Raw genomic sequence first — 56047 nt, forward strand, 5'->3', positions numbered from 1 at the left:
GGGAAGTATGATCGAGGATGGTATGCGCGTGGCTCCGCGCAACTGAGCTTAATCGCTTGGGTATTCGATCTGGGGAGCCAAACGGTCGAGCACCTCGCGGGCATCGAAGCTGCGCAGATTGCCGTTTGGACGTTCACCTGTGCCCAAGAGGATGTCCGCGCTGGCCTCGAATCTTTCGATTGTGCGGACGTTGTACCGGGTCGCCCAGAACGGATCGCCGTAATAGGGATACCAATGATACCAACCGCGGCCCGTGCGATAATACCGCCAATAAGGACGCCAATGGGTGTGATACGGTGAATACCAAGGATCGTAGAGTGGGTCGGGCCGAACCTGTCGTTCAATCTGGTGCTCCACTTCGCGATCCTGTATTATGAAATAGCTATATCCCTTGAGCAGGGTCAGTTCCGCTGCTCGAAACAGCAAGTAGCTTTCCACCTTTTCTCGCGATGTCAGGCGGTTTCCGGCGAAACTCACGCGATAGTGCGTTTCGTCGATCCGAACATCAGCATAGCCGCCAGACACCCGGCTTCCCGCGCTGAGCGGCTGATAGGGCGTGCTGTTCATCGCACAACCCGTGGTCGCAAGAATAATCGCAGTCGTGGCCGCAAGTGCTATCCGGCGGGTAATCGAAGGCATATCTGCGACTCCTCATTCTTTGCAAAAGCAAGAATCAGAGTGCTGTGACTTGGGGATCGAGACTATAGGTAAACCTCCGAAGATGCGGAGGGGGATGCGTTCAAATCAGTCCGCGCGCATGCCAGTGATCCTCGCCCGCCGGATCGGCGTCTGTCCGCTGCATCAGGTGGGCGATGGCTTTGTCTTGAGACAGAAACACCTGACCGTGCAGCTCCTCGATGAGGCCGGCTTGCGCAAGCTTGTCCATCACTGGTCCTTTGACCTCGGACAGGTGCAGGCTGATCTTGGCATCGGCCAAACGATGATTGATTGCTTCAAGGCTTTCCAGGCCAGAGGCATCAACTGAATTGACCGCTGAGCAGAGCAAAACCACGTGCCGAAGCTCCGGTTTTTCAGCCATGCGCTCAAGCACATATTCTTCGAGCCAGCGCGCATTCAGAAAAGTGAGGCTCTCATCAATGCGGATGGACAAGATATGCGGGAAGGTGATGACTTCATGCCGCTCGACATTGCGGTAGTGCTCGGTTCCCGGAACGCGGCCCACCACCGCCGCGTGCGGGCGAGACGCTTTCCAGATATAAAGCATCAGACCGGTCGACACACCCGCGATAACACCGATCTCAACGCCGTACATCAAGGTTATGATGATAGTTGCGACATGGGCGGAAAAGTCGCTCTTTGAATAGCGCCACAACTGAAACGGCGTTTTGAAATCGATAAGGCTGAGCACTGCGACGATGATAGTCGCGGCCAGCGTCGCGACGGGAAGCGAGAAAAGCAGCGGGGTGAGAAACACCGAGGCAAGCGCGATCCCAACCGCAGTGTAGGCCCCGGCCGCAGGAGTGCGGGCGCCGGCATCGAAATTGACCACCGAACGCGCAAATCCACCTGTCACCGGGTAACCGCCAGATAAGGCCGCGGCGATATTGCTCGCCCCCAGACCAACCAGTTCCTGGTCCGGAGAGATGCGTTGGCGACGCTTTGCCGCGAGTGTCTGCGCAACCGAGACGCTCTCGACGAAGCCGATGATCGAAATCAGCAACGCGGGTAGCCACAGCTGGCTCCACAGGCCCAGATTGATTTGTGGGACGGCGAAGGGCGGAAGGCCGCTCGGGATTGCGCCCACAATTGCAACGCCGCGATCAGCCAGATTGCCAGCGACTACCGCCAATATGGCCACGGCCACCGCTAGGATTGGACCGGCTTTTGCGATGATTTCAGCGAGTCCAGATCGTAGTCCGAGGCGAATGAGCAACGGCCTTGCGCCCTTCCGCACCCAGAACAGGAAAGCGAGGCTCGCCAACCCGATACCGAAGGTCGGCAAATTGAACCCGTCGATATTGGCCACTAGCTTTTCGACAAGCTCGGGCATGGTGGCCCCACCCCCAGAACCGCCGAGAATATGCCGCAGCTGGCTGGTCGCGATCAGAATGCCACTCGCCGTGATAAACCCGGAAATCACCGGATGGGACAGTAGATTGGCGAGAAAACCCGCTCGCACGAACCCGAGGATGGCAAGCATGATGCCAGAGAGCATCGCGAGGGCGATAGCTGCTTCGAGATATTGGGGTGTTCCCGGAGCAGCGACGCTCCCCGCAGCCGATGCCGTCATCAGCGAAATAACAGCCACTGGGCCAACCGCGAGCGTGCGGCTCGTACCTAGCAAGGCATAGGCGACGAGCGGCACGATTGATGCATAGAGCCCCACAACCGGCGGCAATCCCGCCAGCATCGCGTATGCAAGACTCTGCGGGATGAGCATGATAGTGACAATTACCGCCGCCATCATGTCGCTGCCAAACGCGCCGCGATCGTATTCCCGGCCCCATTCAAGAACCGGCAGGTATCGGGCCAAATTCATTGAAGCTGGCATAGAAGACCGTCAGGCGATCGATTTCCGGGACGCCATAATGTCGTTCGAGATGCGGTGCAGCCACATGCCCGCTAGCATTGCGGCAATGAATACGATCGGCTGCCAGTCTCCAAACGCGACCCCAGCAATCGCCGGACCCGGGCAATAGCCGACCAGGCCCCACCCGGCACCGAAGATCGCTGCACCATAGATCAATTGCCGGTCGATAATGCGGTTTTCCGGGATAAAGAAGCGTCCATCAAGCAGCGGCTGGCGTAATTTGTTTGAAGCCAAATAGGCGATCGCCGAGGGGATAATTGCACCGCCCATGACAAACGCGAGCGCCGGGTCCCAATTGCCGAAGATATCGAGAAAAGCGAGCACGCGCGCGGGGTTGACCATGTCCGAAACGACCAGTCCAGCACCGAACAGGACGCCGGTGAGCAAAGCGATGAATGTCTGCCGCATGACCTTACCCTCCAACCACCATGTAGCGGGCGATGGCGACAACCAAGAAGCCCATCAACATGAAAGAGGCTGTCGCCGCCAATGACCGAGGCGAGAGCCGGGAAACCCCGCAAACACCATGACCGCTGGTGCAGCCATTTCCCATTCGCGTGCCATAACCGACCAGCAAGCCAGCCGCGATTAGCAGCGGCACTGAGGGCGTCACGACAATGTCCGGCGAGCGGACCCACAAGCCCACGATCAGGCCACCCAACGGCAATCCTAGAACAAACGCGAGAGCCTGTTTGCGAGGGATACCGGTATCAGCAATACCGGTTGCTCTGGCGACCATGCCACTGATCCCGGCAATGCGGTACGGAAAAAAGCAGTAGCAGCGCGGCAGCAAGACCAATCAATAAGCCGCCGGCCAATGCGACGAGCGGATCAAGCGGTTCGGGAGCTGTCATGATCTCGGCCTCCATTAAAATGCGTTGATGGGAAGTTTCAGATAACGCCTGCCGTTATCTTCCGGCTCAGGCATATGCCCGGCTCGCATGTTGATCTGGATCGACGGCAGGATAAGCTTGGGCATCCCCAGTTTCTTGTCGCGCGCGCTCCGCATCGCAACAAACTGATCTTCCTCGATCCCGTCATGGGCGTGCACGTTGTATGCACGCTGAGCACCAATTGTTGTCTCCCAAACGAACTCATCGCGGCCCGGCGCTTTATAATCGTGACACAGAAAGACGCGGGTCTTTTCTGGCAAGGCCATCAGGCGTCAGAATCGATTGGAACAACGCGCGCGCGTCACCGCCCGGGAAGTCCGCCCGGGCCGTGCCGTAATCCGGCATGAACATCGTATCACCAACAAAGACTGCATCGCCGATGACATAGGCCAGGTCCGCAGGTGTGTGGCCCGGAACGTGCAGCGCCATGATCTCAAGACCACCGAGTTGCAGCACCTCGCCATCCTCAACCAAATGATCGAATTGCGAGCCGTCGCGTGCAAACTCCGTGCCCTCATTGAAGACCTTCCCGAAAACTTGCTGCACTGTCACTATCTGGCGTCCGATCACGATTTTGCCGCCAAGCTTGTCCTGCAAATATGGCGCGGCTGAAAGGTGATCGGCATGGGCATGAGTTTCGAGGATGAAATCGACCTCGAGCCCTTTCTGCTGCACATACCCAATTACCTGATCAGCATGGCCTGTCGACGTCATTCCCGACGCCTGATCGAAATCCAGGACGGAATCGATGATCGCCGCCCGCTTGGTCGCTGGATCGTGGACTACGTAAGATGCTGTGAAAGTGGGCTCGTGAAAGAAACCCTCAACAATGGGAGCGGAACCGTCGCCGGCGAGGGTCTTTTCGACCAGCGCGATTGCCTGTTGGATGTTTGTATCAGTGTTCATAATCGTCAACGTCACAGATTGTCTCAGGGTGTTTCGCCTCTTGTCGAGGCTCGGCGCGATACGGATTAATCCTTAGGCGATTGCCTCACGGCTCCGAAGCGCAGAAGATCTCATGGAGGGTTTCGAGGATCCGTTCTGCCCGCTTGTCATCTATGCGATAGAACAGCGTTTGTGCCTCACGGCGATAAGAGACCATTCCCTGATCGCGCAGCTTGGCAAGATGTTGCGAGAGCGCAGATTGGCCGAGCCCGACGCGATCGACCAAATCGCGCACGGGCAGCTCCCCCGCCTCCACTAGGTGGCAGAGTATCAGCAGCCGCGGCCTGTTGGATAACGCGCGAAGGAAATCCGCAGCCGCGCCCGCATTCTCGCGCATTTCATTGAGGTCGGCGGACATCGTGATCATCACACAAGTATATTAGCATTTGCTAAATTAGCAAGTTCTAATTTTAGCGTGCTAGCCTTTTGCTACCCGATGTCTTTACTAGTAAGCGCCGGTCCCGCGCCGAAAACCTCCGACGCGGGATAATCGATAGAATGGAGTAAGCTCCGAATTTACCGCACCAATTCAGGTCTTGGAAGAAATCTCGATCTTGCGCGCGCCGTGCGCCACACCTTCACTGCGAGGGATGACGATTTGGATCACACCATTGTCCGAGTTCGCTTGAATCTGATCAACGACGCTGTCCTTCGGGAGCGACACTCGGCGCTCGAATGAGCCGTAGCTGCGCTCCGAAATTGTGTAATCGCGCTCTTGTTCTTCGCGCTCCGCTTTCTTCTCGCCTTTCAAGATGAGCATATCGCCTTCGACCGAAATTTCGACATCTTCCTGTGCAACACCGGGAAGCTCGACTGAAAGGTGGTATTCCTTGTCGGTTTCCTTCATTTCCAGCGCGGGCATTGGCAGCGATGCGAGATATCGAACGCCAAGATTGCTTGCCGGGAAACGCGGGGGAATTCATCGAACATCCGGTCAACTTCGCCGCGCAAACGGTTGAACGGTTCACGTAGGTAGTCCGATAGCCCGGTGTGTTCACCGGACTCTTTTGCTATCAGCGTGTCTTCTGCCATGTCTTGTCTCCGTGGATCTGAATGAGGACGCAATGTTACGGGGTTGATGAGTGCGCACCGATACGGAAACTTCCGTATGATCTCGATCCTCTCGCGAGCCAGAACTTGGCTGCCTCCGTCGCCAAGAGCACGACAAGAGCGCATGCAGCACAAACCAGGAGGAATTCAGCCTTAACCGGACCGGTGTCTAGAAACCTTTGAAGCACAGGCAATGTTAGCGCACCGATCTGCAAGGCAATTGCGACTGCCATCCCGACAAACATCCATCCGTTTTCAGGGGAGTGCCAGCGCCAGAAAGGAACGGTCAGGTTCCTGATGCTCAGCAGAAAGGCGATCTGGAACGTAACGACCATCAGCAGCACGTGATTTCGCGCATCTTCCACCGACATGCCCAGCGCCAGCCGGTCTTGCAGCACCCAAACAGCGATCACAGTCATTAAGACAGCGCCTGGAAGCATGAGGATAAAGGCATCGCGGTTGATCAGTGAGGCCAGCTTTCGCTGCGGTGCATGCTCCAATTCATCGCCATCCCCGCGCCCAAAGCCAAGCGTCACATCAAGCACGCCGTTGGTCACAAGATTGAGCCAAAGCAGTTGGACTGGCGTCAGGGGCATCGGCAGGCCGAGCGATATTGCCAGCAGGAACATGAGGATTTCCGCCGCCCCAGTCGCGAGCATGAACAGCACGATCTTGCGGATATTTGCGAAGGTCACGCGCCCTTCTTCAATCCCGGCGACAATCGTCGCGAAATTGTCATCGGCTAGCACGAGGTCGGAAGCCCCGCGCGCTACGTCGGTGCCGCCGCGCCCCATGGCGATGCCAATATCGGCCATGCGCAGCGCCGGCCCATCATTCACACCGTCTCCGGTGACCGCCACTGTGTGTCCCGCCTCTTCCAGTGCCTTGACAATAGCCAGTTTTTGCGCCGGCTCAGTGCGCGCAAAAACCTGACTGGAATTCACGCGCCGGGCAAACGCCTCGTGATCATCAGCTACGCTTTGCAGTTGCGCACCAGTGACCATGTCGGCTTCATCAACATCCATCCCGAGCTTGCGCGCAATCGCCAGTGCCGTGGCAGGATGGTCTCCGGTAATCATCGCGACGGCAACACCAGCTTCGCGGCATTTCGCCACTGCTTCCGTCACTCCATGACGAAGCGGGTCAGTAAGGCCAAGAAAGCCGAGAAGCTCAAGGTCGTGCAGATGGTCACGGATATGACCGCCGTCATGATGGCTGCGCCCTTCAGCAAGAGCCAGGACACGATACCCTTCCGCCGCAAGCTGCTCGGCCAGATCGAGTGCGTCAGCGAACTCACCTCGGCACATGGGAAGCACAGTCTCTGGCGCGCCTTTGACGACCGTGCGCATCTTCGATCCTAAATGGGCTTCGACTGCTGCGAAGCGAAGGGCCGGTTCATACGGCACGATCGAAAGTCGGTGCGCGCTGACCAGCGCTTCAACATTCCCGCCATTCTCGCGCGCAAAGTCGAGCAACGCGACATCCACTGAGTCCCCAACCGGGCTTCCGTGTACACCGAGCTGCGCCTCGTTGCACAAGCCCGCAGCCTCGGAAAGTTTTGCGAGCAGATGATCCGCTTCCCCTTGCTGCCACTCGGTACGATCAACACTCTCTCCGTTTGGAAGCGCCACTTTCTCAACCGTCAAGCGATTGACAGTCAGCGTCCCGGTCTTGTCGCTGGCGATCAGCGTGCAAGCGCCCAGCCCTTCAACGGCAGGGAGAGCGCGGACAATGACATTGCGCCGTGCCATGCGCCGGGCGGCGGTCGACAGGGCCACCGTCACCGCGATTGGCAACCCTTCCGGAATTGCTGCGACGGCCAGCGCAATTGCGAGCAAGATGATGTCGCGCAGCGACTGCCCCTCCAGCGCAAGCAAGACCCCAAGAACAAGGATCAACCCCACCGCAATCAAGGCGATCTGACGGGCAAGCACTGCCATCCGGCGCACCAAGGGAATAGCACTGGCGCTACTGGCTGCCTGAGCCAAGGTTCGATCGATATGGCCAAGCTGAGAGGCAGCACCTGTCTGTGTCACCACTGCAACGGCCCGACCTTCGACCACTGAAGTTCCGGCGTGAAGCATATTGGTACGGTCAGCGACAACGGTTTGTTCGGGCATGGGCTGGTCGGCGCGCTTTTTTACGGCCATCGATTCACCCGTGAAGGTCGACTCGTCCACCTCCAGCCCGTTAGCTTCGATCAGTCGCATATCGGCGATGATAGAGACGCCGCTTTCCAGCTCCACTACATCGCCCGGCACGATCTCCTCGGACCCCACATCTCTGGTTACACCGCTCCGCCTCACCCGGGCGGTATGCGGGACCAAAGATCGCAGCGCGCGAGCGCTCGCATCTGCTTTCAGTTCCTGAAATGCGCCGATCAGTGCATTAAGAAGCAGAACTCCGAAGATGAATGTCGCATCCCAGCGATCACCAAGAACCAGCGATAGAACGCCAGCGAACACCAAAAGATAAATCAGTGGGCTGCGAAACTGGCGCAGGAGCACCTGAAGTGGGCCCAACATCCGCGCCTCTGGCAACCGGTTGGGGCCGTATCGCAGCAGACGAGCGTCAGCTTCGGCTTCGGATAATCCTGCGGTCGTTGAGTTCAGATGGCGAAGCGTCTGCTCAGCGCTCAGTGCGTGCCAGACGCTTCCCGTGCCGGTCATCGGCAAAGGCGCCGGTCAAAACGTCTTTTCGGCGATGATCAAATCAGGCTCATCGGGGCACGGACGGATCATAAAGCCCATTTCGCGCTCTAGGTCCAAACCGTCCCTCTGCTGTGCGCTTTCCATCGACGTGATCTTCTTCACACCCATGGACTCAGCATAGCGGACGGCGTGGTCCAACAGAGCCCAGCTGATCCCGCGCTGCTTCATGTCCGCGCGGGTACAAACAGCAAATTCAGCGCTTTCGAAGGCCTCATCCGCACCAAGCATCGCACTTGCAAGAACCTCGCCGGTCTTGGGATCGAAAGCTAGGAAATCAATGGTATGATCGTTGGTGTCGTCCACCATCTGCGCGAGGCGTTCTTCATCAACTCTGCGAATGCCTGAAAGAAACCGGAAGAAGAGATCGCGCCGGTTCACGCCTTCGAAAAAGCGTGCGAGCGCCTTCTTGTCTGACGGGCGTGCGGGGGAGATGAAGATTTTCTCTCCAGCCCTCGTGGTCACTATGCCGCTCCAGCCTTTCTCGGCTTCGCGGTTGGAAAACCGCGTGACTTGCTGATCGGGTGATGACGGGTAATTCAGCTCAGACATGCTTGGCCTCCTTCGGTGAGACCAGAATTGGAAGAAATGCTGGTAAACGGCGATCCGTAAATGCCCGTAGGGTTCATGTCGAGCGCCGTCGGACCTGAACTCGGATCGCGACCATAGACGTCTTCCCAGAAACGAATCCCACCAGATAGCGAGGGTTCTGCAGTGAAATACGTCACATAAAGAGGGATGGGCTCGGACATGCGAACGGTCTGCGTTTCGTTCGTCGCAACTTCGGCTTCAACGCGCGATCGGTCCCAACCATCCTTCGCCAGCAAGGTGCCGACAAAAGACAGCGCCCGATCAACGCGGATACATCCGTGGCTGAAAAAGCGCCGATCCTTTGCAAACAATTCGCGGTTGGATGTATCGTGAAGAAAGACGCTGTAGGGATTGGGCATCACCAATTTCATCCGCCCCAACGCGTTGTTATCGCCTGGCATCTGACGGTATCGGCCACTTTGGTAGATGTATCCGCGCGCCCGCGCTGCTCGTGGATTTCGGCGGACGAAACTTGCTATGCCTTCGGCAGCAATGCTCGATGGGATCTCCCACCACGGATTGAGCACCACGCCGCTCACTAGGGTAGTGAATACAGGCGTGCGCGTGATTGGCTTGCCAACGATCACCCGCCAGCGTCCTTTCACCACGCCGCCATCCCATAAGGTCAATTTCTGAGCGGGAATGTTGACCAGCAGGTAACGGTTCCCCATTTGTGATGGGAGCCAGCGCCAGCGCGCAAGATTGGTTTTGAGGATTGCCCGGCGAGTTAGATCTGTCTCATCGGCCAAAGCATCGATCAATTGCGTATAATAGCGATGCGAGGGACGAATTGATCGCAAGTAGAGATCAAGACGATCGGCGTTCAGCGCCTGCACAAGACCTTCCAGCAATTCCTGATCACTCATGCGCCCATCGATATGCCACCAGGACGGTACGGGCCGTATTGCAGCACCGCCCGCGCCATGCCCGCATCAAAGTCAGCGCGGTGCGATCCGCGACTGAATTGAGTTGATCGGAGGCGCCCACGTCAATCGCAGTGCGAAGCCGCGTCTTGGAGTCCTCTGGCAATGCAAGGCCCTCGCCCGGCGCCTGTTCGACCCAATGCAGCAAATTCTCAGCCTGTGCGGTCGACCATTTGTTCTGGGCTTGTGCCGGAACGACTATGATCAGCGCCCCCAGCACAATACCAAAGAGCGCCCGCATCATGGGATAAGCACCGCAGCGCCGATAATCGTTCCCTCGCGCAGCCGGTCAAGCGCCAGGTTTGCGTCCTTAAGCGGGAAAGTCTCGATCTGGGTTTGCACAGGTATTGCTCCAATCGCAGTGAAGAAACTTTCGCCATCGGCGCGGGTCAGATTAGCCACTGAACGCAATTCTCGCTCCCCCCAGAGCAGATCGTAAGGGAAAGAAGGAATATCGCTCATGTGAATGCCTGCGCAGACGACTTTACCCCCTTGCGAACCGCCGCCAAAGCCTGCGGCACAAGTTCACCCGCCGGCGCAAAGATGATGGCGGCATCCAGCTCAAAAGGGGGCAGCATGTCTGTTCCGCCCGCCCACACACAGCCCATCTTGCGCGCGAATGATTGCCCCGCACTATCGCCGGGTTTGGTGAATGCGGCGATCTTGCAACCGAGACCTGCTGCAATCTGAGCCAATATATGCGCCGAGGCTCCAAAGCCGTAGAAGCCAATGCGCTGGGCATCCCCGCACATGGCGAAAGCACGGTATCCGATCAGACCAGCGCACAGCAGCGGGGCAGCGTGCGCATCATCAACCGTCGCCGGAATGGCAAAACAGAAATCAGCATCGGCAATGGCATGCGAGGCATATCCGCCGTCGATGGTGAAACCCGTAAACAGTGGAGCGTCGCACAGGTTCTCGCGCCGGTGCCGGCAGTAATGACAGCGCCCACAAGTTGACCCAAGCCAGGGAACTCCAACACGGTCGCCGATCTCAAAACGGTCCGCGCCTGCCCCCTTTGCCATGACCTTTCCGACGATTTCATGGCCCGGAACGATGGGCAGTAGACCTTCGATGTCGCCATCTATGATGTGCAGGTCGGTGCGGCAAATCCCGCATGCCAAAACCTCGATCAGTATTTGGCCTGCTGCCGGTTCGGGCACAGGCAGCTCGACCAAGTCCAGCGGCTTGCCTTTACCTGCGAATTGCATGGCCTGCATGGTGCGCGCTTCGATCTTGGATTTCAGCATGTTCACCGCGCGAACCGCCCGAGACTTTCGACGCGTTTCAGCCATTTCTTCCGGTATCCCGGCCAGCTGTCCACTCGGCCAATGATAGTCGTGCGCACGGGCTTGATACCGACAAAATGCAGAATATTGCGCTTCAGGCTCTTCACGCTGTGAGAGCGGAAGAACAGGCGATAGATCGGCGCCGGCATTCCCATCGTAACGATGATCCGCGCCGACTTGCCGGTAAGTAGCGGACGCCACTTCGCATCGGCCTTTATCTCGTTCGCGAACCCCGTACCGCATGACCTGCTCAAGAAATGCTTTCAAAAGCGCCGGTATATCGCCCATCCAAAGCGGATAGATGAAGACCAGATGATCCGCCCATTCGATCGCTTTTTGCGCTTCGATGATGTCTTCTTCAGGCTCTTGCTCGTTCCACACGCGCGGTTCGCGAACTAACGCAAAGTCGAGATCGGCGATATTGATCCGCTTGACTTCGTGCAGCTCCTCCGCGCCTTTTTCGTAGGCGCTCGCCAGAGCGTGAACATAGTGGTCTTTATCGCCACTGGGGTGACCATCGATAATTGTGATGCGTGCCATAAGGGCCTAATGCCCCAAGTAATGACTCGCCAAATATGCGTAAATACCCTAGGTTTTAGGGATTGAGCGGACGTTCTTTCGCCCTTTTGGCGGAGAATATGATGGCCGGAAACTCGATCGAGACGATGAAGTTCAGAGATTTCATTATGCAGCGCAGCGATCTTGAGCTGCATGCGCTTATCGACACGGTTCCGGATGCGATGGTGATTTCAGATGGGTCTGGCAAGATCGTCTGCTTCAGCAGCGGTGCTGAGTCCATGTTCGGATACGCTGAAGCAGATGTTCTCGGCGAAAACGTCAGCCTTTTGATGCCGACACCCGATCGCGAGGCGCACGATCATTACATGGATCATTACAAAGATACGGGCGAAGCCAAGATCATAGGCATCGGGCGAGTAACAACAGCGCGCCACCGCGACGGCAGCACATTCCCGATTAAACTGGCGATCGGCGACCTCAACTTTAGCGACCACAGCGGGTTTGTGGCCTACATGCGCGACCTCACCGAAAACCATGAAACCGAGCGCGAATTGCACACACTGCAAAGCGAACTCGCGCATGTCTCGCGTATTTCTGCAATGGGTTCGCTTGCCACTTCGCTGGCGCATGAGCTCAATCAGCCGCTGACAGCGGTCACCAATTATGCGCATTCGGCTCGCGACCTGATTAGCGATCCAAGTGCGGAAAACCTCTCCGTGATCCGCGAGGCGCTGGATGAATGCGCATCCGAAGCATTGCGGGCGGGCCAGATCGTTCACCGACTGCGCGACTTCATCAAAAGCGGTGAAACCGAACGGCAGATGTCCAGCCTCCGGCGGATTATTCAGGAGGCCTCGGCGCTCGCGCTGATCAATGGTGATGGTAAAGGCGTCGATTTTGAGACAGGACTCGATCCGGCTGCAGACGAGGTAATTGTTGACCCGGTTCAATTGCAGCAGGTTATGCTCAATCTGATCCGCAATGCGCTTGAAGCCATGGTCGAATCTACAGACAAGCGACTGCGAGTGCGCACACGGAGGACAAAAGACGGCTACGCGCTCGTGTCGATCATCGACAGCGGACCGGGGCTTGACCAGAAAATTGCCGAGAAGCTGTTCCATCCCTTTAACAGCACCAAGCAAGATGGCATGGGACTTGGCCTGTCGATTTGCCATTCTATTGTGCAATCGCACGACGGGAAAATCTGGGCCGAACCATCGGCGCTGGGGGGCACCGCCTTCCACTTCACCGTTCCACTCGCGGAGACCGAAAATGACGACCAGTGAGTACCCGATATATCTGGTAGATGACGACGAATCGGTGCGTCGTTCGATCGGCTTCATGCTCAAGACATCTGGACACAAAGTCGAAAGCTATGTCAGCGGTGTCGAGTTTCTCAAGGAAGTGCGCTCGCTTGAGCCGGGTTGCGTGCTGCTCGACATCCAAATGCCGGAAATGGATGGGCTGGAGGTCCAGGCGGAATTGCGAGAACGCGGCGTCCCTTCACCGGTCGTCGTGATGACAGGACATGGCGATGTTGATGTTGCTGTGCGCTCGATGAAAGCCGGTGCGGTGGACTTCATCGAAAAGCCATTTGCAAAGGAAACCATGCTCGAAGCCATTGGTGAGGCTTTCGACCGGCTAGATCGTTCGGGCGAGAAAAGCAAAAGGCGTGAAGAAGCGGAACTGCTGGTCAATGGACTGACCCCGCGCGAGCATGAGGTTTTGATCGGATTGACCAAAGGCCATCCAAACAAGACAATTGGATATGACCTTGATATCAGCCCGCGCACGGTCGAAATTCACCGTGCCAACCTGATGAAGAAGCTCGGCGTGTTCAATCTCTCAGACCTCCTCCGCATCGCGTTTTCAGCCGGTGTGGGTGACGAAGCGCGGCTAGAAGCTCCCCACCAACTGTCGACGACACGCCGACAGCCTGAACTAAGGGCATTTCCGGATCAAATCTGGTTTTGACAACAGCGATACATCCGATGTCTTGAGTCACAGAGGATGCAATCATGGCCAACGTAGACAACACAAAGTCCACCGCATTTTGGATCATTGTGCTCATGCTACTGCTGATTGTGGGGTCATTGGTCGTGTTTCGCGACGTCCTGATCGGCAGAGACACAGCGACGCAAGAACCTCAGCCGCCATCGCCTGAATGGACCACTGCGCCTGAAGGCGGGGTCGAAGTCAACTTGCCTGAAACACCGATGCGCGTGGTCGAACCCGAAGATGACACGACAGCCGAAGAAGCGTCGAGCGAAACCGAATAGATCGGATCGGATTGGGCGGTAGATTAGAGAGCCCGCTCTGTCGACAACATCCCTTTTTGCAAGCAATACCGGCCAACTCTCTTCCATTGCGGCCAGGCTCCGCGCTCGCCTCGGCCAGATCGCTATTCTCCTTCTGCAATCAGATCGAGCCAACGCGCATCACTGATCTGCAAACGGCCCCGGCAAGGCATTTCGATGAGGCCCTCATCGCGGAACCGGCGCAAAGCGCGACAGACAGTCTCCGGCGAAGTCGCCAGATAAGATGCGATATCGCCTTGGGGAATGGCGAAATCCAGCATGCCATCCACCGTTGATAAATACCGGTTCAGATAAATCAGGAATGCCGCCATGCGAGCGCGCATACCGACATGCCCGAGGATCAGGCTGCGCGCGATGAAGGCTTTTTCTTCCCTCCAGATGGCAGATGCCAGATCGCCGTTGGGTGACGCATCGCAAATTTGTCCGATCTGAGAAGCGTGCCAGCGGTGTTGGATAACACTCAGTCCGCTAACCGCTTCCGCGGAATATCTATGCTGTGGCGAAAGTGGCAGGCCGATGACGTCGCCAGGAAAAAGAAGGCAAGGATTTGCCGATCGCCATCACGTGAGTATGCAACCGCTCTTGCTATGCCGCTGTAAACCTCGATCGGCTGCGTGCAAGCGCTGCCCTTCTCAAAAAGAGTCTCGCCGTCTCGCGCGGGCATAGCGATCGGCAGGCTTAGTAGCTTGAAGTCGGTTGGTTGATACATAGTGATTTCACAGTCTCTGCTTCAATAGATGGAGAGACTAATGACAACCACGGGCAAAGCGGCATCGGTGAATATACTTAAGGCATCGCTGCGAGCCCGAGCGCGCGGGTTCGGGACATTTACGGATACGCTCGCCTGCACGTGAATGCTCATAACCTAACTCCAAGACGGGCGGCAGCTCGCTGACAGGAGGCGTGTTATCATTCATCTGACTTTTTTAGGTGCAGCCGGCACGGTCACCGGATCGAAGTTTTTGATCGAAACATCGCGCAGCAAAGTGATGGTCGATTGCGGTCTTTTCCAAGGTTACAAAGTGCTGCGTTCACGCAACTGGAACCCTCTGCCCATCGACCCGTCCAGCTTGGACGCTGTCGTCCTGACCCACGCGCATCTCGATCATTCGGGATATGTGCCCTTGCTCGGGAAGAACGGATTTGCTGGAAAGGTGATCTGCACGCAGGGTACGCAGGCGCTTTGCGGGTTGCTGCTTCCTGACAGTGGTTATCTGCTCGAAGCAGACGCGCGCTACGCCAATCGCCGCGGTTTCAGCAAGCACAAGCCTGCGCTGCCGCTTTACACCAGGGCCGACGCCCTCAAAGCGCTCAATTCCTTCGCACCGCAGCCGTTCAATCAAACTATCGAGGTGACATCGGATTGCTCAATCCGATTTCGCTATGCCGGGCATATTTTGGGCGCGGCGACAGTCGAGATGATCGCAGACGGCAAGCGCATCGTCTTCTCCGGTGATGTAGGGCGTTATGGCGATCCGTTGATGTTCGATCCGAAGCCCGTGCCAGAGGCGGACTACCTGCTGGTCGAATCCACTTATGGCAACCGGCTTCACCCTGGCGTCTCGCCGCAGCAGGAACTGGAAAGCATCATCACCCGAACGGTCGCGCGCGGTGGCAGCGTTGTCATTCCCTCGTTTGCGGTGGGGCGCGCGCAGGCCTTGCTCTATCACATCAACGCCATTCGCCAGCGCGGGGCCTTGCCCGACGTCCCCGTCTATCTCGATAGTCCGATGGCTTGCAGCGCGACTGATTTGTTTTGCAAGCACGCTGCCGATCATCGCCTCAGCGCGGCGCAATGCCGCGACGCATGGGATGACGTACTCTACACCCGCGATGTTGAGCATTCAAAGCGGCTTGACACCGAACCAGGATCAAAAATCATCATCTCAGCCAGCGGGATGGTGACCGGAGGACGCATCCTCCACCGTCTCAAACGCTATGCTCCCGATCATCGCAGCACTATCGTGATGGCTGGATACCAGGCTGGTGGCACGCGAGGCGCAGCTCTTCTCGGCGGCGCAGAAACGATCAAGATCCATGGCCAATATGTCCCGGTTCGAGCGGAAGTTGTCTCGCTCGACATGCTTTCAGCCCATGCCGACCAGCACGAATTGCTACGCTGGCTGGGCGGCTTCAAATCTGCCCCAAATGAGTGTTTCGTCGTCCATGGTGAAGCAGAATCTGCGGATCGTTTTCGACTGAAAGTCAACGAGCAGTTTGGCTGGAATGCGCGGGTTCCCGAACACGGAGAGCGGGTTAGTCTGCCATGACCTTCGTGCCGAAACTTCTCGACCTTGAAAAACCGCGCGAACTTGTGCCGCTTAAGGCCAAACGGCTGAGGCTGCACACTCAGCGCGAAGCAATCGCGATCGTCAACCAGGACTGCACAGTTGCCCGATCCGAAGGCTTGACTGAGCGCGCACGGGTGGAGTTGCGGCACGGCGACCAGCAAGTAATCGCGAGAATGTACCAAGCGGAAAACTCCGGATTAGCGATCGACGAGATCGGACTGTCTGAGGCCGCATGGCAAAAGCTTGGCCTGAGCGAAGGCGACAGCATTACCCTGCACCATCCACGCAATCTGAGCTCAATGGGCGGCCTCCGCAGCAAGGTTTACGGGCACAAGCTGACCGAACAATGCGCAACAGCAATCTTCCGTGATATTATCGATGGTCGGCTGTCAGATGTTCAAACCTCGGCCTTCATTTCAGCGCTGGCCAGCCATCCGCCCGATGTCGATGAAATCGTTGCATTGACGCAGGCAATGGTTTCAATCGGAGATCGGCTCGCTTGGCCAGACAAGGTGGTGGTCGACAAGCATTGTGTTGGCGGTCTCCCGGCCAATCGCACGACGCCGATTGTCGTTGCGATTGTCGCTGCGGCTGGCCTTACCATCCCCAAGACATCTTCACGCGCGATTACGTCCCCGGCTGGAACCGCTGATACGATGGCGACTATCACCCGCGTAGATCTCAACAGCAAGGAGATGCGAGAAGTCATAGAGCAAGAAGGCGGCTGCATGGTTTGGGGCGGCGGCGTCGAGCTGTCACCCGCCGACGATCTGCTGATCCGGGTTGAACGCGAGCTGGAGCTCGATTGCACATCGCAAATGGTGGCTTCAGTGATGTCGAAGAAGATCGCCGCTGGATCGACGCATGTGTTGATCGACATACCGGTTGGCCCGACCGCCAAGGTTCGCTCGCAAGCTGATGCTGAAGAACTCACCACCTTCATGAAAGGGGTTGGCAAGGCGTTTGGATTGCATGTGGAAACTGTGATATCTGATGGCAATCAGCCAGTCGGTGACGGAATTGGTCCAGCGCTTGAGGCGCGCGATGTTCTTGCAGTGCTCGAATGCGAGCGTTCTGCACCGCAAGAGCTGCGACAAAGAGGGTTGCACCTCGCTGCGGCCATGCTGGAAATGGGCGGTGCTTGTCCGCCGGGTCAAGGTGCCAAAATCGCCACAGCCATCCTCGATGACGGGCGCGCCATGGCAAAATTCGTCGCCATTTGCGCAGCGCAAGGCGGCTTTCGCAGACCTGAAACAGCGCCGTTCCAACATGTTATCGAATGCGAACGCCCAGGCCGGGTTTCGTTGATCGACAATCGCCGGCTCGCTCGTCTGGCGAAACTTGCCGGAGCGCCCCGATCCCATGCCGCCGGCGTCGTGTTGCACGTCAACCTCGGCGATGCAGTCGACGTCGGCCAACCATTGATAACGCTCCACGGAGCGAGCATCGGCGAGCTCGAATATGCGCTCGACTACTACCGGGTAAACACCGATCTGATTGAGGAGCGCGCAATATGAAACCATTGCTGTTTGCACTGCATGCGGTTGACGATTTTTTGGAGGGTATCGCCACCAAAGGTGTGATGGAGACCGGCGAAATCGAACACCGACGTTTCCCCGACGGCGAGAGCTATATTCGCCTGCACACCCCAGTCGAGGATCGTGCGGTCGTCTTGCTATGCACCCTCGATCGCCCGGATGAGAGGATCATGCCATTACTGTTCGCTGCTGATGCGGCGCGTCAGCAGGGTGCGCATCAAGTCGGGCTGATCGCGCCCTATCTTGCGTATATGCGTCAGGATAAGACTTTTCTTCCCGGCGAAGCCATTTCAGCTCAAACCTTTGCGCAAGTTCTCTCGGCCCACTTTGACTGGCTGGTTACGCTTGAACCCCATTTGCACAGGATCAAGCGCCTCGACGAAGTGTTCTCGATCCCTGCCCACGCGGTGCGGGCTACCGGTCCGATCGGAGAATGGATCAAATTGCACGTCGAAACGCCTTTCCTGATTGGACCAGACAGCGAAAGCGCACCGTGGATCAAGCGCATTGCCGAACGCATCGACGCGCCTTTTGCAGTTCTTGATAAGCAGCGTCTGGGCGATCAAGACGTGCTGATTTCCGGCTCGCTAGACTGCCTCGAACAGGAGATGACCCCGGTTGTGATTGACGATATCGTTTCAAGTGGAGGAACGATGGCGGAAATCATCGAACGGATTGCGCACCAGACAAAGCAACCGACGATCTATATCGCGGTACACGCGCTGGCCGATCAGTTACCCGATCGGGTCACCAACTCGAACGGCTTTGCCAGGCTAGTCACTTGCAACAGCGTGGCCTATGCCAGCCACCAAATCGATATCTCAGAACCGCTCATTATAGAGGCCCAAGACCTGATTGCGCAGGCCAGCGCTCGCCATCGCCTGTGATTGAAAAGGCTGAAGTTTGGCTGGCTTTACTCGGTGCAACTGCGGCAGGCGTTCTGATCGGAATAGAGCGCGGGTGGACATTGCGAACGAGGAAAGATGGCGAGCGCACCGCCGGCGTTAGGACATTCATCGTATTGGCGATCGCAAGCGGATTTGCGGGTCTACTGGCACGGGTCGAAATGGTATTGATCGGTTTCGCGATCATCGCATTGCTCGGGCTTCTCATCGTGATTGCCTACCATCGGGAAGCGCAGCTGAGCGGCAAAGCTGACGCCACAAACGCTATCGCGGCTTTTGCGACACTCGCTCTGGGTTTCTACTCCACCTTTGGTTCGCCCGATGTCGCCGTCGCATTCGCCGCGCTGGTCGCGATGGTGCTCGCCCTGCGAACCGAAACACATCGCTGGATCGCACAACTTGATGAGACCGACGTCAAGTCAGCGGTGCGCTTCGCTGTCATCGCGCTCGCAGTCCGACCGTTCCTGCCAGATCAGGACATGGGCCCATTCGATGCATGGAACCCGCAAGATCTCTGGCTGGTTGTAATCCTAGTCGCAGGATTCTCTTTCATTGGTTACGTTGCCGATCGAACGTTTGGGGCGAGGTATGGGACCGTGCTCACCGCGATCATTGGCGGGGCCTATTCTTCAACGGCTGTGACACAATCGCTTGCCCAGAGGTTGCGAGACGATCATCCGAGCGGCGTCGAGTGCACTGGCATCGTCCTAGCCAGCGCGGTGATGTATGTGCGTGTGGTGATCTTGGTGCTCGTGTTCGCCACTCGCCTGATCGTTCCGTTCACGATTATTGTCTTGCCAGCCCTGCTGGTGACGTGGGCTGCGGGGTTCTGGCTGTGGAGAGGTCAATCAGGCGGCAGCCGAACGCGTCTGCCGAAGAATCCCATCGCGATTCTTCCCGCGCTCGGATTCCTAATATTTGTTGCGCTTGCCGCTGTCGCGGCTCGTTGGGGCCTCGAGCGATTTGGCGAAGAAGGCATCGCATGGATGCTATTCTTGATGGGATCGATGGATGTCGACGTCGCGATCGTGACTGCAGGCGGCTTACCAGAAGATACAATTGGCATTTGGCTAGCATCGATAGCACTGGCAGGAACAATCCTCGCTAACATGTCAGTCAAACTCGGGATTGCACTGGCAAACGGTAGACGACGCTCTTATCCGGCGGCTGCATCCCTCTTGATCAGCATGATCGCACTCGCAACTAGCATTGCCTTCTGGTGGCTGAACTTGTGAACTTTCGCAGATCACACTTGATATCGGTCAAGTTGCCCCTCATCGAATCGTGCCAATAAACAATTGCTGATTGGCGAGTAACCGTAAGGATGCGATGACCCATTCAGATAGGTCCGTAGCAGCCTTAATATGAAACCTTTAAATGCAGGGAGTAATATGACGGATTGCTGCGGACCGACTGTATTCTCACCTGCAAAACGCTCGATTGATTGCCCTCTCACTCAGGTGAAGGAAATTCATCGGGTGAGATATCAGGCTCGTCAATATCAGGCGGAACCGGCTCGGTTTCGGGCGGGCAATCGGGGACCGGATCGGGCTCACGAACGGGTCGCTCTGGCGGTGCGTTTGGCTCAATCCTGTCGGGTTTGGGGGGCTGTGTAGCCATTGTCAGATCCTTATCCTTGCGCAGCGCTAATGATCGCGGCGATGTCGCCCGGCGCATGATTGACAACGTCCTTATCGATCTCTGCAACGATTGCCGATTTAAGCGATGCGGGGCAAAGCTTGCGAAAATTCCCGAGCACTGATGGCGCAGCCAGGACGATCAGGTCACCGCTGTGCTCGCTATGGTGCGCCTCCAAAATCGCAATCGCTCGACGCGCAAAATCGGTCTTCGCTTCGTTATGCAAGTCCGTTTCTGTCATCGCGCTGCGGCGCGGCGACGCGCTTGAAAAGCTGCGTCCCGGTACGGTCGCCCCCTTGTTCGCTTGATCGCGGATTGTCCGCGGCCTCCTGAATGATTGGTTGCAAGACGGGCTTTTGCGTGTCGCCTTGATTCCTCAACAAAACCATTTTGCTACCATCCATCGCGCAGACCAGCGCACCGTGTTTCAGCATCATCAAAAGGTTTCCTTTTCAAATCAGAGCTTAGGGGCGAGAATAGCGGGCAGGTCTCGCTGGCTCATTAAGGAAATTCCCTGAGGTCATCGGAAAAGGCTTTCCACAAACCAATAACCGGTCGTGACGACCAAAACGCCGCCAACAAGAACAAGCATGATCGGCGCAGGAAGATGTTTTGCCGCCAGCGCTCCGAATGGTGCGGCAAGCACGCCGCCGATCAAGAGCCCGAGAGTAGCTCCGGCAAATTGCTCGAACCCGAACTGCCCTAGGAACGCTCCAGATATCGCCATCGCTACAAAGAATTCCGCACTGTTGACTGACCCGACGACTTTGCGCGGCTCTGTGCCCTGCAACATCAGTCCAGAGCTCACCACCGGACCCCAGCCGCCTCCGCCAATCGCATCGAGCAAACCGCCGGTAAATCCAAGCGGCACAATCGCTCGGGGCGCTCGGCGTTTGAGGCGACCCTTGAGCCCCTTAAACACCAGCAGCATTCCAAGCAGGCAGAGGTAGACAAAGACAAACGGTCGTACCGTATCACCATCAAACTGAGCCAGTCCGTAAGCGCCAACAACGCCTCCGAGTATTCCAGGCAGAAGTATCATCACGAAGAGGCGCTTATGAATATTTCCCAGGATCAAGTGGCTGATCCCTGACACACCGCTGGTCAGTATCTTGATGACATGGACCTTATAGGACGCCTGCGCGGGCGGCATGCCCATGAATCCGACCAGCAAAGTGGTCGAAATGGCCCCAAATGCCATCCCCAACGCGCCATCAATCAGCTGCGCGAGGAAGCCGATGGCGACAAATGGCAGCACTTCCGCCCATGCGAATTCAACCCATTCCATCTCTACACTCCGCAGAGATGAATAAGTCACAAGCGTCGGCCACTCACATGAGGAATTCTACGTGGTTGCGGTCATGTCAAAAAATGGGGACAGCATCAGCGATGAGTCCGACAGCGCGCAGTTTGCCTTCAGTCTACTTACAGTCACTGACGACCAATCCTCTGGGCGAAGATGGAAACGTCCCGATGCGCCATTAAGTTTCGGGAGCGAGACCCTCACTTTCGGCTCGGCTTAGGCGGCTTATCGAGCATCGTATCTTCAGCCAATGGACAGACCCAGTAATGGCCAAAGCCCCAAGAATTTCAGATCATTGGGGCTTTGGCGGTGCGAGCGGCGAAGTTTGCCGCTCTTGACAGCAGCAGCGCTATGAATCTTTCATCCAATTTCTTCATTCCCACCGAGGTGCTGTCAGTCTAACGCGAACCCGCTCCGACTGGCGCGGGACACCCTTCCCTCACCTTCGATCAGGCCATGAGGTCTTGCCACTGAGCCAGCGCGGCGGAGCGATTTGTTTTGCAAGTCTGTCGGTCGACGAGGTGGCGTTCGGAGTTGAAGTGGTTGTGGACGTTGGCATGAACAGAGGCGAACTTTTGCAGGCATTTCATTCTTCTGAAGCGCTGCATAACGCGCTCTCTTCGTCGAAACGGTAGATGGGAGTTCTCTACCCTGTTGTCAGCCCAGCGGCCAATCTCTTGCTTGTCGCGATTGCCTAGCTCATCCATCGCAGCCTTGTAGGACGGCAAACCGTCGGTTGTGATAGTCTCTGCTGTTCCGGGGCTCTTCGGCGCATTCTCCATGAAGCGGAGCGGTGCAATTGGTCTAACAACTCTCCAGCAAATGGAGGGTGAAGCCAAACATGTCTTGCGCAGTTAGGTGTTCTGCACCGCAGGTCTGACAGTTGCTTTATACAAGTGCCATGTGGCGTGGCCCAAGACGGGCAGGACAATAAACAAGCCGAGAAAGAGCGGGATCATCGCCGCAAAGAGCGAGACTGCTATCATCACCGCCCAGCCAATCAGAACCGGCATATTCGCTCGAAAAACCCGGATGCTCGTGATGATGGCAGTCAGAAATCCGACCTTCTGGTCCACTAACATGGGCAGGCTGATGACCGTGATTACATAGAATGCGAGGGCGATCACAGCACCGATTGCACTGCCGACTGCGAGCATGGTCATTCCGGTTCGCGTAACCAGAAACTCGAGCGATTCCGAGCCTGCTCCCGCTTCGACAAGGAAGATCGAAAAGACCGCATGGGCGATGATGATCCAGAAGCCGAACGCTACGAACAGCAGCACACCCATACTCAGGATCTGCTCATCGCCGCGTCCTTTTAATGCCCCAAGAACATTGCTCCAGCTCATAGGCAATCCCGCTTCGCGCCTGCGGCTGACTTCATAAAGGCCTACAGCCGTGAAGGGCGCAAGCAAGGGGAACCCTGCTGCCGCGGGGATCAACCAGAAGATGTCGCCGCGCTCGACCAAGACATAGGCGAGCGCCCAGCCAGTGATCACAAAGATAGAAGCGAAGAAAAGGCCAAATGCCGGACGGGACCAAAAATCCTCCCATCCGGCACCCAGCGCAGCGCGCAAATCATCCGTCGACAAATCAAGCGCAATTTGAGGCGTAGTAGAAGCCGGTGGTGTGTCCGATGTGGCCATAGACTCGCTCCTCTACCACTGCGTTGATTGTGTGTCAGAACCGATATCCGACCCCGGCGCTGATGACCCAGGGATCGAGATTGTGCTCCGTCTCAATCGCGAGCGTATCGCCCGCAAACCAGCGTGCGGTCGTGCCGATAAAGTATCGTTTTGCATCGACACTCAAGGCAAACCCATCTTCGCCAAGCGGGATATCGAAGCCCGCCTGCAGGGCGAAGCCAAATTCATCGGAAAGATCGGTATCGGTGACGCCCAGCGGAATTGTTGCTGCACCCGGCTTGTCACTGACCCATAGGAAATAGGCTGGACCGGCGCCGACATACGGTTTCACGCCGCCGACATCGAAGTGATACTTCAGTGTGACCGTCGCGGGTATCAGCTGCGCATCCGAAACGAGCTCCGTTCCCGCTGGAAATCCTGAAACCGCGTCGACATCGTGCTGGGTGATCCCGGCAATTGTTTCCACCGAGAACTGGTCCGTCACAAAGTATTCAAGCGCCACGGTTGGCACGACGTTGTCGTTGGCTTTGGTGTCGGTGCCAGCGGGCAGTCCCACAATATCGACATTGATCTGATCGATCTCTCCATCAGGCAATACAGCGGTGCCAAGCAGCTTTACCTGCACGTCGCCCCCGCGATCCTGAGCCATGGCTGGGGCGGCTATCAACGCGATCGCTGTGCATGCCGAGCCGAGAATATACCTCATTTTGTATCCCTTTTGGGCAGCAGTGGTCGCCCGCTGCGACCCAGGATTGTTGCTGCTCATGCAGGAGCCTCTGCCAGCGGCCTGCCAACTGCTCATTGATGCAAATCAAACCGCGCGATCCGAACAGCCAATTCGGAGCACAATTGTCAGAAATCGCCAACACTTTCGGCAATTTGATTTGGATCAATGACCTTCGCGCTTGGCCCGCCCTATCCCGCCCACAAGGAAGGAACGGAACTCATGGAAACAGTCTTTTTCAGGCTGGGCGGCTGGGCGCTCGTCTTGCTCTTGGCGCTCGCAGCAATGATAGGCGCGAAAGACGCAGGCTTCGCTGCTCACATGCTCATTATCGCCTTGGCAGTTGGCGTCGTGATCATTGTCACTTTGCGAAATTATGATCCGCTGACCACGGCACAGAGCATCTTCAAAATGCCTCCCGGTCCATCGACATACGATGATGACATCGTTCGTTGGGGTGTCATTGCGACGATGTTCTGGGGTCTCGCAGGCCTATTGGCCGGGCTGTTCATCGCGCTGCAAATGGCGTTTCCGGTGCTAAATCTTGAGCCTTACCTCACGTTCGGTACCGTGTCCGGCCCTTGCACACTTCAGCCGTCATTTTCGCGTTTGGAGGCAATGCGCTCCTCGCAACCAGCTTCTACGTTGTGCAGCGCACTTGCCGCACGACGCTCGCGCTGCCGACGTTGGCGCGCTTCGTGTTCTGGGGCTACCAACTGTTTATCGTACTGGCGGCGACGGGCTACCTTCTGGGGATCACGCAATCCAAGGAATATGCCGAGCCAGAATGGTATGTCGATCTGTGGCTCACCGTCGTTTGGGTAGCGTATCTGGCGGTCTTCGTAGCGACGCTGCTCAAGCGCAAGGAGCCGCATATTTACGTCGCCAACTGGTTCTACCTCGCCTTTATCGTGACCGTGGCGATGCTGCACGTGGTCAACAACCTCGCAATGCCGGTGAGTCTGCTGGGATCGCGCAGCTATTCCGCCTTTGCCGGGGTTCAGGATGCCCTGACGCAATGGTGGTACGGCCACAATGCAGTCGGCTTCTTCCTCACCGCAGGTTTCCTGGCGATGATGTATTATTTCGTGCCGAAGCAGGCGAACCGTCCGGTCTATTCGTACCGGCTGTCGATCATCCACTTCTGGTCGCTGATCTTCCTCTACATCTGGGCAGGACCGCACCACCTTCATTACACCGCGCTGCCCGACTGGGCGCAGACGCTGGGCATGGTGTTTTCGATCATGCTGTGGATGCCGAGCTGGGGCGGCATGATCAACGGTCTGATGACGCTCAACGGCGCATGGGACAAAGTCCGCACAGACCCGATCATTCGCATGATGGTGCTCGCACTGGCCTTCTACGGGATGAGCACCTTCGAAGGACCGATGCTGTCGATCAAGGCAGTGAACAGCCTGTCACACTACACCGACTGGACGATCGGACACGTGCATTCCGGCGCGTTGGGGTGGAACGGTATGATCACCTTCGCGTGTGTCTACTTCCTCGTGCCGCGCCTTTGGAAGCGTGAGCGGCTTTATTCGCTTCGCATGATCAACTGGCACTTCTGGCTCGCGACGCTGGGCATCGTTTTCTACGCCGCCAGCATGTGGGTTGCCGGGATCACTCAAGGCCTGATGTGGCGCGAATACGGCTCTGACGGGTTCCTCGTGAACAGCTTTGTCGACACCGTCGCTGCGCTTCACCCAATGTACCTGATGCGTGCCTTTGGCGGCCTGCTCTATCTCTCGGGCGCGGTCATCATGACTTACAACATCTGGATGACCATCAACGGTCACCAGCGCAATGAAGCGCCGCTTGGAGACAACACCGTCAGCACTGAGGGCGACTATCCGATCGCGCAGCAACCGGCGCGCCCTCAAGCCGAGCCAGCAGAATAGGAGCCCGCAAGATGAGCGATAACTCACCCAATCAGGGCGCCTTTGAGGGCCACAAGAAGCTCGAGAAGAACGTCACTTTGCTCGCCGCAGCAACGCTCGTGACAGTAGCAATTGGCGGGATCGTCGAGATCGCGCCGCTGTTCTGGATCGACAACACGATCGAGGAAGTGGAGGGGATGCGTCCCTACACCCCGCTCGAACAGGCCGGACGCGACATCTACATCCGCGAGGGTTGCTACACCTGCCACAGCCAGATGATCCGTCCGTTCCGCGACGAGGTCGAGCGCTATGGCCACTACTCGCTGGCGGCAGAGAGTATGTACGATCACCCGTTCCAATGGGGATCAAAGCGCACGGGGCCTGACCTTGCGCGAGTTGGTGGGCGCTATTCTGATGAATGGCATGTCCAGCATTTGAAGAACCCGCAAAGCGTCGTGCCGCAAAGCATCATGCCCAGCTATTCCTTCCTTGCGGACACCTCGCTGAAGGTCGCCGATGTCGGCGCCAATCTCAACGCGCTACGCCGCGTCGGCGTGCCCTATGAGGACATCGATATCAAGATGGCCGACCTTGATCTTTATGCGCAGGCCGATCCTGACGTAGACGCAGGCGATCTGGAAGAACGCTATCCCAAGGCGCAGGTGCGCGATTTCGATGGCGATCCCGACCGCGTGACCGAGATGGATGCGCTGATCGCCTATCTCCAAATGCTTGGGACGCTGGTCGATGTCGACAGCGCCGCAGCGCAGGCCGAACTCGCTGAGGAGAAGGGCCGATGAGCTTCTACGAGATATTCCGTCACTTTGCCGACAGCTACGGGTTGGTGATTATCTTCGGGCTCTATCTGCTGCTGTGCGGATGGCATTTCCTCCCCCGCTCACGCGATGGCGTTGAACGGGCAAAGCACTCGATTTTCCAGGAAGACGATCATGCCTGAGAACAAACGTATCGACGAGCCAACCGGCACCGAATTTGTCGGCCACGAATGGGACGGGATTGAAGAGCTTAACACTCCGCTCCCGCGCTGGTGGCTGTGGACCTTTTACGCGACGATTGCGTGGAGCGTCGTCTACGTCGTGCTTTATCCGGCCTGGCCAATGGTCGAGCAGGCGAGCGAAGGCGTGCTGGGTTGGTCCAGCCGCGGTGACCTCGCCGAGGAGATGAGCGCAGCCGATCTCGCGCGTCAGGGCACGTTCGAGCGGATCGCAGCGACCGACATCACGAAATTGCCTGCCGACCCGGAGCTTATGGGACAGGCAATTGCCGGCGGCGCGGCCGCTTTCAAGCAACACTGCGTCCAATGTCACGGAGCTGGGGCCGCCGGATATGAGCAGTATGGCTACCCCAACCTCAACGATGATGACTGGATCTGGGGCGGTAAGCTTGCGGAGATCGAATACACGCTGATCCACGGCATCCGCTGGGAAGGCTCAAGGCAGACGCGCCAGGCCTATATGCCCGCCTTTGAAGGGATATTCGACAAGGATCAAACCGATGCTCTGGTCAATCACGTGCTGTCACTGAGCGGTGAGGCGCGCGGCAATACCACCGGAGCAGAGCTTTACGCGCAGAATTGCGCGGCGTGTCATCAGCCGAATGGTCAGGGTGATCCGCAGCAGGGCGCGCCTGCCCTCAATGACATTATCTGGCTCTACGGCGGTGAGCCTGCGAGCATTCGCGCACAGATTCTGAACCCCCGCCACGGCGTGATGCCGGGCTGGAGCGACAAGCTCGATCCCGTAACCATCAAGATGCTGGCCGCTTACGTTCACTCACGCGGTGGCGGTGAAGCTACCGAAGAAACCACGCCGGGCGATGCTCCGCCGATCATGGAAGGTGACGCAGAAGCGGTTGCGATGGCGGATCGGAGCGATGAGCAGCGCTGATACCACAATGGCTGAGCCCCGCGATTGGGGGGCTACGCTGTCGAACAAGGGCGGCGGCGGGTCTGGAGGCCCGTCTCAAGAGCTCTATGAAAAGCGCAAGGCGGTCCACAACAAGCGGATCGACGGACCTTTTCGCCGGTTCAAATGGGCCATCATGGTCGTCACGCTGGCGATCTACTATGTCACACCTTGGATACGCTGGGATCGCGGTCCTTATGCGCCCGATCAGGCAGTGCTGATCGATCTCGCGAACCGCCGGTTCTACATGTTCGATATCGAGATCTGGCCGCACGAGTTCTATTTCGTCGCGGGTCTGCTGATCATGGCGGGTATCGGCCTGTTTCTCGTCACTAGTGCGGTGGGGCGGGCGTGGTGCGGCTATTCCTGCCCGCAAACTGTCTGGACCGATCTGTTCCAGCATATTGACCGTTTTATCGATGGCGATCGCAATGCGCGGATGCGGCTCGACAAAGCACCGTGGGGCATCGCAAAAACAACTCGCCGCCTGAGCAAATGGACAGTCTATCTCATCGTCAGCCTGCTAACCGGCGGTGCGTGGATCCTCTACTTCGCTGATGCCCCGACGCTGTTCGTCGATTTCTTCACCCTGCAAGCCTCGCCGATAGCCTATGCGACGGTCGGCATCCTGACCGGCACGACCTTTTGGCTCGGCGGGTTCATGCGCGAGCAGGTGTGCATCTACATGTGCCCGTGGCCGCGCATTCAAGCCGCGATGCTCGACGAAAAATCGCTGATCGTGACGTATAAGGATTGGCGCGGGGAGCAGCGCGGCAGCCTCAAAAAAGCACAGAAAGAGCCGGAGAAATACGGCGATTGCATCGATTGCCGCGAATGTGTCGCGGTGTGTCCAACCGGCATCGACATTCGTGAAGGCCAGCAGATTGGCTGCATCACCTGCGCACTATGCATCGATGCCTGCGACCGGGTGATGAAGGATATCGGACGCCCGCGCGGCCTGATCGATTACGCAACACTCGAGCAATGCGAAGCCGAAGCCGCTGGTGCGTCCCCAACTCCTGCTTGGAAGGCACTGCTGCGGCCCCGCACCTTTATCTATTTCGGCATTTGGGGTGCGATTGGCGTGGCCATGCTGTTTGCGCTCGGCACGCGTTCGCACACGGACATTACCGTATCGCCCGATCGCAATCCGCCCTTCATGATGATGAAAGACGGCTCGGTGCGAAATGCCTACACGCTGCGCCTGCGCAATATGGAAGCTCGCCCGCGCGACATGGAAATCGCACTCGTAGGTTTGCCCGAAGGCGCGGTGATGTGGACCGACCGAATTGGCCGAGACGATGCCGCGCAGACCCAGACTATAAGCGTGCCAGCGGACGAAACCCGCGTCGTGCGCGCTTATGTCGTCGTGCCGCAAGGCGCAGTGGCAGAAGGCTTCTCGTTCCAGCTCACCTCGCTTGATGAACAAGGCGAGCAGGACAGCGCCGAAACCAGCTTTACCAGCCCCGGGAGCCAATGATGACCAGCAATGCCCAATCGGGAAAATTCACCGGCAAACATATGGTCGCGATCTTTGTGATCGGCTTTGGCATCGTGGCCGCTGTGAACTTCTATATGGCGAGCCTCGCGACAGGCGGTTTTCACGGCATCGTGGTCGAGAACTCCTATGTCGCGAGCCAGAAATTCAACGGCTGGCTGGAAGAGGCAGAACAAGCGCGCCAGCTCGGTTGGGAGGCATCGGCTGCGCGCGATGGAGACGGGTTCGTGGAGCTTACGACGAATGCTGTCCCTGCGAATGCGATCATCACCGCTGAACTGCGCCGCCCTCTTGGTGAGCGCGAATATGCCAGCTTACGGTTTGGATCGCTCGGCGACGGCACATGGAGATCGGTCGGGCCGATTGCGGCTGGTCGGTGGACTGTGCGTCTGCGCATTGAGGCTGCGGGCGAAGTCTGGAGCGAGGAAAGCGAGCTCAAGTGAACGCGCCGCACACCCCTCCGCGGCCAACTGGCGACGCATTGATCGGGACGAGGTTCACTGTCCCCGGAATGCGCTGCGCCGGGTGCATTGCCAAGATCGAGCGTGAGCTGCCGAAAATCGAAGGCGTAGCCGAGGCGCGGGTCAATTTTTCGGCCAAGCGGGTGGCCGTCCAACATGCGTCTTCAATTGACGAAATTGCGCTGATCCGCGTTTTTGAGCAGCTTGGGTTTGAAGCGCAGCCGGTCGAAGCTAACCCGCTTGGGATCGAAGATGCTGAGCGGCGCAAGCTGATGCGCGCTCTGGCTGTCGCAGGCTTTGGCATGATGAACATCATGCTTCTGTCGGTGAGCGTCTGGTCGGGGGCGGGCGGTGCAACGCGAGAGCTCTTCCATTGGCTCTCAGCGCTCATTGCCCTGCCGGTGATCGCCTATTCAGGCCAGCCGTTCTTCTCTTCGGCCTGGATGGCGCTCAAATACCGCCGAACAAATATGGACGTGCCGATCTCGATTGGCGTGGTCCTCGCCACCGCGCTCAGCCTCTACGAAACGATTACCGGCGGCGACCACGCCTATTTCGAGAGCGCTGTGATGCTGCTTTTTTCTGCTTGCCGGGCGCGCACTTGATGCGATGATGCGCGGACGGACGCGGGCAGGCATTGGCGCGCTGCTCGGGCGAATGGGAAAATCCGCAAGCGTGATTGGACCGGATGGTTCGACGCAGCGCATCGCGGCGAGTGAACTCAAGCCGGGAATGCTGGTTCTCATCGCCGCAGGCGAAGCGCTCGCTACCGATGGTGTGGTCGAGGAGGGCGAGAGCGCCATCGACAACGCCATGCTGACCGGGGAGAGTGCGCCGGAAGCCATCGCAGTGGGCAGCGAAGTCCACGCAGGCTCGATCAATCTTGCGGCGCCTATCCGGATTCGCCTGACGCGTACGGCAGACGATACGGTGATCGCCGATATTGCGCGCCTGATGGATGAGGCGGGCCAATCGCGCAGCACCTATGTGCGGATCGCCGACCGCGCGAGCAGAGCCTATGCGCCCGCCGTGCACACGCTCGCCGCGCTGGCCTTTGTCGGGTGGATTATCGCGGGCGCAGGCTGGCACCAGTCGCTCGTGATCGCCATCGCCGTATTGATCATCACCTGCCCGTGCGCAATGGGGCTTGCAGTGCCGACGGCGCAGGTTGTCGCGTCGGGCGCGCTCCTCAAGAAGGGACTGTTGGTGAAAGATGGCAGCGCGCTGGAGCGCCTCGCCGAGGTCGACGTTGCGCTGTTCGATAAGACCGGAACGCTGACGCTGGGTGAGCCGCACCCGGATCTTGCCAATCTCAACGAAGCTGATTGCGCGGTGGTGCTCGGGCTGGCGCAAAACAGCCGCCATCCGCTAAGTGTCGGACTGACGAAGGCGCTCCGCCTCAAGGGTGTCGAACCGGCGCAAATCGACAACATCTCCGAGCTTGCGGGGCAAGGCTTGAGCGGCACATGGAATGGACAGCCGGTCGCTCTTGAACGCGCCGAGCTGGATGCAACAGCGTTGGCGAGCAAGCTGCGCATCGGGGAGCGTGCGATCACGATTACCTTTGGCGATCCGCTCCGAACGGACGTAGCACAGATTCTTGGCGAGCTCACAGGTGCAGGGGTCAAATCAAGCATCTTGTCCGGCGATCGCACTGAAGCGGTCGAGGCGGTTGCACACCAATTTGGCGTCGAAGCGACGGCGGGTGTTGATCCGAAAGAGAAACTTACTGTCATCAATGAACTCAAGCATGGTGGTTACCGACCGCTAATGGTGGGAGATGGCCTCAACGATGGCCCCGCTCTCTCCGCCGCGCATGCTTCCATCGCGCCGGGCACAGCCAGCGATGCCAGCCAGCAAGCCGCTGATGCGGTCTTCATCGGTGACAAGCTGATGCCGGTCGCACTCGCGATCCGGGTCGCTCGTTCAACCATGCGCATTGTCCGCCAGAATTTTGCGTTCGCTATTGGCTACAACGTGCTAGCCGTGCCGCTCGCCCTGCTCGGCTATGTCACGCCCCTGATTGCTGCGATTGCCATGTCGGTCAGCTCGCTGGTCGTGGTCGCCAATTCCCTTCGTCTATCAGGAGCCGCAAAATGACCGGCCTCGCACTTCTCATCCCCATTGCGTTGCTGATGGGCGCAGCCGGGCTCGTCGCGTTCTTTTGGGCAATGAATGACGGCCAGTACGAGGACCTGGATGGGGCGGCCAACCGCATTCTCATCGATGAAGAGGACGAGCAATGAACGGCGCATCTCTTGCTTTGCTGGCGCTCGCCCCGATGGTGATCGGCCCTATCCCGCAAAAGGGTGATACGATCATCGCGCAGCTTTGTGACGGTGGGCAGATCGAGATTCCTGTTGGGAATGGCGATGAGGAACCCGTGCGCGATTGCCATCAAAAGGCCTGTCACGCTGGCACTTGCCGACAGAGAGCAAAACAGCTCGTTTGATCTGGCTCAAAGACCGCGTGCGCCCGATGGCCTTTAGCACTGTCCATGTGGTCATATGGTGCTGTCAGTCTAGCGCGAACCCTTCTAAGCGCGATATTAAGTGCGAAACCATCACCGCTTTTAGGGCCTTGCCTTTGGCGATCGGCTGAGGGACGGAGTGATTGCACTCTTCAAGCCGGCCCCAATTCCGAGCGCATGAGGTGCTCAAGTGGATATCGCCAAATTAGAGATCGAAATCGAAGTGATTCGTCCTATGGAGCAGAGCCTCTGGTCTACTAAAGAAGCTAGAAGCTATACTTTGTCGATATTTGCACCTTTTGCAGATTGCCAGAGCGACCGTCTTCAAGGCTCCTCTCGGCATACATGTACTCGATACCAATGCTTAGCGGATCAACCGGTGTCCAGATGAGGTTTACAAAGGCATTCCAGCTTTCATCGGTCACCTGGTCAGAGGTGAGTATGATGGGGTTATCTGCTTTGAAATAAGACCCAGCAATGGTGGAACGAAGATAGTCGCTCCAGAAATGACGATATGCCGCAAAGCCGGAATATGTAAAAATCGGATCGAGATCACCTGCGGCGTTCAGTGCAGCGTCGTTGACGATGTTAAGGCCGATGTAGCGCCCAATACCATCTCCGACCGTGCCCATGAAACGCAGGTCATCCTTTGGACCAACCTTTACCTTGCCCGACAGACTTAGACCGTAACCGAGCGCGCTGTCGCTTCCTGTTCCGAAATCATTGTCGGTGATCCGCAGGTTGCGCACAATACCTGCTGCAGTGAACCCACCCCAATCGCCCGTAAAGTTGAAACGGGCCACTATATCCGGGATATTGTCATCGCCAGGCAGAACGCGTCCTCCAGTTGAAGTGGTCACTTCTGTTTCGGGTTGCTCGACTGCTATTTGCAATCCGCCTTTGGTGTAACGGATCATTGGCTGGCGGTCGAAGACCGTACCCGGCGTCGTACCGATGAAATCCAGACTATCGGGCAACGCGCCAACATTTTGGAAGGTCGACCACGCCTGACCGAACAACCAATTGTCATACGTTATGAAAGCCTGGCGCAAGCGCGGGACATAGCTGTTGGACACGCGCTCATTACCGCCCTCTGTCACCATGAAGTCCAGTTCAATCTGAGAGTTAAGCGTGTGCTCTGCTCCCACATCCGTGGCTGTCTTCAGAATGAAGCGCGATTGCCGAGCACTGAAATCGGTGTCGAAACCAGACCCCTCGCCGCCAACCGGGATCGCGCCGGGGATCAAGAAGTCGCGCACAATGCTTCCGCTTGGTACATCGCCGCCGCTGAAACGCTGAGTGATCGCATCGAGTTTGACGTAACCCGCATACGAGACAGTGGTGTTGCCGACCCGAAAGCCTTTGTCTTCTTGCTTTTTAGGTTCGGAAATCTGCTCCGCCAATTCTGCCTGCCGTTGTTGCAATGCGCGTGTTTCGGCAATCGCTGTTTGGGCCGCTGCGGCAGTTTCCGCCTGTTGCTGATCCATCAAACCTTGTTGGGCATCGATCCGCTCGATCAACCCCTCGACCAGAGCCTCCAGTCGATCAAGACGCTCGTCGACTGAGGCCTCTTGGGCCAAGGCAGGGCTCGCGGTCAGGCACGTCGCGCCAAGCAAAATGGCACGAGCAATTCGGCGAACTGATGAATGTGGCATCGCGTGTCTCTCCCTCACATGTTTGATGGGAAGGGTGCCGAAACGCTCTGATGCTGCACAGTTAGCGAAACGTCGTAAGACCTTTGTCTGAAAGCATCAAAATCGTTACTTGGGTAAGAGTTTGGTGAACCAGAGGGAGACTCGAGGTGATCCAATCTATCAAGCGCCCGAAAGTTGATCGCGCCACACACTGCGTAGCCGAGCAATATGACCGAATGTACCGCCAATCGATCGAAGATCCGGACACTTTCTGGCTGAACCAGGCCCAGAGGCTTGATTGGTTTTCCCAGCCAAATAAAGGCGGCGAGTGGTCGTTTGATCCTCCCAAAATTGAATGGTTCGGCGACGGCTCACTTAACCTTTGCCAAAACGCAGTTGACCGGCATCTGGAAGCGCGCGGCGATGAAACCGCGATCATCTTCGAGCCTGACGATCCTTCTGCGCCAGCGCGCACGCTTTCATATCGCGAGCTCCACGGTGAGGTTGTGCGCATGGCCAACGCAATGAAAGCGATGGGGATCAAGAAAGGTGATCGGGTCACGCTTTACATGCCGATGATCATTGAAGGCGTGACAGCAATGCTGGCCTGCGCCCGGATCGGCGCGATCCACTCGGTCGTGTTTGGAGGGTTCTCGCCTGAAGCCTTAGCGGGCCGGATCGAAGACTGCGGTAGTCGCTTTGTGGTCACCGCTGACGAAGGGTTGCGCGGTTCAAAACGTGTTCCGTTGAAAGCCAATGTCGATGCGGCTTTGGCCGAGCCCGATCACGACACTCCGCTCGACGGGATGCTCGTGGTAAAGCACACCGGCGCAGACATCAGCATGACCGAGGGACGTGATTACTGGTTCCACGATGTTGCGACTGACGAAGACTGCCCATGCGAGGTCATGGCAGCAGAGGATCCGCTTTTCATTCTTTACACATCAGGTTCGACCGGAAAACCCAAGGGTGTGCTCCACACCACTGGTGGCTATGGCGTTTGGACGGCAACCACGTTCAACTACGTCTTCGATTATCAGCCCGGCGAGGTTTATTGGTGCACCGCCGATATCGGCTGGGTCACGGGGCATAGCTACATTGTCTACGGCCCACTCATGAACGGTGCGACTAGTGTCGTATTCGAAGGTGTGCCAAATTACCCAGACCATGGGCGCTTTTGGGATGTCGTCGACAAGCATCGGGTGAACATTCTCTACACTGCGCCAACGGCAATCCGCGCGTTGATGCGCGAAGGCGACCAACATGTCACAAGCCGCGATCGAAGCTCGTTGAGACTGCTTGGCTCGGTTGGAGAGCCCATCAATCCTGAAGCTTGGCGCTGGTATTACGATGTTGTCGGCGATGGCCGCTGCCCGATTGTCGACACATGGTGGCAAACGGAAACAGGCGGCGTGATGATCACGACTCTGCCCTCAGCGCACGATATGAAGCCCGGTAGTGCGGGTCTCCCCTTTTTCGGTATCCAGCCGCAGTTGGTCGACAATGATGGTGCGGTGCTTGATGGTGCAATTGAAGGCAACCTGTGCATCACCGCGAGTTGGCCCGGTCAGGCGCGCAGCGTCTACGGCGACCACGACCGCTTTGAGCAAACCTATTTCAGCACTTACAAGGGCACGTATTTCACTGGTGACGGCTGCCGGCGTGACGCGGATGGATACTACTGGATCACCGACCGCGTCGATGATGTCATCAATGTTTCCGGCCATCGGATGGGCACTGCCGAGGTTGAAAGCGCGCTTGTCCTGCACGCAAAGGTCGCTGAGGCGGCGGTGGTTGGCTACCCGCATGATATTAAGGGCCAAGGCATCTATTGCTATGTAACTTTGAACGCCGGCGAAGAAGGCTCGGAAGACCTTTACAAAGAATTGCGCGCCTGGGTCAGACAAGAGATTGGGCCGATCGCATCACCCGATCACATCCAATTCACAGATGGGCTTCCAAAGACGCGCTCGGGCAAGATCATGCGACGCATCTTGCGCAAGGTCGCCGAGAATGACTTTGGTTCACTAGGAGACACTTCAACGCTCGCAGATCCGTCTCTGGTTGATCGCTTGATCGAGGGACGACAGAACCGCTAGGGTACATGCCATGCGGATCATTATTGCGGACGATCACCCACTCTTTCGGACAGCACTTAGCCACGCTGTGGCAAAGGTGTGGTCCAATGCAAAGGTGATCGAGGCGAGCTCGGCAAGCGCTGCGCGCAGCGAGTTGGAGCAAGGTGCAGAGGCTCTCTTACTGGATCTCCACATGGAGGACTCGCATGGCCTGTCTGTCCTGATGGACCTGCGGCAGGATTATCCTGCGCTTCCTATTGCGATCGTCTCTGCAAGTGAGGAACCGCGTGTGTTCGCAGCGGCGCAGCAATTGGGTGCTGCTGCGTTTATTCCGAAATCTGCCAGTCTGGACGAAATGCGCGATGCACTTGCCGCAGTGCGTGATGGAGACAACTGGTTTCCCGAAAGCAATATTGACGCCGATGGTGACCTGACCCGTATAGCGAGTCTGACACCGGCGCAGCGCCGTATACTTGGTGCGATCAAACAAGGCCTGCTCAATAAGCAGATTGCGTACGAGCTTGAGATTAGCGAAGCCACGGTGAAAGCCCACATCACCGCCATATTTCGAAAGCTCAGTGTTGTCAGCCGCACTCAGGCAGTACTGGTCGCCACCAAGCTCGATGTAGAACAACCTGCTGCCGACGCAGTCTCAAATTAGGCGTCAATTGGGACTTCACGCCGCAACAGGCAATCCGATATGAGTGCTCGCAAAGCCGCCGGAGACGACGGTTTCAGCAGTCGGTTGGCGCCCATCCGAACCGCAGCCTCTTCGGTTTCGACGCTGTCTTCCGCAGTCAGCAAAATGGCCGGCGGTTCGCGATTCCATTGACCGCATAAAGCTAGGTACACGGCATCGCCGCGTTCCTCATCATCAAGACGGTAATCCAAAATGGCAACGTCTGGCGGCGCGGCGCAAGCAGAACGCGCCTCAGCCAACGAACCGGCGCTAACGACGACCAGTCCCCATTTTTCTAGCAAAGCCTCGGTCGCGCTTAAAGCCGCCGGATCATTCTCAACCACAAGAACGGTCGCATCACCCATCTTGGTCCTCGCCCCTCGCGTTTGCTTCCTTCTGATCGATTTATCCCAACGCAAAACTGGCATACGCAACGAAAAGCGGCTGCCCCTCCCGAGCTCGCTCACCGTTTCAACTTCTACATGGAGCAACCGTGAGATGCGACGCACGATCGTCAATCCCAGACCTAAGCCCTCGCGGTCAGTCGATGTTGCGCGTTCGAACTCGTGAAAAACCCGCTCAACATCAGCTTCGGCAATTCCGCGCCCTGTGTCATGGACACACAACAGCGCGCCATCGCCCGCTCTCCGCACACCAAGCAGTACGCCGCCACGATGGGTGTAGCGGATGGCGTTGCTGACAAGGTTCCGCAGAATGCTGCCGACAAGCGCACGATCCGTCATGACCCACGCACTCGTATGAACTCTGCGCAACTCCAACCCTTTAGCTTGGGCCTGTACTGCGAATTCACGCATCACTTCATCGAACACGACATCGATAGCGACCGCTTCGACATTAGGTTCGATGCCCCCGCCATCCAGTTTCGATATGTCGAGCAACGCACGAATGAGTCGGTCTGCCGAGGCGATTGAGCCATCAAGATCCTTGACGAGTCTTTCCAAGCGCGGCTCTCCCGAAACTTCTTCACCGACAGCTGAGGCAAATAGGCGCGCTGCATTGAGCGGCTGGATCAGGTCGTGGCTGGCGGCAGCAAGAAACCGTGTCTTCGACCTCGTCGCTTGCTCCAACGCCGTATTTGCCTCACTCAACTGTCGGGTTCGCTCCGCCACCTTTTCTTCCAGCGCCTGTTCGGCCCTGCGATCAGCAGTGATATCGGTGTAGGATGTGACATAACCTCCTCCTGGAGCAGGTGAGCCGACAATGCGCATGATCCGGCCATCGTGCTGCTCGCTTTCGATGCGGTGTTCACGTCCTGCGCGCATATGGGCTAAGCGGCGCGCCACTTGCTCCTCGATCGTTTCGGCAGGCGGATTGGTGCGTTCCAGATTAAATCTGATCAGATCAGCAATGGGGGTTCCCACGCTTACAAGTTGATCAGGTAGGTCGAACATTTCCTGATACCGGCTGTTCCAGGCCACTAGATGCATTTCAGCGTCGACCAAGGCCACGCCTTGGTCAATATTCTCAATGGCTATCTGAAGCAGATCGCCGCTGAACGACAGACGCCGGCTTGCCTCGTCGAACATCGCCATGACTTCTGGTAAAGGCACCGGGTCTCCGCCCGACCATGACGCGGTAACCATACGCGCAGAGGAGGAACCGATTACACCCGAGATTGTCCGTTCCGCCATAGCCATCACGGCCTCGTTGGCCTGGTCGCCATCTTCATAAAATGTCGACATCGCGCGGATCGAAGAATCGGCCCGTTCGCGCCCAACAAACTGAGCAAGCAAGAGCCGGACATCGGCGACACGCTTGTTGGTGACCACGCGCGGCTTCGCCCCAGGAGCTGGCGTGCCGACAAACGCGGCAGCTTGCGACGCGTCAATCAGCGAAGGTTGTTTGATCGCCGAACCAATCCAATAGACTAGGCAATTTGCTCCGAGGCTCAGAAGCACTCCCGACACGAGCGTGTCGTGATGCAGCGAGAAAATTGGAGATGTGCCTGTGGCTGCAGGGATAATCAACAGTATAAGCCATAGTGCAAAGCCGACCGACAAACCGGCCAGCATTCCAACCCTATTACCTCCGCGCATCATCATTCCCAGAACCAACCCTGGAGCGAATTGTGCGTACCGCAGCAAAGGCCAAAGTGCCAAGACCGGCGAGGTTCGTAATCGCGCCAAACCCGAGATAGAACATGTATGCGAAGAACAGCAGCGCTGCGATCACGCCGCGGCGGATAGTCAAAAGGTGCTGCGCGATCTGGCTGCGGTCCCCCGAGCCTCGCAGTGCGCTGCGGAAGACCCACGGCGCAATCAAGTCATTAGTAATCATCATCGACAGCGCAACGCTAGCGATAACAATCATTCCAGCTGCAGCCGAAAATCCACCGATAAAGACGAGCAAGGCCAACGCGTGGTTACCCGTTGCCAACGGTAGTGCCATAACGATCGTATCTGGATCGGTGCCGGCTGGCAGCACGGTCAATCCAGCAATGACAATGGGGACGATCACAGCTGACGTGATGAGCAGATAGACTGGAAAAACCCACTGCATCTTCCAATCGGGTCGATCACTCGGAGCCTCAACAAAGGTCATGTGGAATTGCCGAGGCAGGCAGAGTGCAGCACAAGCGGAGATCAACGTCAAAATAGCAAAACGTGCATCGATCTGCGCCAGGCTAAATACCTGCGGTGCAACCGGCGCCTTGCTCTGGAACAGGACGACGAGCGCCAGTGCCGCGACGGCGAGAAGCGCGATCAGCTTGACAACCGCCTCGACTGCAATCGTCAAGACCAGCCCTGTATTGTCACCCGCCTGGTCAGCGCGACGCGAGCCAAACAGGATTGCGAACAGCGCCATAAGTCCGGTCACCATCAGCACCATCTCATCTGCGGCGACCTGCGTCGCTATGTCCGTATCAAGCGTGCGAAGTAATGCCCCAAGCGACTGCAGCTGTAGAGCCATGTAAGGAAGCGCACCGATGGTTGCGATTATCGTGACAAGCGCAGCGACGCTCGCACTCTTGCCATATCTGGCAGAGAGAAAGTCAGCGATTGAAGTCGAATGCTGAGCTTTGGCTTGGGCGAGAATGCGCCGAAGCAGCCCGAAGCCGATCGTGAAAACCAGAATCGGTCCAAGATAGATCGGTAGATAGTCGAGTCCGGCAGTCGCGGCAGTTCCCACACCACCAAAAAACGTCCAGCTTGTGCAGTACACAGCCAGACTGAGGCCATAGATAAGCCCGGAGTGACGCGACAAGGCATTGGGGCCGGCCCGGTCGCGGCGGGCCGCGAGCCAGAACAGGAACACCAAATAGATTGTCGCGGCAGCGATGGCCGCGCCGAACAGCATGATCCCAAACCTCTCCCGGTAGGTAGGCTAACCATTCGATTCAATTGTGCAAGAAAAAGGGCGGCGCCTCACGACACCGCCCCCTTTTGCGACCCGGACCCGCTCTTAGTGCGCGTGGGCATCTCCTGCGCCGCGCGGCACACGGATGGAGTCGACCAGCTTGCGGATCTCGTCCGGTGTCTTCGCGGTCATACTCGCAACAGCGATAGCAACTCCGAAGTTGATCAGCATACCGATCACTCCGATGCCTTCCGGCGAGATGCCGAACAGCCAGTTTTCCGCAGTGTTCGCCGCCGGGTTCATCAGTTTGAAGTAGAGGATGTACCCAAAGGTGAAGACCAGGCCGGAGACCATCCCGGCAATAGCGCCTTCCTTGTTCATCGACTTGAAGAAGATGCCCATGAAGATTGCTGGGAAAAGGCTTGCTGCAGCGAGGCCGAATGCGAATGCGACTACCTGGGCCACCCATCCGGGAGGATAGATCCCAAGATAGCCAGCAACGCAGATCGCCACTGTCGCCGCGACACGCGCTGCCAGCAATTCACCTTTCTCCGATATGTTCGACTGGAAAGTCGATTTCAGCAGGTCGTGACTGACCGAGCTTGAAATCACCAGTAGCAGTCCTGCAGCCGTCGAAAGCGCAGCAGCAAGTCCGCCAGCCGCCATCAATGCGACGACCCAGCCCGGCAGATTGGCGATTTCTGGATTAGCGAGAACCATGATGTCGCGGTCGACATAGACTTCGTTTTCGCTGTCTGCGTTCGGCTTGTTCGAGAGCAGTCGCTCACCTGATTGACCGGTTTCACCGGTGTATTCGGGCTTGCCTTCAAATGCGACTCCTGGGCGATACTGCATCACGCCATCGCCATTCTTGTCCTGAAACGCGAGCAGACCGTTGCTCTCCCACAGCGGGAAGAACTCGTCCACTTCGCTGTAAGGTGTGTCATCCACTTTATCGACGAAATTGAGCATTCCGAACGCGCCGACGGCAGGTGCGGTGGTGTAAAGAAGGGCGATGAAAATCAATGCCCAGCCAGCCGATTTGCGCGCATCCGACGCCTTAGGCACGGTGAAGAAGCGCACGATCACATGCGGCAGGCCAGCAGTACCAACCATCAGTGCAAGCGTGATGCAGAACACATCGATCATGCTCTTTGAGCCGTCAGTGTAGGCTGTAAAACCCAGATCGACGAGGACCGAGTCCAGCTTTTGCAAGACCGATAAGCCCGAGCCATCGGCCACCTCCGAGCCGAGACCTATCTGCGGGATCGGAGTCCCAGTGATCATGAAGCTGAGGAAGAATGCCGGCACCATGTAAGCGAAGATCAGCACGCAATATTGCGCAACTTGAGTGTAGGTGATGCCCTTCATCCCACCGAGAACAGCATAGATGAAGACGATACCCATGCCGATGATCACGCCCATGGTGATGTCGACATCGAGGAAGCGCGAGAACACGATCCCGACGCCGCGCATTTGGCCTGCAATATAGGTGAAGCTGATGAAGATCAGACAGATCACTGCAACGACGCGCGCCGCCTTGGAATAATAACGTGTGCCGATGAAGTCAGGCACGGTAAACTGGCCAAACTTGCGCAAGTACGGCGCAAGCAACAAGGCAAGCATCACATACCCGCCGGTCCAGCCCATCAGATAGACTGAACCATCATATCCGGCGAAAGCGAGAATTCCGGCCATCGAGATAAAGCTCGCCGCGCTCATCCAGTCAGCGGCGGTGGCCATGCCATTGACTACGGGATTAACTCCGCCGCCTGCGACATAAAATTCCTTGGTCGAACCAGCCCGGCTCCACAAGGCGATACCAATGTAGAGTGAGAAGCTGAGAGCAACGAAGATGTAGATCAGAGTTTGCGTTTCCATGATTGCCCCCTCAATCGTCGAGATCGTATTTGCGTTCGATCTTCCGCATCTTGAAGACGTAGTAGAAGATCAAAGCGATGAAGATGTAGATCGAGCCTTGCTGGGCGAACCAGAAGCCGAGCGGGTACCCGCCGATGCTGAACTGATCGAGGAAATCCCGGAAAAGGATTCCCGCCCCGAAAGAACAGGCGAGCCAAATCACCATCAAGGTGACAAGAAGGCGAAGATTCTCGCGCCAGTATGCGCCCTCCGCCTCGTTGGTTTCATGTGTGGATGTGTTGTCGTCCATCTGTTCCCCTCCCGTGATTGCTCGGAGGGATTCCCGAGCTTTAGAGGGAGGCTACGTGGGCGCAGCTTGATGTGCGAGATGGACTTTAGTCTTACACCCTAGTGGTGTCTCAGCAACGCTCAAGTTGGGCCAAAGTTACATCTGACGGCAGTCGCGATAGCTGTGCGTGGAACAATTCAGCAGCCGCGATAGCGTCGGTTAAAGCATCATGTGCCTCGTAGTTTGGCAGACCATAACGGCCACGACTTGGACCCAAACGATAGGCTTCGCCGCCAACGAGATTGGGATTGAGTTTTTTCTCCAGCGCGAGCGTGCAAATTGATCGGACTGGCAGATATCTTCCGTAGATCGATCTAGAAGCTCGCTTTAGCGCCTCGATTTCAATCGCAGCTGCGTGAGCGACCAGGATCTTTCCGGAAAGCTCGCTGACCAGGACCTCAATTACATTCGCTATCGGCTCACCTTTAGAGGCACGCTGCTCGCCAATGCCGTGAATAGTGACAGCGCGCGCATTGAGGTTTGCATCACTGCGAATGTCGAAAGCCTGCGCACCGCCCATTGTCAGCGATCTGCCTGAAAATCGCACCCAACCAGCTTGCAGTAGATGCGCGTCCCTTTGCAGGCCATCTAGCTCAAAATCGAGCGCGATGAATTGCGTATCGGACGCCGCACAGTCGCGCTCTGGCCATTGAGCAGCAGCGTAACTTCGCAGGACGTCATGATCGCTTGCGGCCAGAGAGCGCAGCTGCCGATCGAACCGCCAGCGAGCAAGCATTTCAGGCGATACCGCCAGCAAAATTGCGCGTGAGCGCATCAACGCCGCGACGGATAACCGCGAAAGCATCCTTCAGATAATCGCGCTCAAGCGATGAGAGCGAATACGGCGCTATCAGGTTATCCGGGCGCTCGCCCTGCTGCACCTGACGAGCCTGATGCGCGATGCGCAGCTCATTCACAAACAGCATTGCATCGCTGAGACTTTGCGCGTCATCGCTGCTCAGTTTTCCGGCCTCAGCCAAGGTCTCAAACCGTTGTTGTGTGCCAACAGCAGTGCTGCCGTGCGCCAACGCATGCGTTCTTGCGATGTCGATGATCGGCATGATGGCCTGCGACTTAGCATCGAACACTTTCTCGCCATCATCAGACTTTTCAAGCACGAGATTGCGAAAGATACCGAGCGGCACTTTGGTGCGCAGCGCATCTCTTGCAAGGTAACTAATGAAGATGCTGGATGCCGCCGCTTTCGCGACCACTTCGCTGCGCAAGGTCCGCACCAGATTCGCTTCACCATAGACGCAGCGCATGTCGAAGAAGATTGTCGCCTTGAGAATTCGGTCTTCGGTCGGTTGTGATATCCAGTGTTCGTAGCGCTGCAGCCATCCGCGTTTCGTCAAGCGTTGATCAGCGTTCTTGGCCATGATCCCGCCCTCGCAAAAAACATAGCCGCACGCGTCAAGCAGATCGGAAATGCGGGCACCCAGCGCTTCAAAATATGCCGCGCCAGTAGCATCGACGTCTTGCGCGATAACAAGTCCGCTATCTTGGTCAGAGCCGATCAATTGCTCGCGCCGCGCAAGTGATCCGAACGCCACCAACGCATATGGGCAAGGCGGCTCGCCAAATTCTTGTTCAGCCAGTTCTACCGCGCGGCGATGCACCGCCTCGCCAAGAGCCGACGTGAACTGCATGGTTTGGCTTGCATGGAGCCCCGAGGCAGTCATGGCCGCAAAGCTTTCAGGCACATATTTTGCTGCCTGAATCAATTCTTCGGCTGAAACCGAGCGAGAAATTGCAGTGCCAGTATCGATTGCGTTGCTGCCAATTGCCGAGAGAATGTCGGTCGCACTCAGTATGCCTGCGAGCTTGCCGTCTTCGCCGATCATGGGGATGTGGCGGAAACCTCCCGCCGCCATCATCGCCATCGCGTCAGCCGCCGTATTCTCGGTCGACAATGTCCTGGGTGAAGGCGTCATCACGTGACTGATGGGCTTATCCAAAGCCACACCTTCAGACACGACACGATTGCGCAGATCCTTGTCCGTGAAGATACCACATAGCCCGTCGGGATCGCATAGGGCGAGTGTGCTGACGTCATGCCGGTTCATCAGGTGAACGGCATCGGAAATGGACGTTTCGGGCGAACTCGAAACTGGTTTCGTATGGCTGATCAGACTGCCTACCCGTTTGGTATCAAGTTCAAAAGCTGCTGGGCGCTGGCGTTGTCTTAGTGCGTGCCTAAGCCGTATTGCTTCGTCTTCCGCGAAGAACTGGCGAAAACTCGGAACCTGATCGCGAAGGGTATGAAACTGCTTGGCGGGGATCGCATAAAGCAGCGTGTCTTCACTCGCGATAGTCGAGTTATGCACTTCGCCACCGCGCAACAGCGAGGGATAGGCAAAAGTGCTCCCTGCCCCCAACCGCGCAGTAAGCTCTTCCCCAGCCAAACGAAGCTCAACCGCGCCTGATCTAACAAGGTAGAGAAATGCGTTCTGTTCGCCTGCGGTCAGTATCTCGGTCCCGGCTTTGGCGTATTGCACTTCCAATTTGCGAGAAAGGGACGCGATTTGCTCGCGCTCCAGAAACTCGAATGGGGCGACCTGCTCCAAATAGCGGGCAATCGTGGCGATTTCGCTGGTCATACCAGCGAGACTACTGGCTTTGGTGCCTAATAGATATGCGACCTTGGTCGCAGTCCGGATTTATGCGGTAAAGCTAACCGTGGCTGGCAAGAAACCCTTTGATCGCCGACACTGCCAACGGTTCGTCCAAAATCGGAGCATGACCGCGTCGGGGAATTTCCACGTTCTGGAATGGTCCTGCATGCCTCTGGCCCATCCGGTCCACGGTTTCAGGCAAAAGAATGTCGCTACTCTGTCCCCTGATCACCAGCACTGGCATATCGGTCAGCGCCTCCCACAAGGGCCAAAGATCGGGTGGAGCTGTCGCGGGATCATCTTGGCCAACTCCCTGCGATATTGCTGTATCATAGGCGAATTCGATCCGACCGTCGCCTAATTCGAGGCAGGTTCGTTTGGCGAAATCGAGCCAGTCAGCTTCGGTCATCCCGTCTAGTGCGGATGCGTTTATCTCCTTGCATCTCTCCGCTGCTTCGCGCCAATCCGCCATCGGTTCATCTGTGCCGACATAGCTGCCAATTCGCGCAAGACCCGCTTCATGCACATGGGTCCCGACGTCGTTGAGAACGATCCCGGCGATCCGTGCAGGCTCTTGTGCGCCCATTACCATCGATATCAAGCCGCCCATCGATGTGCCGACACAGACGACTTTGTCGACCCCGCAGCGATCGAGCAATGTCCACATATCAGCGGCGTAGACATCGGGACGATAGTTCCCGGGGTCAGGATCGAATTGCGACAAGCCCCGACCGCGCTGATCCGGCACGATAATCCTGCGATCCGAGCGCAACGCGCGGATCAGCGGCTCAAAATCCGCGCCATTGCGCGTCAAGCCGTGCATCATCAGCAAGGGCAGCTTGTCCGCCTCCTTTGGAACAGCGGCATAGTCGCGGGCAAACAGTTTGAGCCCGCCATCGGCACTTACATAATGCAGCGCTTCAAATGGGCGCTGATCTGGCATACCCGCGCCTGATCAGAACCGCACTTCGCCAGTCACGTAGAACCGTCGTGGGTCGCCGTAAAAGCCGGTGAGCGTGCCTTCGAGCCCGAGCGTCGGCGTAAAAGGCACGCCGCCTGTTCCGCCCGCGACAAAGTTGTAGCCAGCCACAATGTAGCGTTTGTCGAATAGGTTCTTGCCATGCACTCCGATTGAGAAACGATCCTCATCGTCGGTATAAACGATACTTGCATCGACCAGTGCAAAGCCGTCCTGATCGAGAAATGGATTGGGCGTTTCAAACTGGCTGGCATCGCTGCGCAACGAGACCGAACCAAGAAAATCGACTATCCCCGATGCAACCGGAAGCCCCAGATTAAATCCCATATGCGCGGTGACATCCGGCGTGTTCTGGAAAACACGCTCATCAGCGACATCCACTCCGAAAGCGTCGATGAAAGTGTTGTATTCTGCATCGAGCACGCCAAGCGACCAATTCACGTTCAAGCGGCTACCCACACCGGCAAAATCGCGCCCCACCAGGGCGCTACCCTCGAATTCGATGCCGTTGACATCCGCACTCGCGGCATTCGACGTGATCCCGATAAAGCTGTCATTGACGCCGTCACCCGTGGTGTCCACACCCACGGACCCGGGAATTTGCACATCGTCATAGCTGCCCAAGAACGCGGCGAGCGAGATGTTGAGGCGGTTATCCAGCAACGATGCCTTCCAACCCAATTCGAAACTGTCGACCGTTTCGGGATCGAAGCTGAGAAATTCGAACTGATCATCGAAATCGACGTCGCCGTCTCCGTCAAGATCCGGCGCTGCACTGGTTTGTCCACGCGGGTCGAACCCGCCTCCTTTGAAACCGCGGGAATAAGTAAAATAGATATTGTGATCGGCATTGGGCTTCCAGCTGATCGAGGCGCGCGGAGAAAAGTCCTCGAAGGTCCTGCTGCCCTCAAAGTCCGAGGTAACCGCAATGGGCACAGCCGTTGATGGACCGAATAGGTCAGAGAAACCGCCGATGAAGGTCGTACGCAGCACCCGGCTGGTGCGTTTGTCGTTGGTGTAGCGACCGCCAAGCGAAACGGAAATCTGATCAGTCAGCTCATATGTGAAGTCGCCGAAAATCGACCAGGTTTTCGTATCCACATCCCCCAACGTCTGAGCATTTAGCCCAGGCAAAGAAATCAGGTCACCCGTAGTGAATAGCGCGACGTCGAATGCAGTGAAGGCGTTTGCGTTCAAATAGTAAGCGCCTAGAACGCCCGAAAGCCGGTCGCCTTCATAGAGCAACTGCAATTCCTGGCTAAACTGGTCGTTCTCATAGATTGCCGGGACGTCGAGATCGGCGGCCGGCAGGCTGTCGAAATCGATCGGAGTGGTCGAGCTGTCTTCGCGGTAGCCGGTGATCGACTTGATCGTCAGCGTGTCCGACAAGTCAAGCGAGATATTAAGCGCCCCGCCATAGGCCTCCACTTCCTGATCGACGATATTCAATCCTGCTCGCGTGTCGAAAACATCGTCAAGCACAGGTGCGCCGCTGAAGAGGCCAGGGATGAGCCGCGTACCTTGCCGCGCCTCGCTATTGTCTTTCACGTAGTCGCCGGAAAGGCGAACGAAGAGCGGACCATTGTCGAACTCGATTGTGCCGCGGGCGGCCCAGACATCCTTGTTGTAGTTCTCTGTACCGAGGTTGAGATTTTCGCCGAAGCCGCCCCGCGAAAGCCGGGCGCCGCTCGCACCGATCTTTAGGCTGTCGCTGATCGGAGCCGATGCGGTGAGTATAAGATCGGCCTGATCGTATGAGCCATAGGTTCCACGAATTTTCAGACTCGGATCATCGGGCAACTGGGCCGTCACATATTTGATCGCGCCTCCGATTGTGTTGCGACCGTAAAGGGTGCCCTGAGGCCCGCGTAAGACCTCAATTCGTTCCACATCATAGACATCGAGAACGGCGGCCTGCGGGCGGTTAAGGTAGACATCATCGACATAGAGTCCGACACCAGCCTCGAATCCGGCAACAGGGTCCTGTTGACCCACGCCGCGAATAAAGGCGGTGAGCGTCGTGTTGGTGCCGCGGCTCACTTCCAAAGTGATATTCGGCACTTCTTGGGCAATCTGGGTTATTTCTTGAGTACCCTGGCGCGCCAACTGGTCACCGGACAGCGCTGTCAGAGACACCGGGACGTCAATCAGTCTTTCCTCCCGACGCCTGGCAGTGACAAGAATGACACCTTCCGCTTGATCCGCCTCGTCTGCGACATCAACTTCTGCCTGCTCTTGCGCATGGGTTGGCGCAGCAAGCAGGGCAAGCCCTGCGCATCCTGTGAACAAGAGCGCACGCATCTGAAATTTGCGGTCTGTCATTTTCTCTACTCTCCCGAATAAACTCTCTGCGACCCCATTATTGAAAGTTGAACCAACTTTCAAGTTATGCTTGCGCACGACCTATCGCCAGCGTAGTCGTTCGTGACAAGGGGATAGTACATGAACGCGCCGAAAGACACTCAGACAAAGGTGGAAGAGGCAGGCAAGTCCGAAGCGAAAACCCCCGAACCGAGCGTGGTCGCAAGACGCTACGCAAGCTGCTTGATGCCTCGACGGTCGAGTTCGGTGCCAAGGGTTTCCATGAGGCGTCCGTGAGCTCGATCACGCGAAGAGCCGGCGTCGCGCTGGGCAGTTTCTATACTTACTTCGATAGCAAGGAAGCACTGTTCAAAGCTTTGGTCCATGACCTGAGCGGCCAAGTCAAATCTTCAGCGGGTCAAGCAGTCGAAGCGTTGCAGTCGAGGCGCTCACCAACAGCGTTTGAAGTGGAAGAGGCTGCGCTAGCGAGTTTCTTGGATTTTGTCCGCGAACATAAGGAGATTTACCGCATCATCGACGAATCCGAGTTTGTCGACCCCAAGGCATATCGTGCTCATTACGAGGCAACTGCCTCGAGGATCCATGGACGCCTTCGTGCTGCTGCCGATAAAGGCGAGATGCGCAGCGATGTCGACGAAGCCCATGCATGGGCGCTGATGGGAATGAACGTCTTTCTTGGACTTCGCTATGCGGTCTGGGCCGATGATAACGAGCAGACCAGCGTCGAAAAAGTCGCTCGATCAATTCTCGAACAAGGCCTGAAGCGTTAGTTCATATTCGCCTCCAGTCCCGCATACTCTGGGACCTTCCCCCGGAAACCCAAAAATCTCTTTGATTCCAGAAATTGGTGGCGGAGAGGGTGGGATTCGAACCCACGGTACCCATAAGGCACAACAGTTTTCGAGACTGCCCCGTTCGACCACTCCGGCACCTCTCCAAATCCCCGACTTTGCCTCGAATTCGCCTGAAAGCGGTCGCTGGCCAGCCTGCGGGAAGCGCGCGCGTTAGCGCAGGCAAGTGCGCTTGCCAAGTGGTGTTTCGTCGCAAAACTGGGGAGCGAATTGGCCAGACGCTTGTTTTGCGAAAATGGAGGTCCATATTCGCCGCATGGAAAGCGCTCAGTTCTTCTCCAGCCAAGCTGGCCGTACGCTCACCGCCCCCCGTCAATTGCACTCGCGTTTTGGAATCGGGGATGTCGTGTGCCACCGCCTGTTCGACTTTCGCGGTGTAGTTTTCGATATCGACCCGGTCTTCGCCAATAGCGAAGAGTGGTACCAGTCGATCCCGGAAGATATCCGGCCGCGCCGCGATCAGCCTTTCTATCACCTGCTCGCTGAAAGCAATGACGAGAGTTACGTCGCTTATGTGAGCCAGCAAAACCTGGTGGATGACGCGAAGGGCGGGCCGATCAACCACCCGACCGTACCTCAGCTCTTCGAGCAGTTCAAAGATGGTCGCTATCAGATGCGGCGCTCGTTGACACACTAAGGCGCGTGATAGCTAGCTCTTCAGCTTCCAGCCGGATTTCAACACAGAGTAGACGGCCACGCCCATCACCGCATTGAGTATGGCAATCCCCACAGCTGCCCACATGACGGCGCTGTCTGGCCCAATGTCGCTGCGCCCCAAGAAGCCATAGCGGAAGCCCGAGATCACATAGAAGAACGGGTTTGCGCGGCTAATCGCCTGAAACGCCGGAGATAGATTGTCGATCACATAGAACGTGCCAGACAGCAGCGATAGCGGAGCGATTACGAAATTGCTGATCGCCGCGTTGTGATCGAATTTTTCTGCCCAGATTGAGGTAGCAAGCCCAAGGATGGCAAGCATCACTGCTCCCATCAGGCCGAACCAGATGACCGCCCACCAGTGCACCGGTGCGAGGGTCACGCCCGGCCACAGCAGCATGGCGAGCGACACGGCTCCGCCAACCGCTAGTGCGCGCGTCGCCGCAGCGCCCACAATGGCCGCCATCAGCTCGCCGGGCGACAGCGGAGGCATCAGATAGTCAATGATCGTCCCCTGTATTTTGCCGCCGAGCAGCGAGAAAGAGGAATTGGCGAAGGCATTTTGCATCATGCCCATCACGATCAGTCCCGGCGCGACAAAGCTGGCAAAGCCCACACCCAAGACCTCACGTCCGCCCCTGCCCAACGCGACCGTAAAAATCACAAGAAACAGCAAAGTCGTCACCGCAGGTGCCCAAACAGTTTGCGTCTGCACCTTGAGAAACCGCCGAACCTCCTTAATATAAAGGCTCCACACCCCAACGCGGTTTATCCCGGTAATAATTGGAGTTCCGCGCGGCGGAAACCGGACTGCAGCAGAAGCGCTGTCGCTGTCCGAACTGTTTCCCGCTCGAACGCCTGATTGTGCTTGATCGGCCATATGTGCAGCGGTTAGGGCGATGGGAGAAGGCTTGCAAGTGCGCTCGTTCATGGCGCGCTCGCAAGCAACAGAATTGACTTGCGATGCAACACCCCATCGGGAATGCATCGCCGCGTAAAAGACGCGATCGAAACGGAATGGAGTTTCAATGGCTTGGACTGATGAGCGCATCGCTACGCTCAAGAAATTGTGGGAAGGCGGTTCAACCGCCAGCCAGATCGCCGAAGAGCTGGGCGGGGTCAGCCGCAATGCTGTGATCGGCAAGGCGCATCGCCTTGGCCTGAAATCGCGCCCGTCGCCGGTGAAGGCGAAGGACAAGAAGAAGGTCGCCAAGAAAGCGGCTCCCAAAACAACGGCCAAGAAAGCTCCAGTCAAACTGGCCAAGCCAGCGGCGAAACCTCCCGCAAGTCAAAGCGCGTCTGCTCCGGCCAAACCCGCAGCAAGCGCACAAGCAGGCGGCAGCGCGGTGCCTTCGCAGCCCGTGCCTAACCCGACGCCCGATCTGCCCAAGATTGTATCGATCGGCCCTGGAGGCTTTCAACGGCAAGGACCAGGCGATCAGCAAGCGCCGATTCCCCCTGCCCCGCCGCGGCGCTTGGTCCCAGCCAAGCCTAGCCCGGATATTGCCGACAAGACGAGCCTGCTCGACCTGTCGGAAAAGGTATGCCGCTGGCCGATGGGTCACCCGGGTGAGCCAGACTTCCACTTCTGCGGCGAAGACGTAAACCCCGGCTTTCCTTATTGTGTCGAACATTGCGGGCGGGCATATCAAGCACAGCTGCCTCGTGGCGCGCGCAGACCCCCTCCACCCTTGCCATTTGGCGGCCCTCGCGTCCGTTAAGGTAATCCGCCAGCTGCATTAACCCGATCTCAGACTTTGCATTGCAGTATTGCTTCGCAAAGGATGAGGTGAACGTGCCGCAGGATGATGCAGAGAACGGCTTTGAACGTCTCGATCGCAAGATCGGGATTGCCTACAGTCGCGCCATGGCCTGGATTTTCCTAATCCCTGGCGGTTTTTTGTTCGCTCTGACCACATTGAATAGTGATAACTTCAGTATCGCCACGCACTGGCCCGGACTGTTGACGTCGGCCCTGCTCTTTGTGTGGGCGCGCTTTTGCTTCAAGTCGCGCGAGGGTATGCTCAGCATTCTGTCAGACGTGGGCACCAACCAAAAGAAGCCCTGACAACACGAACGAGCACATGCGTCGCGGATCAGTTCTTGTCTTTCTCCGAAGCGCCAGCCAACAGGGCGGGCCAGTTTTGCTTTGGAGAGTACCATGCCGATTTCACTGTACGCTGCCTTCGTTCCGAGTGCCCGCCAGATCCTCCAAGGGATGTCGGGACTCGTCGACAAGGCGGAAAACTACGCGAAGGAGAATGGGCTCGAGCCGAGCGAGCTTTTCGAAGCGAAGCTTGCTGAGGACATGTGGAACCTGCCTTGGCACGTGCGCGCTTGCTGGATGCACACCGCCTATCCCTTTGATCAGTTCAAGACTGGCGAGTTCACCCCGGACTTCACGGATCTGCCAGACAGCTGGGATGCAATGCGCGAAATGCTGGCAGACGCCATCGCCAAGCTTGATGCAGTGACAGTGGAAGAAGTTGATGCCGTGGCCGACAAGACAATTGGTTTCGTACTCGGAGGCAAGCGGTTGATGGAATTAAAGGGCCAAGACTTCCTGCTCAGCTTCAACCAGCCCAACTACTATTTCCATGCAACGACGTTTTACGACATCTTGCGTATGAAAGGCCTGCCGCTTGGAAAGATGGATTTTATGGGGCCATTGCGCCTCGCAGGGCAGTAATATGCACAGATTACATAGCGCATTGGGCGCTTTCGCGGCGTCCGCATTTCTCGTCATACCAACAGCAGCATTGGCCGATGTTCCTGATCCTGTTCGAGCAATGATCGATGCGGCGATCGAGAGTGGCGATGCCAACGCGGTCGCAACTGTGATCGACCTTGCGAAGAAGACTAACCCCGAAGACATAGCCGAGCTTGATGCGATCCAAGCGGAATTCGACGCGGATCAAGCGGAAATCGCCGCCGCAAAAGCAGTCGCCAAAAAGGAAGAAATCCGCACAGCCGGGCTCTTTGATAATTGGTCTGGCAAGGGCGAGCTTGGCGCATTCCGTTCTACCGGCAATTCATCGAACACCGGCGTGACAGCAGGTCTCGAACTTGGCCGGCAGGAAATCGGATGGGAGCAGCGCTTCCGCTTCCTTGCGGACTACCAGCGCAGCAATGGCGTGACCACGCGCGAGCAATTCCTCGCCGCTTATCAAGCCGATGTCGATTTGAATGACCGTCTGTTCGCCTATGCTCTAGGTCAGTGGGAGCGCGACCGGTTCCAGGGCTTTTCTCACCGCGTTTCGGCATCGAGTGGCCTCGGCTATCGGGTGCTGACCGACAATCCAAGATTGACCGTGCAGGCTGGCCCTGCCTACCGCGTCACGCGCAGCACGACAGGAGAGGTTTCCCGAAATCTCGCCGGCCTCGCGGCGCTGGACTTCGATTGGCAGATTGCCGAGAGCCTCAAATTGACGCAGGATGCGAGCGCCTTCATCCAGTCTGGCAACAGCACATATACGAGCACGACCGGGCTTCAGGCTTCGCTTAGCGACAATCTTTCGGCGCGCATATCCTATGCCGTCGAGCACGACACCAGCCCTCCCCTGGGCGCGGTTCAGACCGATACACTGAGCCGGATTACGCTGATCTACGATTTTTAGGGGTCGCTTCGAGGCTTGGGTCTACGACTTCCTCGCAAACCAGATCGTGTGGTGTGCGCCCTTGTTATTGGGGCGCGAGCGCACGGTGCGCTCCTCAACGTCCAGCCCCGCCTCTTTCAAGCGCCTGCGAAAACCATAATCGGGCGCGGCTGACCAAACCGCGATGATCCCGCCCGGGTTTAGCGCATCGCGCGCTTTGCCAAGGCCAGTGCGCGAATAGATGCGGTTATTGTCCGCCCGTACCATTCCATCGGGGCCATTATCGACGTCGAGCAGGATCGCGTCGAACTTCGCGCACGTCCCGTCATTGGCGTCATCGATCATCGCGGCGACATCGCAGATCTTGAGGTCGAGCCGCGGATCGGAAAGGGTCTCTCCGGTCAGCTCCGCCATCGGCCCTTTGGCCCATTCCACGATTTTGTCCGAAATCTCGGCGACGACAATCTCGCCGCCCTCGCCCGTGCGAGCCAAAGCGGCGCGGTAGGTGAAGCCCATGCCATATCCGCCGATGAGAATGCGCGGAGCATCGTCCGCAAGCCGATCGTAAGTCAGCTCTGCGAGCTGTTCCTCCGAGAAGCGCATCCTTGTGCTCATCAACTCATTACGACCGAGCGCTATGATGAAGTCACGTCCGTGGCTGAACAGTTCCAGTACTTCGCCATCAGGGATCTCAGCTGTATCGATAAGTTCGCGTTTAAGCATGGCCAGCGCCTTAGCGAAGGTTCACGTTCCAAGCCACAGTAACCGGCTTGGTCGCGGAGCACGGTCAACAGAGCTGACCGCAAGGGCCCATGCCCGCCCACAGCACCGGAGGCGCGAGGATGTCGCGAGCGCGGATGCGCTTGCACAAAACAAAACCCGCCGGGATCGCTCCCAGCGGGTTTCTTTGTTCGATCTAGAAGAACTTAGTCCTTCAGGAAGTCAGGCATCGACGCTGGACCGTCGCCGCCCCCGTTTCCACCACGATCGCCGCCGCCATCACGACGCGGACCGCGACCACGACCGCCGCCACCGCGACGATCGCCGCCGCCACGAGGACCTCGATCACCGCGTGGCTTGTTTTCGCGAGGCGGACGGGTGTCTTCTAGCTCTTCGCCTGTTTCCTGGTCGACCACACGCATCGACAGGCGGACCTTGCCGCGCTGGTCGATCTCCAGGACCTTGACCTTTACTTCTTGGCCTTCGGAAACAACGTCAGTGACCTTCTCGACGCGCTCGTTCTTCATTTCGGAGACGTGGACCAAACCGTCCTTGCCGCCCATGAAGTTCACGAATGCGCCAAAGTCGACGATATTGACGACCTTGCCGTTGTAGATCTTGCCGACTTCGGCTTCCTCGACGATGCCTTCGATCCAGGCCTTCGCAGCCGCAATCTCATCAGCGTTTGAAGAGCTGATCTTGATCGTGCCTTCATCGTCAATGTCGACCTTCGCGCCGGTTTCAGCGACGATCTCACGGATCACCTTGCCGCCCGTGCCGATAACGTCGCGGATCTTCGATTTGTCGATCTGCATAGTCTCGATACGCGGAGCGTGCTTGCTGACCTCGGTGCGAGCGCCGGTAAGCGCCTTGGCCATTTCACCCAGGATGTGCGCGCGGCCAGCTTTCGCCTGCTCAAGCGCTTTTTCCATGATTTCCTGCGTGATGCCGGCAACCTTGATGTCCATCTGAAGGCTGGTGATGCCTTCTTCAGAACCGGCAACCTTGAAGTCCATATCGCCAAGATGATCTTCGTCACCAAGGATGTCGGAGAGAACCGCGAAGTCCTCACCTTCAAGGATAAGGCCCATGGCGATGCCCGAAACCGGGCGTGCCAGCGGAACGCCAGCGTCCATCATCGACAGCGCGCCGCCACAGACGGTCGCCATCGAAGACGAACCGTTAGACTCGGTGATGTCTGACAGAACGCGGATCGTGTAAGGGAAGTCCTCAACCGTTGGCAGAACCGGACGAAGCGCGCGGAAAGCGAGCTTACCGTGACCGGTTTCGCGGCGGCTGGTGAAGCCGAAACGACCCACTTCACCGACCGAATAAGGCGGGAAGTTATAGTGCAGCATGAAGTTGCTGTAGGACAGACCTTCGAGACCATCGATCATCTGCTCAGCATCTTTGGTGCCGAGCGTGGTGGTGCAGATCGCCTGCGTTTCACCGCGGGTGAACAGCGCCGAACCGTGGGTGCGTGGCAGCAGGCCGACCATCGCTTCGATCGGGCGGACTTGGTCCAGCTTACGACCGTCAATGCGCGTGCCATCCTTGATGATCGAGCCGCGAACGATGTCGCTTTCGAGCTTCTTCACCAGCTTCAGCGTGCCGAGATACTCGGCAGGATCACTTTCAGCGAGATCGGCAAAGGCTTCGCGTGCTTTTTCGCGCGCCGCGTTGACCGCGTCCTGACGAGCGGACTTGTCAGTGATCTTGTAGGCGGCTTCGAGATCGGCACCGATAGCGTCACGGAGCTTCGCCATTTTCTCGGTTTTGTCTTCGACTGGATCGAGCGACCAAGGTTCTTTCGCAGCCTGCTCCGCCAGATCGATAATAGCGCCGATGACCTTTCGGCTTTCTTCATGCGCGAACATGACCGCGCCGAGCATCTGCTCTTCGGTCAGTTCTTTCGCTTCGGATTCAACCATCATCACCGCGTCTTGCGTGGCGGCAACGACGAGGTCGAGATTGCCATCTTCGCCAAGTGCGTCAGCAACTGTCGGGTTGAGGACATATTCGCCATCATTGGTGTAGCCAACGCGGGCAGCGCCAATCGGGCCCATGAAGGGTACGCCAGAGATAGTGAGCGCTGCCGATGCTGCGATCATCGCAACGATATCTGGCTCGGTCTCGCCATCATAGGAGAGAACCTGACAAATTACGTTGATTTCGTTGTAGAAACCTTCGGGGAACAGCGGGCGGCACGGACGGTCGATCAAACGCGAGGTTAGCGTTTCTTTTTCCGTCGCGCGGCCTTCGCGCTTGAAGAAGCCACCCGGGATCCGGCCAGCTGCAGAGAATTTTTCTTGGTAGTGAACGG

Annotated in this window: 54 protein-coding genes, 1 tRNA gene and 4 pseudogenes (2 of these 59 cut by a window edge); 25 read left to right on the forward strand and 34 right to left on the reverse strand. The window is 57.4% G+C overall.

Annotated elements, in window-relative coordinates; all coding sequences use genetic code 11:
- A protein-coding gene (locus tag ACZ1GU_RS10695; RefSeq protein ID WP_472647977.1) for an efflux RND transporter periplasmic adaptor subunit crosses the window boundary here: on the forward strand, positions 1 to 46 show its 3' portion. The gene continues 1112 nt to the left of window position 1, outside the view; only the last 46 of its 1158 coding nucleotides appear in the window; its start codon lies beyond the left edge, outside the window; the stop codon is at positions 44 to 46.
- A gap of 2 nt (positions 47 to 48) precedes the next feature.
- On the opposite strand, the gene ACZ1GU_RS10700 is transcribed toward ACZ1GU_RS10695, so the two are convergent.
- The 14 genes and pseudogenes from ACZ1GU_RS10700 to ACZ1GU_RS10765 all read right to left on the reverse strand — a co-directional run bounded on the left by ACZ1GU_RS10700 (position 49) and on the right by ACZ1GU_RS10765 (position 11490).
- The gene (locus ACZ1GU_RS10700) at positions 49 to 639 is read right to left on the reverse strand and encodes a CC0125/CC1285 family lipoprotein (protein ID WP_472647978.1); all 591 of its coding nucleotides are present in this window, start codon (positions 637 to 639) and stop codon (positions 49 to 51) included.
- Positions 640 to 739: 100 nt separating this feature from the next.
- Positions 740 to 2500: a SulP family inorganic anion transporter gene (locus ACZ1GU_RS10705; RefSeq protein WP_472647979.1), complete on the reverse strand. Its 1761-nt coding sequence runs from the start codon at positions 2498 to 2500 to the stop codon at positions 740 to 742.
- A gap of 21 nt (positions 2501 to 2521) precedes the next feature.
- The gene (locus ACZ1GU_RS10710) at positions 2522 to 2959 is read right to left on the reverse strand and encodes a DUF6691 family protein (protein WP_472647980.1); all 438 of its coding nucleotides are present in this window, start codon (positions 2957 to 2959) and stop codon (positions 2522 to 2524) included.
- A 4-nt stretch (positions 2960 to 2963) separates the two neighbouring features.
- On the reverse strand, positions 2964 to 3290 hold the full coding sequence (locus ACZ1GU_RS10715) for a YeeE/YedE family protein (RefSeq protein ID WP_472647981.1): 327 nt from the start codon (positions 3288 to 3290) through the stop codon (positions 2964 to 2966).
- A gap of 129 nt (positions 3291 to 3419) precedes the next feature.
- Positions 3420 to 4350, reverse strand: a pseudogene (locus ACZ1GU_RS10720) (MBL fold metallo-hydrolase).
- 85 nt (positions 4351 to 4435) lie between these two features.
- Positions 4436 to 4756: an ArsR/SmtB family transcription factor gene (locus ACZ1GU_RS10725; protein WP_472647982.1), complete on the reverse strand. Its 321-nt coding sequence runs from the start codon at positions 4754 to 4756 to the stop codon at positions 4436 to 4438.
- A gap of 162 nt (positions 4757 to 4918) precedes the next feature.
- The gene (locus ACZ1GU_RS10730) at positions 4919 to 5251 is read right to left on the reverse strand and encodes an Hsp20/alpha crystallin family protein (protein ID WP_472647983.1); all 333 of its coding nucleotides are present in this window, start codon (positions 5249 to 5251) and stop codon (positions 4919 to 4921) included.
- Positions 5233 to 5421, reverse strand: coding sequence for a hypothetical protein (locus tag ACZ1GU_RS10735; protein WP_472647984.1), 189 nt, complete (start codon positions 5419 to 5421; stop codon positions 5233 to 5235). Before ACZ1GU_RS10735 ends, ACZ1GU_RS10730 begins: the two co-directional genes overlap by 19 nt.
- Before the next feature lie 35 nt (positions 5422 to 5456).
- Positions 5457 to 8108: a cation-translocating P-type ATPase gene (locus ACZ1GU_RS10740; RefSeq protein WP_472647985.1), complete on the reverse strand. Its 2652-nt coding sequence runs from the start codon at positions 8106 to 8108 to the stop codon at positions 5457 to 5459.
- A gap of 15 nt (positions 8109 to 8123) precedes the next feature.
- The gene (locus ACZ1GU_RS10745) at positions 8124 to 8699 is read right to left on the reverse strand and encodes a GNAT family N-acetyltransferase (RefSeq protein ID WP_472647986.1); all 576 of its coding nucleotides are present in this window, start codon (positions 8697 to 8699) and stop codon (positions 8124 to 8126) included.
- Positions 8687 to 9604 carry a L,D-transpeptidase family protein gene (locus tag ACZ1GU_RS10750; RefSeq protein ID WP_472647987.1) on the reverse strand — a complete coding sequence of 306 codons (918 nt, stop codon included), beginning with the start codon at positions 9602 to 9604 and terminating at the stop codon, positions 8687 to 8689. The genes ACZ1GU_RS10745 and ACZ1GU_RS10750 overlap by 13 nt, the downstream gene beginning before the upstream one ends.
- Positions 9597 to 9905 (reverse strand): hypothetical protein, encoded by a 309-nt coding sequence (locus ACZ1GU_RS10755; RefSeq protein WP_472647988.1) that lies wholly within the window; start codon positions 9903 to 9905, stop codon positions 9597 to 9599. The genes ACZ1GU_RS10750 and ACZ1GU_RS10755 overlap by 8 nt, the downstream gene beginning before the upstream one ends.
- Positions 9902 to 10123, reverse strand: coding sequence for a hypothetical protein (locus tag ACZ1GU_RS10760; RefSeq protein ID WP_472647989.1), 222 nt, complete (start codon positions 10121 to 10123; stop codon positions 9902 to 9904). The genes ACZ1GU_RS10755 and ACZ1GU_RS10760 overlap by 4 nt, the downstream gene beginning before the upstream one ends.
- Positions 10120 to 11490, reverse strand: coding sequence for an alcohol dehydrogenase catalytic domain-containing protein (locus ACZ1GU_RS10765; protein WP_472647990.1), 1371 nt, complete (start codon positions 11488 to 11490; stop codon positions 10120 to 10122). Before ACZ1GU_RS10765 ends, ACZ1GU_RS10760 begins: the two co-directional genes overlap by 4 nt.
- A 62-nt stretch (positions 11491 to 11552) precedes the next feature.
- Between ACZ1GU_RS10765 and ACZ1GU_RS10770 the strand changes: the two genes are divergently transcribed.
- From ACZ1GU_RS10770 to ACZ1GU_RS10780, 3 genes are read left to right on the forward strand one after another with little or no spacing between them, the layout of a single operon-like run.
- Positions 11553 to 12755 (forward strand): PAS domain-containing sensor histidine kinase, encoded by a 1203-nt coding sequence (locus ACZ1GU_RS10770; protein WP_472647991.1) that lies wholly within the window; start codon positions 11553 to 11555, stop codon positions 12753 to 12755.
- Entirely contained in the window at positions 12742 to 13443 is a 702-nt protein-coding gene (locus ACZ1GU_RS10775) for a response regulator transcription factor (protein WP_472647992.1), read from the forward strand. Before ACZ1GU_RS10770 ends, ACZ1GU_RS10775 begins: the two co-directional genes overlap by 14 nt.
- Positions 13444 to 13487: 44 nt before the next feature.
- Positions 13488 to 13748, forward strand: coding sequence for a hypothetical protein (locus ACZ1GU_RS10780; protein WP_472647993.1), 261 nt, complete (start codon positions 13488 to 13490; stop codon positions 13746 to 13748).
- 122 nt (positions 13749 to 13870) lie between these two features.
- On the opposite strand, the gene ACZ1GU_RS10785 is transcribed toward ACZ1GU_RS10780, so the two are convergent.
- Positions 13871 to 14110: a Crp/Fnr family transcriptional regulator gene (locus ACZ1GU_RS10785; RefSeq protein WP_472647994.1), complete on the reverse strand. Its 240-nt coding sequence runs from the start codon at positions 14108 to 14110 to the stop codon at positions 13871 to 13873.
- Positions 14111 to 14749: 639 nt separating this feature from the next.
- Here ACZ1GU_RS10785 and ACZ1GU_RS10790 point away from each other — a divergent pair.
- Genes ACZ1GU_RS10790 through ACZ1GU_RS10805 form a run of 4 tightly spaced genes read left to right on the forward strand, consistent with a single transcriptional unit; the run spans position 14750 to position 19756 of the window.
- The gene (locus ACZ1GU_RS10790; protein WP_472647995.1) at positions 14750 to 16057 is read left to right on the forward strand and encodes an MBL fold metallo-hydrolase RNA specificity domain-containing protein; all 1308 of its coding nucleotides are present in this window, start codon (positions 14750 to 14752) and stop codon (positions 16055 to 16057) included.
- The gene (locus ACZ1GU_RS10795) at positions 16054 to 17595 is read left to right on the forward strand and encodes a thymidine phosphorylase family protein (RefSeq protein ID WP_472647996.1); all 1542 of its coding nucleotides are present in this window, start codon (positions 16054 to 16056) and stop codon (positions 17593 to 17595) included. Before ACZ1GU_RS10790 ends, ACZ1GU_RS10795 begins: the two co-directional genes overlap by 4 nt.
- The gene (locus ACZ1GU_RS10800) at positions 17592 to 18503 is read left to right on the forward strand and encodes a ribose-phosphate diphosphokinase (protein ID WP_472647997.1); all 912 of its coding nucleotides are present in this window, start codon (positions 17592 to 17594) and stop codon (positions 18501 to 18503) included. The genes ACZ1GU_RS10795 and ACZ1GU_RS10800 overlap by 4 nt, the downstream gene beginning before the upstream one ends.
- Positions 18500 to 19756 carry an MgtC/SapB family protein gene (locus ACZ1GU_RS10805; protein WP_472647998.1) on the forward strand — a complete coding sequence of 419 codons (1257 nt, stop codon included), beginning with the start codon at positions 18500 to 18502 and terminating at the stop codon, positions 19754 to 19756. Before ACZ1GU_RS10800 ends, ACZ1GU_RS10805 begins: the two co-directional genes overlap by 4 nt.
- Positions 19757 to 19973: 217 nt before the next feature.
- Here ACZ1GU_RS10805 and ACZ1GU_RS10810 read toward each other — a convergent pair whose 3' ends face one another.
- The 6 genes and pseudogenes from ACZ1GU_RS10810 to ACZ1GU_RS10835 form a co-directional block, all read right to left on the reverse strand.
- Positions 19974 to 20141: a hypothetical protein gene (locus ACZ1GU_RS10810; protein ID WP_472647999.1), complete on the reverse strand. Its 168-nt coding sequence runs from the start codon at positions 20139 to 20141 to the stop codon at positions 19974 to 19976.
- A 10-nt stretch (positions 20142 to 20151) separates the two neighbouring features.
- Positions 20152 to 20532, reverse strand: a complete 381-nt coding sequence (locus tag ACZ1GU_RS10815; RefSeq protein WP_472648763.1) for a baeRF12 domain-containing protein — start codon at positions 20530 to 20532, stop codon at positions 20152 to 20154.
- 147 nt (positions 20533 to 20679) lie between these two features.
- Positions 20680 to 21447, reverse strand: coding sequence for a sulfite exporter TauE/SafE family protein (locus ACZ1GU_RS10820; RefSeq protein ID WP_472648000.1), 768 nt, complete (start codon positions 21445 to 21447; stop codon positions 20680 to 20682).
- 464 nt (positions 21448 to 21911) lie between these two features.
- A pseudogene (locus tag ACZ1GU_RS10825) lies at positions 21912 to 22259 on the reverse strand (DDE-type integrase/transposase/recombinase); the annotation flags it as partial.
- Between the two features lie 57 nt (positions 22260 to 22316).
- Positions 22317 to 23108, reverse strand: a complete 792-nt coding sequence (locus ACZ1GU_RS10830) for a DUF2189 domain-containing protein (protein ID WP_472648001.1) — start codon at positions 23106 to 23108, stop codon at positions 22317 to 22319.
- 34 nt (positions 23109 to 23142) lie between these two features.
- Positions 23143 to 23814 carry an OmpW/AlkL family protein gene (locus ACZ1GU_RS10835; protein WP_472648002.1) on the reverse strand — a complete coding sequence of 224 codons (672 nt, stop codon included), beginning with the start codon at positions 23812 to 23814 and terminating at the stop codon, positions 23143 to 23145.
- 240 nt (positions 23815 to 24054) lie between these two features.
- On the opposite strand from ACZ1GU_RS10835, the pseudogene ccoN reads away from it, so the two are divergent.
- From ccoN to ACZ1GU_RS10880, 9 genes and pseudogenes are all read left to right on the forward strand, one after another.
- A pseudogene (gene ccoN / locus ACZ1GU_RS10840) lies at positions 24055 to 25733 on the forward strand (cytochrome-c oxidase, cbb3-type subunit I).
- 11 nt (positions 25734 to 25744) lie between these two features.
- Positions 25745 to 26512 (forward strand): cytochrome-c oxidase, cbb3-type subunit II, encoded by a 768-nt coding sequence (gene ccoO / locus ACZ1GU_RS10845; protein WP_472648003.1) that lies wholly within the window; start codon positions 25745 to 25747, stop codon positions 26510 to 26512.
- The gene (locus ACZ1GU_RS10850) at positions 26509 to 26670 is read left to right on the forward strand and encodes a cbb3-type cytochrome oxidase subunit 3 (RefSeq protein ID WP_472648004.1); all 162 of its coding nucleotides are present in this window, start codon (positions 26509 to 26511) and stop codon (positions 26668 to 26670) included. The genes ccoO and ACZ1GU_RS10850 overlap by 4 nt, the downstream gene beginning before the upstream one ends.
- On the forward strand, positions 26663 to 27619 hold the full coding sequence (gene ccoP, locus ACZ1GU_RS10855) for a cytochrome-c oxidase, cbb3-type subunit III (RefSeq protein ID WP_472648005.1): 957 nt from the start codon (positions 26663 to 26665) through the stop codon (positions 27617 to 27619). Before ACZ1GU_RS10850 ends, ccoP begins: the two co-directional genes overlap by 8 nt.
- Positions 27606 to 29117, forward strand: coding sequence for a cytochrome c oxidase accessory protein CcoG (gene ccoG / locus ACZ1GU_RS10860; protein ID WP_472648006.1), 1512 nt, complete (start codon positions 27606 to 27608; stop codon positions 29115 to 29117). The genes ccoP and ccoG overlap by 14 nt, the downstream gene beginning before the upstream one ends.
- Complete coding sequence (locus tag ACZ1GU_RS10865) at positions 29117 to 29578, forward strand: FixH family protein (RefSeq protein WP_472648007.1); 462 nt, start codon at positions 29117 to 29119, stop codon at positions 29576 to 29578. Before ccoG ends, ACZ1GU_RS10865 begins: the two co-directional genes overlap by 1 nt.
- A pseudogene (locus tag ACZ1GU_RS10870) lies at positions 29575 to 31696 on the forward strand (heavy metal translocating P-type ATPase). Before ACZ1GU_RS10865 ends, ACZ1GU_RS10870 begins: the two are co-directional and overlap by 4 nt.
- A complete protein-coding gene (gene ccoS, locus ACZ1GU_RS10875; protein WP_472648008.1) occupies positions 31693 to 31842 on the forward strand; it encodes a cbb3-type cytochrome oxidase assembly protein CcoS in 150 nt (49 codons plus the stop codon). The pseudogene ACZ1GU_RS10870 and the gene ccoS overlap by 4 nt, the downstream one beginning before the upstream one ends.
- Positions 31839 to 32048 carry a hypothetical protein gene (locus tag ACZ1GU_RS10880; protein ID WP_472648009.1) on the forward strand — a complete coding sequence of 70 codons (210 nt, stop codon included), beginning with the start codon at positions 31839 to 31841 and terminating at the stop codon, positions 32046 to 32048. Before ccoS ends, ACZ1GU_RS10880 begins: the two co-directional genes overlap by 4 nt.
- 284 nt (positions 32049 to 32332) lie before the next feature.
- Here the strand turns inward: ACZ1GU_RS10880 and ACZ1GU_RS10885 are convergent, their stop codons facing one another.
- On the reverse strand, positions 32333 to 33721 hold the full coding sequence (locus ACZ1GU_RS10885) for a DcaP family trimeric outer membrane transporter (protein WP_472648010.1): 1389 nt from the start codon (positions 33719 to 33721) through the stop codon (positions 32333 to 32335).
- A 146-nt stretch (positions 33722 to 33867) separates the two neighbouring features.
- Here ACZ1GU_RS10885 and acs point away from each other — a divergent pair, with 146 nt between their 5' ends.
- Both acs and ACZ1GU_RS10895 read left to right on the forward strand, forming a co-directional pair.
- Positions 33868 to 35799, forward strand: a complete 1932-nt coding sequence (gene acs, locus ACZ1GU_RS10890; protein WP_472648011.1) for an acetate--CoA ligase — start codon at positions 33868 to 33870, stop codon at positions 35797 to 35799.
- Between the two features lie 10 nt (positions 35800 to 35809).
- Positions 35810 to 36439, forward strand: coding sequence for a LuxR C-terminal-related transcriptional regulator (locus ACZ1GU_RS10895; protein ID WP_472648012.1), 630 nt, complete (start codon positions 35810 to 35812; stop codon positions 36437 to 36439).
- On the opposite strand, the gene ACZ1GU_RS10900 is transcribed toward ACZ1GU_RS10895, so the two are convergent.
- From ACZ1GU_RS10900 to ACZ1GU_RS10935, 8 genes are all read right to left on the reverse strand, one after another.
- Positions 36436 to 38490: a PAS domain-containing hybrid sensor histidine kinase/response regulator gene (locus ACZ1GU_RS10900; RefSeq protein ID WP_472648013.1), complete on the reverse strand. Its 2055-nt coding sequence runs from the start codon at positions 38488 to 38490 to the stop codon at positions 36436 to 36438. The two genes, ACZ1GU_RS10895 and ACZ1GU_RS10900, sit on opposite strands and share 4 nt — an antisense overlap.
- Before the next feature lie 10 nt (positions 38491 to 38500).
- On the reverse strand, positions 38501 to 39775 hold the full coding sequence (locus ACZ1GU_RS10905) for an SLC5/6 family protein (protein WP_472648014.1): 1275 nt from the start codon (positions 39773 to 39775) through the stop codon (positions 38501 to 38503).
- Between the two features lie 105 nt (positions 39776 to 39880).
- Positions 39881 to 41656, reverse strand: a complete 1776-nt coding sequence (locus tag ACZ1GU_RS10910) for a sodium:solute symporter family protein (protein ID WP_472648015.1) — start codon at positions 41654 to 41656, stop codon at positions 39881 to 39883.
- Between the two features lie 10 nt (positions 41657 to 41666).
- Positions 41667 to 41945 carry a DUF4212 domain-containing protein gene (locus tag ACZ1GU_RS10915; RefSeq protein ID WP_472648016.1) on the reverse strand — a complete coding sequence of 93 codons (279 nt, stop codon included), beginning with the start codon at positions 41943 to 41945 and terminating at the stop codon, positions 41667 to 41669.
- 109 nt (positions 41946 to 42054) lie between these two features.
- Complete coding sequence (locus ACZ1GU_RS10920; protein ID WP_472648017.1) at positions 42055 to 42759, reverse strand: exonuclease domain-containing protein; 705 nt, start codon at positions 42757 to 42759, stop codon at positions 42055 to 42057.
- The gene (locus tag ACZ1GU_RS10925) at positions 42722 to 44584 is read right to left on the reverse strand and encodes a putative nucleotidyltransferase substrate binding domain-containing protein (protein WP_472648018.1); all 1863 of its coding nucleotides are present in this window, start codon (positions 44582 to 44584) and stop codon (positions 42722 to 42724) included. The genes ACZ1GU_RS10920 and ACZ1GU_RS10925 overlap by 38 nt, the downstream gene beginning before the upstream one ends.
- Before the next feature lie 73 nt (positions 44585 to 44657).
- Positions 44658 to 45542 (reverse strand): alpha/beta fold hydrolase, encoded by an 885-nt coding sequence (locus ACZ1GU_RS10930; protein ID WP_472648019.1) that lies wholly within the window; start codon positions 45540 to 45542, stop codon positions 44658 to 44660.
- Positions 45543 to 45554: 12 nt separating this feature from the next.
- Positions 45555 to 47900, reverse strand: a complete 2346-nt coding sequence (locus ACZ1GU_RS10935; RefSeq protein WP_472648020.1) for a TonB-dependent receptor — start codon at positions 47898 to 47900, stop codon at positions 45555 to 45557.
- Between the two features lie 113 nt (positions 47901 to 48013).
- On the opposite strand from ACZ1GU_RS10935, the gene ACZ1GU_RS10940 reads away from it, so the two are divergent.
- Positions 48014 to 48670, forward strand: a complete 657-nt coding sequence (locus ACZ1GU_RS10940; RefSeq protein WP_472648764.1) for a TetR/AcrR family transcriptional regulator — start codon at positions 48014 to 48016, stop codon at positions 48668 to 48670.
- 78 nt (positions 48671 to 48748) lie between these two features.
- On the opposite strand, the gene ACZ1GU_RS10945 is transcribed toward ACZ1GU_RS10940, so the two are convergent.
- Positions 48749 to 48837, reverse strand: a tRNA-Ser gene (locus tag ACZ1GU_RS10945).
- 170 nt (positions 48838 to 49007) lie between these two features.
- On the opposite strand from ACZ1GU_RS10945, the gene hspQ reads away from it, so the two are divergent.
- Positions 49008 to 49388 carry a heat shock protein HspQ gene (hspQ, locus tag ACZ1GU_RS10950; protein WP_472648765.1) on the forward strand — a complete coding sequence of 127 codons (381 nt, stop codon included), beginning with the start codon at positions 49008 to 49010 and terminating at the stop codon, positions 49386 to 49388.
- A 12-nt stretch (positions 49389 to 49400) separates the two neighbouring features.
- Here the strand turns inward: hspQ and ACZ1GU_RS10955 are convergent, their stop codons facing one another.
- Entirely contained in the window at positions 49401 to 50288 is an 888-nt protein-coding gene (locus tag ACZ1GU_RS10955; RefSeq protein WP_472648766.1) for an ABC transporter permease, read from the reverse strand.
- A gap of 148 nt (positions 50289 to 50436) precedes the next feature.
- On the opposite strand from ACZ1GU_RS10955, the gene ACZ1GU_RS10960 reads away from it, so the two are divergent.
- The 4 genes from ACZ1GU_RS10960 (at position 50437) to ACZ1GU_RS10975 (ending at position 53025) form a co-directional block, all read left to right on the forward strand.
- On the forward strand, positions 50437 to 51129 hold the full coding sequence (locus ACZ1GU_RS10960; protein WP_472648021.1) for a GcrA family cell cycle regulator: 693 nt from the start codon (positions 50437 to 50439) through the stop codon (positions 51127 to 51129).
- Between the two features lie 74 nt (positions 51130 to 51203).
- Positions 51204 to 51476 carry a hypothetical protein gene (locus ACZ1GU_RS10965; protein ID WP_472648022.1) on the forward strand — a complete coding sequence of 91 codons (273 nt, stop codon included), beginning with the start codon at positions 51204 to 51206 and terminating at the stop codon, positions 51474 to 51476.
- Positions 51477 to 51569: 93 nt separating this feature from the next.
- Positions 51570 to 52097 carry a DUF1993 domain-containing protein gene (locus ACZ1GU_RS10970; protein WP_472648023.1) on the forward strand — a complete coding sequence of 176 codons (528 nt, stop codon included), beginning with the start codon at positions 51570 to 51572 and terminating at the stop codon, positions 52095 to 52097.
- A 1-nt stretch (position 52098) separates the two neighbouring features.
- Positions 52099 to 53025 (forward strand): DUF481 domain-containing protein, encoded by a 927-nt coding sequence (locus ACZ1GU_RS10975; protein WP_472648024.1) that lies wholly within the window; start codon positions 52099 to 52101, stop codon positions 53023 to 53025.
- A gap of 21 nt (positions 53026 to 53046) precedes the next feature.
- Here ACZ1GU_RS10975 and ACZ1GU_RS10980 read toward each other — a convergent pair whose 3' ends face one another.
- Positions 53047 to 53727: a spermidine synthase gene (locus tag ACZ1GU_RS10980; protein ID WP_472648025.1), complete on the reverse strand. Its 681-nt coding sequence runs from the start codon at positions 53725 to 53727 to the stop codon at positions 53047 to 53049.
- Positions 53728 to 53930: 203 nt separating this feature from the next.
- Positions 53931 to 56047: the 3' portion of a polyribonucleotide nucleotidyltransferase gene (gene pnp / locus ACZ1GU_RS10985; RefSeq protein WP_472648026.1), read on the reverse strand. Its footprint extends 178 nt past the window's final position; the window shows 2117 of its 2295 coding nt (coding positions 179–2295); its start codon lies beyond the right edge, outside the window; it ends in the stop codon at positions 53931 to 53933.

Source organism: Erythrobacter sp. HA7-11 (genome assembly GCF_055693605.1).

Excerpts from the sequence above, each read along its gene's own strand:
- ACZ1GU_RS10910 (WP_472648015.1), bottom strand. The coding sequence starts at position 41,656 with ATGGAAACGCAAACTCTGATCTACATCTTCGTTGCTCTCAGCTTCTCA.
- ccoG (WP_472648006.1), top strand. The coding sequence starts at position 27,606 with ATGAGCAGCGCTGATACCACAATGGCTGAGCCCCGCGATTGGGGGGCT.
- ACZ1GU_RS10820 (WP_472648000.1), bottom strand. The coding sequence starts at position 21,447 with ATGGAATGGGTTGAATTCGCATGGGCGGAAGTGCTGCCATTTGTCGCC.
- ACZ1GU_RS10850 (WP_472648004.1), top strand. The coding sequence starts at position 26,509 with ATGAGCTTCTACGAGATATTCCGTCACTTTGCCGACAGCTACGGGTTG.
- ACZ1GU_RS10800 (WP_472647997.1), top strand. The coding sequence starts at position 17,592 with ATGAAACCATTGCTGTTTGCACTGCATGCGGTTGACGATTTTTTGGAG.
- ACZ1GU_RS10740 (WP_472647985.1), bottom strand. The coding sequence starts at position 8,108 with ATGACCGGCACGGGAAGCGTCTGGCACGCACTGAGCGCTGAGCAGACG.
- ACZ1GU_RS10760 (WP_472647989.1), bottom strand. The coding sequence starts at position 10,123 with ATGAGCGATATTCCTTCTTTCCCTTACGATCTGCTCTGGGGGGAGCGA.
- ACZ1GU_RS10830 (WP_472648001.1), bottom strand. The coding sequence starts at position 23,108 with ATGGCCACATCGGACACACCACCGGCTTCTACTACGCCTCAAATTGCG.
- ACZ1GU_RS10705 (WP_472647979.1), bottom strand. The coding sequence starts at position 2,500 with ATGAATTTGGCCCGATACCTGCCGGTTCTTGAATGGGGCCGGGAATAC.
- ccoP (WP_472648005.1), top strand. The coding sequence starts at position 26,663 with ATGCCTGAGAACAAACGTATCGACGAGCCAACCGGCACCGAATTTGTC.
- ACZ1GU_RS10780 (WP_472647993.1), top strand. The coding sequence starts at position 13,488 with ATGGCCAACGTAGACAACACAAAGTCCACCGCATTTTGGATCATTGTG.
- ACZ1GU_RS10765 (WP_472647990.1), bottom strand. The coding sequence starts at position 11,490 with ATGGCACGCATCACAATTATCGATGGTCACCCCAGTGGCGATAAAGAC.
- ACZ1GU_RS10955 (WP_472648766.1), bottom strand. The coding sequence starts at position 50,288 with ATGGCCGATCAAGCACAATCAGGCGTTCGAGCGGGAAACAGTTCGGAC.
- ACZ1GU_RS10725 (WP_472647982.1), bottom strand. The coding sequence starts at position 4,756 with ATGATCACGATGTCCGCCGACCTCAATGAAATGCGCGAGAATGCGGGC.
- ACZ1GU_RS10980 (WP_472648025.1), bottom strand. The coding sequence starts at position 53,727 with ATGCTTAAACGCGAACTTATCGATACAGCTGAGATCCCTGATGGCGAA.
- ACZ1GU_RS10750 (WP_472647987.1), bottom strand. The coding sequence starts at position 9,604 with ATGAGTGATCAGGAATTGCTGGAAGGTCTTGTGCAGGCGCTGAACGCC.
- ACZ1GU_RS10900 (WP_472648013.1), bottom strand. The coding sequence starts at position 38,490 with ATGCTGGCCGGTTTGTCGGTCGGCTTTGCACTATGGCTTATACTGTTG.
- ACZ1GU_RS10865 (WP_472648007.1), top strand. The coding sequence starts at position 29,117 with ATGACCAGCAATGCCCAATCGGGAAAATTCACCGGCAAACATATGGTC.
- ACZ1GU_RS10730 (WP_472647983.1), bottom strand. The coding sequence starts at position 5,251 with ATGCCCGCGCTGGAAATGAAGGAAACCGACAAGGAATACCACCTTTCA.
- ACZ1GU_RS10755 (WP_472647988.1), bottom strand. The coding sequence starts at position 9,905 with ATGATGCGGGCGCTCTTTGGTATTGTGCTGGGGGCGCTGATCATAGTC.
- ACZ1GU_RS10785 (WP_472647994.1), bottom strand. The coding sequence starts at position 14,110 with ATGCGCGCTCGCATGGCGGCATTCCTGATTTATCTGAACCGGTATTTA.
- ACZ1GU_RS10810 (WP_472647999.1), bottom strand. The coding sequence starts at position 20,141 with ATGGCTACACAGCCCCCCAAACCCGACAGGATTGAGCCAAACGCACCG.
- ACZ1GU_RS10970 (WP_472648023.1), top strand. The coding sequence starts at position 51,570 with ATGCCGATTTCACTGTACGCTGCCTTCGTTCCGAGTGCCCGCCAGATC.
- ACZ1GU_RS10835 (WP_472648002.1), bottom strand. The coding sequence starts at position 23,814 with ATGAGGTATATTCTCGGCTCGGCATGCACAGCGATCGCGTTGATAGCC.
- ccoS (WP_472648008.1), top strand. The coding sequence starts at position 31,693 with ATGACCGGCCTCGCACTTCTCATCCCCATTGCGTTGCTGATGGGCGCA.
- ACZ1GU_RS10915 (WP_472648016.1), bottom strand. The coding sequence starts at position 41,945 with ATGGACGACAACACATCCACACATGAAACCAACGAGGCGGAGGGCGCA.
- ccoO (WP_472648003.1), top strand. The coding sequence starts at position 25,745 with ATGAGCGATAACTCACCCAATCAGGGCGCCTTTGAGGGCCACAAGAAG.
- ACZ1GU_RS10925 (WP_472648018.1), bottom strand. The coding sequence starts at position 44,584 with ATGACCAGCGAAATCGCCACGATTGCCCGCTATTTGGAGCAGGTCGCC.
- ACZ1GU_RS10715 (WP_472647981.1), bottom strand. The coding sequence starts at position 3,290 with ATGGTCGCCAGAGCAACCGGTATTGCTGATACCGGTATCCCTCGCAAA.
- ACZ1GU_RS10735 (WP_472647984.1), bottom strand. The coding sequence starts at position 5,421 with ATGGCAGAAGACACGCTGATAGCAAAAGAGTCCGGTGAACACACCGGG.
- ACZ1GU_RS10930 (WP_472648019.1), bottom strand. The coding sequence starts at position 45,542 with ATGCCAGATCAGCGCCCATTTGAAGCGCTGCATTATGTAAGTGCCGAT.
- ACZ1GU_RS10960 (WP_472648021.1), top strand. The coding sequence starts at position 50,437 with ATGGCTTGGACTGATGAGCGCATCGCTACGCTCAAGAAATTGTGGGAA.
- ACZ1GU_RS10795 (WP_472647996.1), top strand. The coding sequence starts at position 16,054 with ATGACCTTCGTGCCGAAACTTCTCGACCTTGAAAAACCGCGCGAACTT.
- hspQ (WP_472648765.1), top strand. The coding sequence starts at position 49,008 with ATGGAAAGCGCTCAGTTCTTCTCCAGCCAAGCTGGCCGTACGCTCACC.
- ACZ1GU_RS10975 (WP_472648024.1), top strand. The coding sequence starts at position 52,099 with ATGCACAGATTACATAGCGCATTGGGCGCTTTCGCGGCGTCCGCATTT.
- ACZ1GU_RS10880 (WP_472648009.1), top strand. The coding sequence starts at position 31,839 with ATGAACGGCGCATCTCTTGCTTTGCTGGCGCTCGCCCCGATGGTGATC.
- ACZ1GU_RS10920 (WP_472648017.1), bottom strand. The coding sequence starts at position 42,759 with ATGCGCTCACGCGCAATTTTGCTGGCGGTATCGCCTGAAATGCTTGCT.
- ACZ1GU_RS10895 (WP_472648012.1), top strand. The coding sequence starts at position 35,810 with ATGCGGATCATTATTGCGGACGATCACCCACTCTTTCGGACAGCACTT.
- ACZ1GU_RS10710 (WP_472647980.1), bottom strand. The coding sequence starts at position 2,959 with ATGCGGCAGACATTCATCGCTTTGCTCACCGGCGTCCTGTTCGGTGCT.
- ACZ1GU_RS10700 (WP_472647978.1), bottom strand. The coding sequence starts at position 639 with ATGCCTTCGATTACCCGCCGGATAGCACTTGCGGCCACGACTGCGATT.
- ACZ1GU_RS10745 (WP_472647986.1), bottom strand. The coding sequence starts at position 8,699 with ATGTCTGAGCTGAATTACCCGTCATCACCCGATCAGCAAGTCACGCGG.
- ACZ1GU_RS10905 (WP_472648014.1), bottom strand. The coding sequence starts at position 39,775 with ATGCTGTTCGGCGCGGCCATCGCTGCCGCGACAATCTATTTGGTGTTC.
- ACZ1GU_RS10775 (WP_472647992.1), top strand. The coding sequence starts at position 12,742 with ATGACGACCAGTGAGTACCCGATATATCTGGTAGATGACGACGAATCG.
- ACZ1GU_RS10885 (WP_472648010.1), bottom strand. The coding sequence starts at position 33,721 with ATGCCACATTCATCAGTTCGCCGAATTGCTCGTGCCATTTTGCTTGGC.
- ACZ1GU_RS10935 (WP_472648020.1), bottom strand. The coding sequence starts at position 47,900 with ATGACAGACCGCAAATTTCAGATGCGTGCGCTCTTGTTCACAGGATGC.